This window comes from Prevotella pallens (assembly GCF_900454935.1).
Lineage (GTDB): Bacteria > Bacteroidota > Bacteroidia > Bacteroidales > Bacteroidaceae > Prevotella > Prevotella pallens.
In genome coordinates, this window is record NZ_UGTP01000001.1 from 1,730,142 (window position 1) to 1,787,812 (window position 57,671).

Here is a 57,671-nt window from a genome sequence, read left to right on the forward strand (position 1 = left end):
AAGCAAATGTATCGTAAATGCGGTCGTCCATCATTAACAAAACAAATCCAAGACAAATAGAAGTTCCTATCCAAACAATTTGCATACCAGAACGCGATGATAACGACAATATATCTGTATCGCCGTATGTATAACTAGCACCACAGACACTTATCCAACCAAAAGAAAGTAATGCTAAATAAATACCTATCGTCCACCAATCTAATGAACGAAGAACTCCTGATTGTTTGTTCGATTTATAATTACCTGCCACAATTCTTGTATCTTTATAGTTTTCTAAAACCGTTATTTTTTGTCATCGGTTCTACGATTTTCCTTATCTTTCTTCTTTACACTGTTCGTTTGATCTCTATCCTTATCCTTGTTCTTATCTTCTTTTTCTGTTTTTATTCTTATCTCCTCATCGTCCTTTATTATAGGGTCGTTCAACATTTGCTGCCTTTTCTCTTTCTCTTTAGCATCACGTTCTGCCTTTAACTGGTTTGCGCGTTGCTTTGCTTCAATGTTTTGACGTTCACGAACAAGACGCAAAGAATCTTTAATATGGGTTACACGTTTTATAGAATCTAATCGCAACGAATCAGAAAGAGTCATCTTCCGCTTAAAAGAATAACTTATATGTCTATTCTGTATTGATACTGCTTGAGCTTCATCATGGGGTGTTAATTTTCCATTTATATATTGTTCCATCATTAAAGAACCAATAGGAACACCATAAACAGCACCAAAACCACCGTTTTCTACATAAACAGCAATGGCAATTTTAGGCGATTCTACAGGAGCAAATCCCATAAAAACAGAGTGGTCTTTACCACGATTTTGCGCAGTTCCAGTTTTTCCTGCCAATGTATATCCAGGATGTACTGCATGAGCACAAGTTCCACCATGTGCAGAAGAAACCATTCCAGCCACAACCTCGTTAAAAGCTTGTGGTGTTCCCATTACTTTATGACGCTTTAAATATTTTTGTTTTAATTGTACTCCTTGAATTTTACGAACTACATGGGGTGCATAATAATAACCACGATTAGCTATAATAGCACCAAGATTGGCTATTTGTAAGGGAGTTAAATTAATTTCTCCTTGACCGATTGAAATTGAAATAACGGACAATGGATTCCATCTTCCAAAAGCATTATCATAAAACTCTGCATTTGGAATAAGACCACGTTTTTCTCCAGGCAAATCAATTCCTAACTTATAACCAAAGCCCATTGATACCATATAATCGCGCCATCTATCCATTGCGTCATCAAGTGTTTTATACTTTTTTCGGTTAGAAAGCATATAATATAATCCCCAACAAAAATAAGCATTACAAGAAGTACTTAACGCTGGAACTATTGATATAGGAGAAGCATGGGCATGACAACCTACATGAAGACCATGAAAAGAGAAGCCATGATGGCATGGAAAGCGAGTAGAATCGTTTACAATTCCTTCGCTGAAATAAGTAATTGCTTGACTTGTTTTAAAAGTAGAACCAGGAGGATATTGTCCCATTATAGCTCTATTAAGTAAAGGTTTAGAAGGATCGAGTGTCATTCGTTGTTGATTTTTTCCTCGCATTTTCCCTATCATTTCACGAGGATCGAATGTAGGAGAAGAAACCATTGCTAATATTTGCCCCGTCTTTGGCTCGATAGCAACAACTGCTCCTAATTTTCCTTCCATTAAACGCTCGCCAAGAGCTTGTAAATCGGCATCAATTCCTAATTGTAAATCACTTCCAGGTCGTGGTTTTTGGTCGTATTGTCCATTTTTATATCTCCCTTTAATACGTCCATGAGCATCGCGAAGAAGTATTTGTACCCCTTTTTGTCCACGTAATTCTTTCTCGTATTCACGCTCAATACCCATTTTACCAATATAATCACCTGGCTGATAATAATCGTCATTTTCAATATCGCTTTGACTTACTTCGGCAACATCGCCTAAAATATGCCCAGCAATAGTTCCACTATATTCACGAATGCTTCGTTTTTGTATATAGAAACCAGGAAAACGATAAAGTTTCTCTTGGAAAGAACTAAACTCTTTATCGCTTAATTGACTCATAAAAAGTTGTTGGGTGAAACGAGAATAACCAGGATTCTTTGTTCTATCTTTTATATCATTCATACGCTGAACAAAGAATTCCTTCGTAATATTCAAGGCTCTACAAAATTCTAAGGTATCAAGATGACCTTTTTCCTCATTCATAACCACCATTATATCGTATGCAGGTTGATTATAGACGAGTAGTTTTCCCTTTCTATCTGTAATAATACCACGAGAGGGGAACTCTATCTTTTTTAAGAATGCATTTGAATCGGCACGTTTACGATAATCATCACTTGCTATTTGGAGTGCAAATAATCGCACCAAATAAACAGTGATGATAGCAATAGCAACTCCACTAAGAATAAAACGGCGTTTCTCTAAATCATAGTTAATCATGCTCTACTCCTTACATGTTCGATTACTAAAATAAAAAACAATGTTAGAATGGTACTCCCTATAACACACTGTAACCAAACTAAGAAATTAAAGAAACTAAACATATCTAAAGTAAAGAATACGAGACAATAGATGAATGTTAATATCAAACTATACCATACATATCGCCCAAAACCAAGTATGGTTATACCAGGTAGCAAGTCGTCTGCATTATCATGCGATACGAATGCACGCAATATATATGGTTGTAATGCTGCTATTAAAGTTAAGGAACTAGAAGAAACTCCAGGAGTATTGGAAAAGGTATCTATAAGTAATCCCATTATAAATCCCCACAGAATTATTATCCATTGAGGACAGTTCCTTCTAAACAACAGAACAAAGTATATATAAGGTAAGGGAGTTGCAAAACCAAACAAATGAATATAGTTTAGCACAAATACTTGTACAAGTACTAATATAAGAAACCAACCTAATGTTCTGAAAAAATCTATATTCATTTCTTAGTCGTATACTATATATTTTCTGGTCTATTTAATAACATTCTTTCCTTGTATTAAACACGCAATAGTTCACCGTGTTCAATTAGTCTCAGAATAATCAGTATCTAAATGTTTTATTGAATCGGTTGCAGCATTCATTACTTTTTTCTTTTCTCTCACAGCTGCATCGTCAATAACACATACATCACGCAAATTACCAAAATCAGTTGATAATTGAACAGCTAAACGGAACGAAAGTCCATCTTCTGAATTATAAACGTGTTTTATCTTGCCAACTAAAATTCCTGCAGGGAAGATTGCTGAATACCCACTCGTAATTATTCTATCGCCTAATTTAAATTTTGCATGACGTGGAATATCGTCTAAATAAGCAATATCTTTAGCACCGCCAGTCCATCTTAAATAACCAAAATAATTCCTGCCTTCTATAGAACAACTAATGTTCGATTTTGAATTTAAGATTGGTAATACTATAGAATAATGTGTTCCAACTAAATACACCACACCAACAACACCATTTCCACAAGCTACGCCCATATCTTTTCGAACTCCATCCCACGAACCTTTATCTATTGTTATAAAGTTTTCGTCTTTATCAAGAGAATTGGAAACAACCTTTGCGGCTACTAACTTAAAATTAGAAAGAAATCTATATTGTCCTTTTTGTGCAAACTTCGGATCACGAGTCTTCTCATAAAGCTTATCAGAAAGTTCTTTTATTTGATGTTCTAAAAGTATATTTCTTTCTGTTAATTCTTTATTAGCTTTACCCATCGAAAGATACGATGTTATTGAAGAACTCAGTTCATAGACCTTCCCTGCCATAATATTAGCAGACGTAAACCATACGCTTCCTTGATAATTATTGAAGCGAAATAAAAGTACCAAACTGGTTATTTCCAACAAAACAAAAAGAAACCAATGCTTATATTTAGCAAGAAATTCAGTGAGGTTATTCATTCTTTTATTTTATCAACAAATGAAACTAACCATTGAAGAGATTTTTTCTAATACATCTCTTCAATAGCAGTTTTATCTATCTCAATTATCGCATTAAAAAAGAGAAACGGTCTACATTATTCAATGCAATACCAGCTCCTTTAGCTACGCTGTGTAATGGATCTTCAGCTACATGGAATGGAATATTTATTTTATCAGCCAAACGCTTATCTATTCCACGTAACAAAGCTCCTCCACCACTTAAATAAATACCATTTTTTACTATATCGGCATATAATTCTGGTGGTGTATTTTCCATAGCTGAAAGAACAGCATTCTCTATCTTTGCCACCGTTTTATCTAAACAGTGTGCTATTTCCTGATAACAAACAGGAACTTCCATTGGTAATGCTGTTATTCTGTTTGGTCCATGTACAATATAATCTTCTGGAGCTTCATCACCTAAGTCTGTTAATGCTGAACCAACATGCACTTTAATTCGTTCTGCCATACGTTCGCTAACACGAACATTGTGCTGGCGACTCATATATTCCTGAATATCGGCTGTTAAATCATCGCCTGCAACACGAATAGAATTATTACAAACAATACCGCCTAATGAGATTACAGCAATTTCTGTACTTCCACCACCTATATCTACTATCATATTTCCTTCTGGTGCTTCTACATCAAGACCCATTCCAAGAGCAGCTGCCATTGGTTCAAATACAAGATATACATCACGACCACCAGCGTGTTCCGCAGAATCGCGAACCGCACGCAATTCAACTTCAGTAGATCCTGAAGGAACTCCGATAACCATACGCAAAGATGGCGAAAACAAATGATTACCACTATGCACCATTTTAATAAGTCCCCTCATCATTTGCTCACATGCTGTAAAATTAGCAATAACACCATCGCGAAGTGGACGAATTGTGTGAATATTAGGGTGTTCTTTTTCGTACATCATTTTAGCATCATTACCGACGGCAATCATTTTATCTGTACGACGATCAAGTGCAACTACAGAAGGTTCATCAACAACTATCTTATCATCACTGATAATTATAGTATTTGCAGTTCCCAGGTCCATTGCTATTTCCTGGATAAATGAAAAAAATCCCATTCTAAAATATTTGATATATGTGTGATAATTGGGCAAGCCCTATTATCGTTTATTATTCTATAACTATATAAACTCTATTTGTAAGAACTAACAGAATTGCAAAAGGATATATCTATCACTTTGCAAACCAATTATGTATTGCTTTATCGTATTGATTACTTATACCAAAAGCACGTTCTGCAAACATTCTTCTATCTTCAAGACCAGTTTTAGCGCCTTGTTTATTTAATAGTTGCAACAAAACTGGATACTCTGCTTTGCTCGGAACAATAACAACATCGTTAAAATTCTTAGCACCTGCTCGAATTAAAGAAATTCCACCAATATCTATCTTTTCTATAATATCAGCCTCATTAGCACCACTTGCGACTGTTTGTTCAAATGGATACAAATCAACAATTACTAAATCAATCTCAGGAATTTCATATTTAACCATTTCTTTCTTATCATTCTCCAAATCGCGACGTGCTAAGATTCCTCCAAAAACTTTGGGATGCAATGTTTTTACACGTCCACCTAAAATAGATGGATAAGTTGTTAAATCTTCTACTTTCTGACACTCGTAGCCTAAAGATTCTATAAATTGTTGTGTACCACCTGTACTAAGAAACTTCACTCCTTCTTCGTTCAGCTTCTTTAAAATATCTTCCAAACCATCTTTGTGGAATACGGAGATTAATGCAGTCTTAATTTCTTTTGTACCAACCATAGTTGTCTACTATTTCTATTCGTTTTGCAAAGATACAAAATAGAATAGGAAGTAAATAATAATTTTAGAAAAAAAAACCTTAATTCAACTAGATTATTAGCTAACATCAATTTTATAGATAGAGAATGCAATCTTTATAATCTGCGAATTATATTTATAGATAAATTTTATAATACAATTCGCAACATTAAGTAAAACTCTATATTTGACATTTATTATATTCTAAATCATTAAATATCAAGAGAATAAAACCAAAATATCCAAATTCCGAATATATATATCGGCTATTTTCTAATGAAATAGTTGATAAAAGTCCGTATATCTTTATAAAAGAAAGCCATACATAAATACAATTTTACCATAAATATAGAACCATTAGAAAGACAAATCATTAAATAGTTGCAAAAAGAACTCTTACTTCGTATTGCGAAGTATCATTTCTTACCTTTTTAGACGAATACTGTTATTTCATTACTAAAAAAAACTACAAAATAGTATTATTCTTTAGATTATCACCTTTTAAAAATAAAAAAGAAAATGTATAATAGAAAAATAATACTTTCTTTTTATATTTTGAGTATCTTTGCATTATGAACTTTAGTAATATTATTTTAAATTGGTATGCAATAAATGGACGGGAACTTCCATGGCGACAAACAACAGATCCATACGCTATTTGGCTAAGCGAAGTTATTATGCAGCAGACAAAAATAGCACAAGGTACTGCTTATTGGGAACGATTTATTAAACGATGGCCTAACGTTCAAAGCTTAGCAAATGCTACAGAAGATGAGGTTTTACGAGAATGGCAAGGATTAGGATACTATTCGCGAGCACGAAATTTACATAAAGCCGCACAACAAATAGTAGACTTGGGATATTTCCCTCAAACGTATAATGAATTAATTCAATTAAAAGGAATTGGCGAATATATTGCTGCTGCAGTATATTCTATAGCATTCGCGGGACCTGTTGCTGTTGTAGATGGTAATGTTTACCGTGTACTCGCTCGTTTTTTTGGTATTGAAATACCGATTGATTCTACTCAAGGAAAAAAGATTTTTAAAGCAATTGCACAAGATAATTTACCAAAAAATGCTCCTGCAGCTTACAATCAAGGAATAATGGACTTTGGAGCAATGCAATGTACTCCAACTTTACCTAATTGTAAAGTATGTCCGTTGATAGAAAACTGTTTTGCAGCAAACAATAATAAGGTATCAAGTCTTCCTATAAAAACAAAGAAAACAAAACAACGTGAACGACATTTCTCCTATATTTATATTAGATGTAAAGGAAAAACGGCTATCCGTCGTCGTGGTAAAGGTGATATTTGGCAAGGTTTATGGGAATTTCCTGTAAAAGAATCGTTGGAAAACGATATTAAAAATGCGATATTAATAAAAAGTAATGTAAAACATATACTTACACATCAAATAATCTATGCTGATTTCTATTTGTTAGAAACAAACAATTTTCCAATGCTACCTACCGATTATATATGGATAAAAGAAAACGAGATAGAACGTTATGCCCTACCCCGTCTTATAGAATTATTCTATAATTATCTTCGAGAAAAATGATAGAATATTATATATCTTTTTTTCCAAACTTAGGGTCTATTTTCAGCAATGATGCCACAATAAATGGAAATATACATGCCACCATAACTAGAACAAAGAAAAGGCTATAACCTACAGCCTCTGCCAAAGCTCCTGCAAATAATCCGGGAAGCATCATAGATAGTGCCATAAATCCTGTACAAAGTGCATAATGGCTTGTTTTATGTTCTCCCTGACTAAAATATAACATAAAAAGCATATAAGCACTAAAGCCAAAACCATAACCAAAGTTTTCTACAAAGATTGCTACACCAACAGCAAAGAGAGTAGAAGGCATTGCATAACCAAGGTATACGTAAGCAATATTGGGTAAAGTAATAGCAAAAGTCATTGGCCAAAGCCACTTTTTTAACCCTCCCTTACTTGCAACTAGTCCACCTAATATTCCTCCAAGAAGTAGTCCAACTACTCCAACTACTCCATTTACTACTCCAAATGCTTCTAAAGAGAGTGCTAATCCTCCTTTTTCAGATGTTGCTCTAAGAAATAATGGTCCAACTGTATTTAGTAATGCTTCAGGCAAACGAAATAAAAGCATAAAAGCTATTGCTACAAAGACTTCTTTTTTTCGAAAGAAACTTACAAACGTATCTAAAAACTCTTTGAAGAGTGTTGATACAGACAATTGTGTATGTTCTACATCTGTAATAGGTTTTGGCAATATACATTTATGATAAAGGCTTAGACCTATAAACAAAGCAGATAATCCATAGAACACTAACGACCACGAGAGTTGCACTTTCATATATTCTTGCAACAATCCAGCAAGAGCAACCAATCCTCCTTTACCAACAACCATTGAAATACGATAAAACGTTGAACGAATACCAACAAAGAATGCTTGTTCGTGAGATTCAAGACCTAACATATAAAAACCATCTGCACCAACATCGTGTGTTGCGCTAGAAATTGCTAATAGCCAGAAAAAACAAATAGTGCCTTGCAACCAAAAAGATGTATTAATTGTAAAGGCTACTCCTGCAAAAGCTGCACCAAGTAGCATTTGCATCGACAATACCCACCACCGTTTTGTTTTAATAAGATCGAGAAATGGACTCCACAATGGTTTTATTACCCAAGGAAGATAAAACCACGAGGTATAAAAAGTAGCTTCAGCATCGGACAATCCCATTTCTTGATAGAAAACTAACGATACCAAAACAACCGCTGCATTAGGTAATCCCTCTGCAAAATAAAGCGTAGATACCCAAGCCCAAGGTGATACTCTCTTTTTAATATTAGGTTCTTGCATTTTAAATTTGCTTTTATAACAATGTACAACTTTGCACACTATTTGCAAAGGTAAAGAAAAAAGCTAACATAAAAACAGAAACTCTGCCATTTTATAAGAATGTTATTTTAACTTTGCACCCGTAAAGGATTTTAAAGTTATGGAAGAACAATTTTCGAGAACAGAACTACTGTTGGGTAATAATGCAATGGAAACTCTAAAAAACAGTAGTGTTTTAGTTTTTGGTGTTGGTGGCGTTGGAGGATATGTTGTAGAAGTTTTAGCTCGTAGTGGTGTTGGTACAATTGGAATTGTAGACGATGACCATGTTGGGTTATCAAATATAAATCGTCAGATTATTGCAACACATTCTTCACTTGGTAGAGCAAAAGTAGATGTTGCAGAAGAACGTATTTTAGATATAAACCCAATGTGCACAGTTAGAAAGTTTCAAACTTTCTACCTTCCCGAAGTTGCTGATAAATTCAACTTTAAAAATTATAACTATGTGGTTGATTGTATAGACACAGTTGTGGCAAAGATTGATATTATAACTCGCTGCTACAACTTAAAAATACCAATAATTAGTAGTATGGGAGCTGCATTTAAATTAGATGCAACAAGATTTGAAATAACCGATCTTTTTAAGACAATAAACGACCCATTAGCAAAAATTTTAAGAAAAAAACTTCGTAAATCAAATGTTCGCAACATAAAAGTGGTTTACAGTCCCGAAGAACCATTAACTTCTTTATACCCAGAAAGAGATAAAGATTATTCTAATAATACAAATACAGAAACCATAGCACATAAAAAACGCTCTACACCTGCATCGAATGCGTGGGTTCCTGCTACAGCTGGATTAATTATTGGTGGAGAAGTTATACAGGATTTGTGTAAGACTGCAAAAACAATGCGGCAAATTTATATTGAGAAATAGATATTTAAACTGATTTCAAGAATGAGGCATAAAGAATACTAACGCAATGTGAAAATGTTAAATATTACATAAAAAACGCATAAATTTCAAGTTTCAACAAGATTTAAAAGCTCAAAATTTTGTTTATAATCTAAAAATATTTAACTTTGCCCTACTTTAAATCATACATAAACAGTTTTATGCCTAACAGTGTTACAGAGAAAAAAAATAGAACAGTATTCTATCATCTCATTGCTATTTTAATTGTAAGTATTTGGGGTGCAACACTTGTAAATACCAAAGTTGTTATACAAGGTGGTATGCGTCCTGACGAAGTTTTTTTAGCACGCTACATTATTGCTTACCTTGCAATGTGGACTCTATCGTATAAAAGATTGTGGTCTAACAATATCAAGGACGAATTGCTTATGCTGTTATGTGGACTTTTAGGAGGTTCGCTCTATTTTATACCTGAGAATTTCGCAGTTCAGGTGGGTAGTGTCAATGATATTAGCTTTATAATTTGTACATCGCCATTGTTTACAATGTTTTTGGCAATACTCTTCTGTAAAGAGAAGCTAACAAAATCGCTTGCAATAGGGTCGCTCATTGCAATAATAGGTGTCTCGTTTATCATATTTGGCGGAAATAACGAAAGTGCGAATGTAACCAATCGTGTATTAGGCGATGCTTTAGCACTACTTTCAACAGCATGTTTCGGTGCTTATTGTTTACTACTTCGCCCACTAGGTTTAAAATATGGCGCAGCATTTATTACACGAAAAATGTTTTTCTATGGTGCACTAACAAGTTTACCATTGTTTATTTATTCTCCATGGCAATATCCTATACAAAACTTCCTTACCGATATGCCTGTTACTTGTAATCTTCTTTTTCTTGGTTTAATTGCATCGTTCTTCGGATTTGGTGGATGGAGCTATGTAACAGAAAAAGTTGGCGCTGTTAAAATAGCCAACTACAATTATTTTAGTCCTATTTGCACTGTTATTATCAGTGCTATCTTCTTAGGAGAGAAAATGACGATAGAAGCTGGTATTGGTAGTGTATTAATTCTAATTGGTGTGTTCTTTGCCAATAAAAAATAAGAAGAAAAAATAAATGGTCTCTATACATTTTGTATAGGAACCATTTGTTTTATTCGTGAAAAACAACTTATATAAAAAAGTTGCTATTCTATTTAGAGTTTGCCGTTACAATAATCCATTTCTTCCAACTCTACCCAGCCAGCATCTTTTATTTCGCGTAGGAAAAGGCGGGCACACATTTCCGCATCATCGCCCGCACGATGGTGTGTACCGTAAGGTATATCAAATTGATTACAGAGATAATCAAGCTTATTACATTCGAAATCGTAAATATGTCTGGCAGCTCGAAACGAGCAATAATAGGAAACATCGGGTGTGGGTAAGCCATAATATTTCAAAGAATGACGAATACAGCTTATATCGAATGCTGCATTATGAGCCACTAACACAGGATAATCGTACAGATATTTGGTTATTTCTGTCCAAACGTCAGGAAATATTGGCGAATTAATAGTATCTTCTGGTTGAATTCCATGCACCTGAATATTCCAAAAACTATAATTGTTCCCTTCCGGGCGAACTAACCACGATTTTGTTTCTACTACTTTTCCATTTTTTACTACACAAATACCAGCTTCGCAAATAGATGCTCGTTTAGACGTAGCTGTTTCAAAATCGATAGCAATAAAGTTTATATTCTTCATCGAAATATTCTGATAAATAGTTTTATTTAACTACTATAAAGTTAGACTCAAAAATGTATTTGCACTAATTTAATAGTACAATACAAATATACAAATTTAATAATAGATGTGGTATGGGAATCTAATAAATTTCATTCAAACACATAATAACCTAACATCAATTATGTTGGTGCCAGACTACAAAGAGATAAATATAAAAGAAGTATCTATACTTTTGAAGCGATGTGTCTTCTATAAATGTTCAAGTTACTCTTTTTAAGCACTTCGTCGATATGACTTAATCGTTGTTTTTGCGTTATCTCAGAAACTTCTTGCGAATTATCTTCTCGCATAACAATACTTCCATATCCTGTAACTGGTAAATATTCATTCCATTCCACAGGTACATTGTGGTAATGTCCATCGCCACCAAACTTACTAATATAAGTTATACGAGATTCAGAACGATAACCATAAGCGGACACATTAAGTAATGTACTCCCATCGTTTTGCGGTGCTTCTTCTGTTTTCAATATACAGTTTGTAACGCATTGTGGATGTTGAAAATGCTTTTGTCCCCAAAAATTAGCCAAAGCTTCGTGCTCCCAAAACGAACTTTTTTGTGGCATGTCAAGCCCATAAATAGCTGATTGAGGACGTATTTGCTGATACATTGGTACACAAAGCAAAGGAGCAAACACAAAATATATTGCACGGAAATAGATTGAATTGATACGTTGGAAATCTTCTTGCGCTTTATTGTAATCGAAACTATGATACTGGCTTGGATTTAAATCGAGATTTAAGCCTTGTATATGATTCGCAAAAATGATATTAATCATCTTGTTTTTATCGAAATCGAAATCGTCTCCAAAGCCATCTTTATCGTCTTGCAACAACTTCATCATACTTTCTTGAGCCAATGGTGTGAAAAGTAAGGCATATTGTTGATTGTTGTTTCGGTTACTAGTATTAAATGCAACTTCAAACTCTTCATTCGTTAACATTGCAAAATCGCCATTTTCTAAATTACGAGCTTTCCGACGCAAAGTAAATCTATTCCACTTGTAACGCAAAGAACTTTCTTTACCAGCCAATCCACTTGGTTTACGATAGAATTTTAAATCAGGTGCTGCAGTGTTTCCATATATCAATCGTGTCTTTTCAAAATATTCTGGATATGGGGCTGTTACTGTTGCATGGAGAGTCTCTGAGCGTTGCACTCTTCGTCTGTTTCCTTTATCATCGGTTTCGGTTTCCGTCCAATAAATTGTCTTATAACCATGGTATGTTTTGGTTCCCATCTCCATTTTTCGTGTACGACAGATTACAAATGGATTACCATTGATAAGTCCTGAGTGAGAATAAACGACAGAACGCTCCTCATTAAAAGAATCGTCCCAACCATAAGTTTTCCGTAAATCAGCCAAACGTTGAGTGGTAAAATAACGATCAAATTCTAATCGAGGTACTGTCTTCGTCATCATTCTAGTAAGTATATCCCAATCATAAAGTTGGTTTAGTGGAGCCATTTGGTTCCAAGCTTCATCTTTTAAACAAGTAATAATATTAGAAATATTATCACGTTCACTCTTTAATGATTTCAATTTAGGGTGCACTTTTGAAATAAGAAAGAACAAAGATAATGCAGAACCCACACCTACGGCAAGTATTAGTTCTATTCCCCACTCTGTTTTGTTTCCATAAATGGATAAGGCACCAACAATAACACCTATCCATAATAGGACACAAAGAACCGTCCACCAAGTTATTTTAGATTTTATTTTAGCTAGAAAAGCTTCATTATCATATACTTTTTGACAGGTTTGACGATTCGCTTCGATATCAATATTAGCCTCACGAGCTAATTCTGCAAAGGTATCTTCGCAAACTTTCTTAAACTTTTCTCGATAAACGTTGCTGTATTCCTCTAATGGATCGTAAATATCTTCTACCATTCTATTTTATTAGAAGAGTTTTCCGTAACTTAAAAGAATTTTGCACGTGCAGCTTGACGTACTTCAGAAGATGTTGTAAATGGAATACGTGTGGTATAACCTTGTTGAGCGGCTACAATCATCTTAGTAGGCCAAGAGAATATATCTGTATTCCATTGGGTTACTCTACTATTATATACTGTTCTAGCTGCTGTTATTTCGCGTTGTAAATAATTATTTTGTTGCATAGCATCAGCAATAGCACTATGTGCTTTAAGTTCTGGATAAGCTTCTACTTGTGGAAAAAGTCTGCCTAAAGCCGAACCTACTTGTGCATTAACTTCATTACGGTTAGATTCGTTTACAGAACCTCCACGAAGTGCTGCGACAGCTTTCATAACATCTTTATCTAAATCGATAGCACGGTCAACAAGTCCGACTACATTTGTAAGAATATCAACACGTTGTTCGAGATAGTTATCAATGTTTGACGCTTCTGCCTGAATGCGCTGTTCCAATTGTTGAAAATAGTTACGTGCAGATATTTTCATAAAAATAAAAATAACGCCTGGAAGAATTCCTACAATACAACCTACAACCGCAACAAATAACGGATTAGGTATTGTACTTCCCATAAGGGCTACATATAATAGTACTAAAATGGGGATTACAACCCATAAAGCTATTTGAAAAATAGTGGAGCCTGCACCTATAGACACTGGTAATTGTTTATCAATTACATGTATATCACGTCCTGATTCATTAACTGGTCCTGTTACTTCGTCTAAAGAATTTGCCATCGTAGTTTCAATTTTGATTATTAATTATCAACGTATTTAATGCTTCAAAGTTACATATTTTTCAGAATACGGACAAACATTATTTATGTTTTAAGTTTCTTATACGTTAGTTCTACCGTAATGTGAATATATAAACAAAGGTATAACCTCATATTTTATAATTGGAAGTACAAAGAAACATATACATAAGATTCTATAAACCAATAAAAAGAAAGGATATGAAAATACGGAAATAAAAAACAAGAAGAAACTCTCATATTTTTTCAGCAGTTAGGGGAGTGTTTTATAACTTGATGTTTCATAAAAATTTAAAAATAAAAATCTTGTTTATTGTACTTCGATTTGGAAAATACAACAAAAACTATTTTCTTCAAACACCAACATACGAGTTCTACAGAAAAATATAATAATTTTGCAATTGCTGATTGAGTCTACGGAATTCATAATTACTGAAGCTAATAAAACCTTCGCTGCTATTTGTGGTATTAGAAAGAATTTCAGAAATTTGTAATTGCGTAAGTTCCATTTTACTATTATATGTTTTACAGAATACAAAGATAAGAAAAATATAGACTTACACACTTTTTGAAGACAATATCTGCCACAATGAAAATTCTAATTACATTTCACTAAGTTTTTAATTATAAAATAAAAAATTATAATTAAAAAAAAATATTTTGTAATTAAAAGCTGTCTGGTAGTTGTTATTAAGCTCCTAAGCACATATATGTAGTGTAATACTGAGTATAACTTTTTTCTCCTTCTTGCATTCCTATTCTATAGTTCCTTTGTTGTAGCCAAGTATAGATATTTCAACATAAATTTTATTCTATTTAGCAAAGGCTCTCTTTATTCAAAACAACTATGGTTGGCTGTAATTCCCAAAAGAATATGATTTATTATTTCCAAAAAAATATTTAATTACTAATTTTATGTTCATTATTAGCTATTCCAGATATTATTTATAATTTTGCATTTGCTGGCTAACTCTATGGTAAAATAAAAAGCCATTAAATATGTTTATAATAAATCAACATGAAACAAATGCGAATCAGATTATTTATTTCAAATCACAATCTGATTCACAAAGATATTGGGATTTTTTTATTGAAAATAAGAATGTTATACCGTATCAATATGTAAATCCTCTTCTCGTTGCAGGAAAAGGTTATACATATAATCAAATTTTAAAACTTGATTTTTTGAATTGTATTATACCTATACCCATTTTCTCTTGTAAGTTCGTTAAGAAATATAATGAATTATTAAAGGAGGAATTACAGTTCTTCCCATGTAAGATAAAAATAAAGGATAAAACTGTCGATTTTTTCTTAGGCCGCATTATTAAAAGTGATAATATTCTAGATTTACAACGTTCAGGAAGTCGTACATTGACTGATGGTTCTTCCTTGCCAGATACTCCATTTTTCTATCAAACAAGATGTGATAATTTCTATATTTTACGAGATTGTTCATTTAAATCACATTATATTGTTTCTAAGTATTTTGCCAATTTATGTAAGGGATTTAATATAGAAGTAAAGTCTGTGTAAAAGTATAGTTCTGCCTAAATGCACAGAATGGTGGACGCTACACTATCATTAACGACTATATGAGAGTGCCCTATGGAAATATATGAGAGTTATGATACAGTTATATGGCAGACTGACAAGGATATATATGGTAACCTTCACAACTGTAAGGCTATCCGTGTCTTTTTATCTCCCTTCCGCCAATTAGAACAGTGTGAAGACGATGAGATTAGATTCTACAATAACCGTTTCCAAAATTATAATCTGAGTTCAAGCAAATTATATTAACCAAGACCTGAATAAGGTTAGCAAGAAATAAGCTTACATTGTATGGGAATCTATTTACCAAGACTGAAAATATTGCAGATGATTAAAATATAGCCCCATAAGACAACTGTTACTGATTTGAAGAGGAGAATCAACAATATCATAGCGTAATGAACATTTGATAGGCTGAAAACCTCAATAAATAAAAAAGGGGCAGTATCAGATAAATGATACACCCCCTGTCTAAAAAAAAACAAATTAAATATCTAAATTAGAGCCCTAAAGCTTTCTTTGCATTTTCATTGTTTGGATTTACTGATAATACTTTGTTAAAGTACTGTTTAGCCATTTCTGCATTACCAAGCTTTGAATAATAATAGCCTAAACCATAATAAACTTGCTCTAAATATGCCTTTGAATCGGCATCAAGATTCGGCTTTGCTTCTTCAAAAGCAGCAATCTTTTTATAAATATCTGCCACTTTATCAGCATCGTTCTTCATTTGAGCAGCGTTAGCTTGGTTAGACCAAATCCAATCTGAGATAGAAGGAAACTTAACTGCCATCTGATCATAGATAGCTATTGCCTTATCCAGATAATCAGCCTTAAGAGTTTTATCTGTCTCTGTTGAAGCTTTATCTACCCATGTTGAAGCAAGCTTAGCCCAATCGTTAGAATTTGCATTCGGATTTTTAGCAAGATAATCCATTTGAACCTGTAAAGCCTTATCACCATTTCCTTGTGCAGCATAAATTTCAGCTATAGTCTTCATTGGCTCGAAATTCTTTTTATCCATATCGAGTGCCTTGTTAAGGTTCTCCAATGCTTTATCATATTCTTTATTTCCTGCTAAGGCTTTTCCGTAAACAGCATAATCGTTTGCTACCTTCTTACCATTTCCAGCAAACATTTGGTTTGCAAAGTTTAAAGCTTTTGCATAGTCGCCTTTTTCAACTGCAGACATCATTCCTACACGTGCGATATATTCGCTATTTGGAAAGCGTTTTAAACCATCTTCAACCACCTCTAAAACTTTATCGTGTTTACGAAGAATAAAAGCTGTATAACCGTACTTATAGAAATTGTCTTCCGTCAGGTTTGCTCTATTAGCTTTATCGAACCAAGAGAGAGCTTCTGCATATTTACCATCACCAAGCATAATTTCTGCAGCCGTTGCTTCCACAGGATAATTGGGTTCAACTTGACGAAGCTCTTCAAGTTTTTGAACAGATACTTGTGGATTTACATGACGATATACTTTTGCATAACGCTCGTAAGCAGCAACATTATGTGGATCAAGACTAATTGCAGTTGCATAATTCTGAGCAGCAGCACCAGCATTACCAACACTATCTTGCAATGCTACAATATCTCCAAGAAGAAGATATCCTAAAGTACCATTCATTTTCTTATTAGAAACGATAGAATTAGCAATCTTCATTGCCTCTGTAAAGTTACGTTGAGCTAAATAAACATTTCCTAACGCGGTAAGCGCCTGTTCATCTTTCTTATAAGTTTTTAAGTAGTCCTTTATAAGATCTTTACCAGCATTTACATCGTTAGGAGCAGCTTCTATAGCACTTATAATAGGATTAAGCGCAGCTTTATAACTATCATTCTGAGCTATGGCAGGAGTCGATAAACTTAGTATCAAAGCTCCAACTAATAAATATTTCTTTGTCTTCATAATCTTCTTTCTATTATTAATCAACATCTATATAGATTTCACTATTAAGCTAAAAAATAACGTAACATTATTCTTTTACCTTAACCTCTCGAATTGTTATTTCGGCACGATAAGGAAGTAAACCAGTTCGTAGAATTATTTTTTGTCCGATTGGTCCTGCAATAAAATTAGCAAATGCCCAAGGTAAAGCCTGATGAGGATCGGCTACTATTGCATATATAGTTCTAACAAAAGGATATCGCCCATCTAGGAAATAAGCCTGATATGGTTGCCAACTATTATAATCTTCTGCTTTACTAGTTTTAGATATCGCCATTACACGAATATCATTTCTAAATGTGGTGTTTGTAGAATCGCTTCGATCGTTCAACCAATTAGAGCCTATTACACCTATAGCGTTTGGAGTCTTCTTTACGTAGTCAATAACAGCTTTACTGTTTTTAGCAGCTACAATATTTTGACTCTTTATGTTTTTTCCTCCCAAGATAGAATCAACAACAAAATGAAGAGTTGCTGATGCTTTATTATCGAATACAACTTCGATATTTCCTTTTTTTGAATGTGGATAAATCTGATTCCACTTTGTTACATCGCCTCTAAGAAGACGCTTAACATCGGTAACTGTAATACAAGAATCTAAGTTACTTTTGTTTATTATAAAGGCAATACCATCGTATCCTACAGGGAAAACTGAAGGTATTGGACCTTTTCCTCTCAAAATTGCATCTTCACCTTTTTGCAAACCATGAGAAGTAAAAAACAAATTAACTTTGAGATCTAATAACATCTTCATACCCGTATTATCATCTGTATAAATTGGTAAAAGATGCGTCTGAGGATAACGATATTGATATACTTGCAATTCCTCGTCAAGAAATTGGCTAAAACTTTCGTCAGAGGCGAATTTAATCGTCCCTGACGTCGGTGTATCTGTTCTACCATCTATAGCTTTCTTTCTTCCACAAGAAGAAAGAAAAGCTGTAGATAATATCAATCCTACGAAAACGTAGAATATGGTTCTTTTCATAAACTTAAATTAATATTAGTTCAGTTTGAAAGTAATTGGAAGTTGGAACCAAACGTTTGCAGGCTGTCCATTATTCATACCAGGATTCCATTTAGGCATACTGTTTACTACGCGAAGAGCTTCACGATCAAGTGCAGGATCTACACCGCGTACAACTTCTGCTCTACTAACAGAACCATCACGACCAACAACGAACTTCACAACAACTTTTCCCTGAATATTATTATCAGCAGCAGATGCAGGATACTGCAAGTGAGAAGTAAGCCAAGCCTGGACATTACCTTTGAAAGTTGGTTGTTGTTCTGCAAAAGTAAAGATTTTCTTTTCGATATCTTCCTTTGGAGCTTCAACTTTTGGAGCTTCAGCTACAGGTTTTTCAATCTTAGGAATAATCTGTTCTGGCGTTGCCACTGTACTTCTGTCAGCTACAATATTACGATCTTCAACACCTTCTTTGGTTTCAGTACCAATAGCCTTGGTTTCTCTGTTCATTTTAACCATTGGAGGCATTTCTTCTTTTACTTCCTTATCATCTTTGATGACAGGTGCTGTAAACTTAACAGTAGCACGTGTTTCTGGAACAACTTTTTCAGGTTCAACCTTTTTAGGTTCTTCCTTCTTTTGCTGTTTCTTTCGTTCAGCTTGTTCTTTCTTTGCTTGCTCCAAAGCAGCTAATTCCATCTTTGCAGCGTATGCTTCTTGAGCGGCAAGTTCATCTTTGTGTTTCTTTATCTGGTAAGCCAGATATCCACCGCCAATGAATGCAGCAACAAGCAAAATAACCAATGCCTTGATGTTACGCTGTGAAACAGACTTACGAAGTTGATAAGCTCCATACGCCTTATTCTTATCAGCAAACACCATATCGACCCACTTAGGATCATATAGATCTATTTTTGACATGTTCTTTTCCTTTAATTGTTATATATCATTAAAATTTAAACCCCTTAGTTGAAAGCAAATCTTTTTCCTGTGGGGTGAGCTTATCAATGACATAAGTTGCAATATATGAAATCTGCATTTCATCGAGAATATCAACTAGATTCTTATAAGAAGCTTTATCAGTAGGTTTAATGATAACTGTTAAGGTTGGAACCTTCTTACCGTTTACATTACCTAACTTAATATTGGTAAGTTCAGCTTGATAAATACTATCAGGATAAGCCTTTTCGTTAGCAGCTTTCTTCTTCTGCAATTCCTGTACGGCAAGACGCATATCGTTATAAGGTATGCTTGCACCATTGTCTACTTCCTTGTGTTGAAGAACGTAACGAATGCTATTTTTACCAGTTCCCCAATCTGCTTTTTTCAGCCAATTGGGATTATCAAGTTGTGGTTTACCTTCGCCATAAAGAATCTTATCTCCATCTCCAATAAATATAGTTATAGAGTGTGATTCCTTTGCTTCATTCTTTTTCGCATCTGGCTGTTGCTTATCATTACTTGGCATAGTCAGCTCCATAGTTGAAGGCTTACTAAGTGAAGTACAAAGCATGAAGAATGTGATAAGCAACATCAACATATCGACCATAGGTGTAAAGTCTACACGAACAGTCATCTTTTTTTGCTTGCTTTCTTTTTTATTCGACATTATTAGTTCTCCTTAGAAGCTGCTTGTGCAGCCTTTTTAGCGTCCAACTGTGTAATCATATAGTAATGACTTTCATCCATATCTTGGAGTTCACTCATTACTTTTTTAACTGTACCATAAGGGGTATTCGCATCAGACTTTAATGCAATTCGAACTTTAGGATTTACTTGGCGAGCCGCATTAATCCATTGTTGAAATTCAGTCATTTCATGCCCTTGAATACTATCGAGAGGGATTCCCATTTTAGGGAGTTCTTCGCTACGAGTTTTTGCAGACATACTTAAGTAAGATGAAAGTTTATCCATAGGAGCCCCAAATGTAGATTCTGCCAAGAATGTTTTTTTCTGTTCTGGCTTCAAATCTGGTGCTACCATTTCTAAGATTTGTCCTAATTCTTTAGTATTGTCGTAGCTCATAAATACTTGTCCTTCGCCTGTTGGTAGACCTGCAGCGTTCTTTTCAGGACTAATAAGTACTGTAAGAACACCGTTTTCTGGCACCTTCATCTCAGATACAGATCCTGGTGTATTTACTTTCACAGGCTCATTCTTTACGAATGTAGAGGTGAGCATAAAGAAAGTAAGCAACAAGGTCATAACATCTGACATTGGTGTCATGTCAATCCAGACGTCTTCTTTCTTAATTTTTACTTTACCCATAGTGATAATGTATTTAGAGGGTTAGCAAAAAATTAAGCTTCTTCTGTATGGTTTACTTCGTATGTCTGAGCAATTGAGTAACCAACCTCATCGAGTGCGTAAGTTAATTTATCTACCTTGTTTGAGAAGTAGTTATAAGAAACTACTGCACACCAAGAAGTAGCAATACCGAATGCAGTATTAATCAACGCCTCAGAAATACCAGCAGAAAGTGCAGCAGAGTCAGCACCACCACCTGCAGACAAAGCAGAGAACGACTTAATCATACCAGTTACAGTACCAAGAAGACCGGTAAGAGTACCAAGAGTTACAAGTGTAGCAATGATAGGAAGGTTCATTGTAAGAGTTGGCATCTCAAGTTGAGTTGCTTCCTCGTGAGCTTGTTGAATCTTTGCAACTTTTTGAGCTTTCTTCATATTTGCATTTGCGCCACTTTCCATTGCTTTATAAGCATTAATAGATGCCATAACAACGTTTGCAACAGAACCTCTTTGCTTATCACAAAGTTGAGTAGCTTTGTTCATATCGTTATCTTTCAAAGCTGCTTTGATACTTGCCACAAATTTAGGAAGAGCACCTTTGCCGAAAGCTGTTTTCAAAGCCAACCAACGCTCAATAGACATTGCAAGTACTGTAAGTAATAAAGTGTGGATAACAGGAACCACAACACCACCTTTATATATAGTACCCCATACATCAGATGGATGTTCTCTCGTAAGTGGATCTTGGAAGTGCATATCGTTAGCAAACCAAAGATAGAACAATGCGAATGCTACGAAACCGCAGAATGCGATAATCCAAAATGCGCCTCTAACTCCTGTGAAGCCCTCTGATTTCTTTTGTGGGGCTGCTTTTTGTTGTGTAGTTGCCATAAATGATAAAATTTTAATTTTTTAGTTATAAATGAATTGAATTATTAATATCTATTTGATTTTAAACCGTTTGTAAATTTAGCCGCCAAGTAAATGCCAGCTTTTCTCGCACAACTTTGGCAAAGATAGCAATTAATAGAGAACTATGCTCTAAATTGACATCTTTTAACTGTTATTTTTTGCTTGTTTTTATTCGCTTTTTACATCATTGTGATAGCTTATACAGCTGTTATACTTTGCTTCGTTCATCGCCGTTATAGGTAATGTGTCTATTCAAGAAACAATATAAATCCTTCGCTGATACTATGAAATAGATTTTCAAAAATAATCTATCGTAAACAATATGCTATAGCTTTATTTAAAAGGTGCGATAAGCAAGTTTTTATAAATGTAAGTCATGTCCCATTCGTTCTTTTTTCGTTTTCAAATAGCGATAATCATATTGTGTAGGACGTATTTCTATTGGAATATTTTCTTGAATCTCTAAACCAAAAGCTTCGAGTCCTACTCGTTTGGTTGGATTATTAGTCATCAATTTCATTTTGTGTACTCCAAGATGACGTAGCATTTGGGCACCGCACCCATAATCGCGTTCGTCAGGCTTAAAACCTAAATGCAAGTTTGCATCTACAGTATCAAGTCCCTGCTCTTGCAATTTATATGCTGCAATCTTATTCATTAGTCCTATGCCTCTTCCCTCTTGTTGCATATAAATAAGCACACCTTTTCCTTCTTTTTCTATCATTTCCATTGCTTTGTGCAACTGTTCACCACAATCGCAACGTTCACTTCCTAGAATATCACCAGTTGCACAAGATGAGTGAACTCGCACCAATACTGGTTCATCTTCGTTCCATTCGCCTTTTATTAATGCCATATTTTCTACACCGGTAGATGTTTGACGAAAAGGAATTAAGCGGAAATGTCCATATATGGTTGGCATATCAACCTCTTCTCCTACTTCAATACTTGTTTCGCGTTGTAAACGGTAGGCAATAATATCTTTGATACTTATTATCTTCAGATTCCATTCTTTTGCTTTTTCGATGAGTTGAGGCATACGTGCCATCGTGCCATCGTCGTTCATAATTTCCATTAATACACCTGCAGGGAAGCAACCTGCCATCTTACATAAATCAATAGCGGCTTCTGTATGACCAGAGCGACGTAGCACACCATTATCTTGCGCATACAATGGATTTATATGTCCGGGGCGTCCAAATGTTTGTGGTGTTGCTTTAGGGTCAGCCAATGCTTTTATAGTTTCAGCTCGATCGTGAGCAGACACTCCCGTAGTACACCCTTCTAATTTATCAACGGTTATTGTGAATGGCGTTCCTAATACCGATGTATTATCTGAAACCTGATGTGGTAAATCTAATTCTTTTGCTCGCGAGAGCGTTATTGGTACACAAAGAACGCCACGTGCATTTTTCAACATAAAGTTCACCTTTTCTGGTGTTATCATTTCAGCAGCCATAATAAGGTCGCCTTCGTTTTCTCGATCTTCATCATCGACTACTATAACGAATTTTCCTTCTTTAAAATCCTTTATAGCTTCTTCTATGCTACTGAGTTCGAAGTTCTCCATAATCGATTGTATTTTAAGTTTAAGGTCATATTATATATAATATAATGTGACCTCCGGTTTTATTTATATTTATTTATTGTTACTGTTTTGTTACTATTTTCTCTGTTTCTGCAATAATGCTTTCGTTCGTTTGCTTTATTGTTTTTAAGTCGCGATATAAGCGTAATCGAAATCCCCACATTCTGCAATATAAGAATAATCCGACAGGGATTATTATAGCAGATGCTATATTTAAGTATTTGTATTCAAAAGGACGAGTATGCGCCTTTGTTATTAATATTGGATACTGATTAAGCTCTGAGAGTATTATTCTATTACGTGTATTGCTCAAATCTTCTATAACCGTTTCGAGCTTTTTACTTAGCTGTTCTATATCATGATCTGGCTGATACTTAAAGAATGTCTTAATAAAATTAGGTGGCGACTTTAAATTACTTCTTTCAACATACGCCTCTATTTCATTATTCATTTTCCTAAGCATGTCGGCATCATCAATATATCTTGGTGCACTAATAATTACTTCTTTACTACTTATATTTCTTTTCATTCTTAATCCTAAGATTCGTATAAAGAAGTTACGATACAGATCGATATTAAAAACAGCTGAATCGTTATTTGCTTTATAAGTAATAAAAATAGCAGTTGGAATAAGTATTGCTGGTGAGAGGCCTCGACCAAACCAAATAGCCCAATCTCCTTGTCGTGTCATTCTGTATCCTGTATTATTTAATATGTAATAAATAATAAAGACAAGTACACTTATTATTATTGGAACGCCCAAACCACCCTTTCGAATAATTGCACCTAAAGGTGCTCCAATAAAAAAGAAGATAAGGCAGGTTAATGCCAATAAGTATTTATTTATTTCAGCAATATCATGCATTCGAATGAGTTTATCACCATCGCTCGTTATCATACTTTTAAAATCGAGATCAGAGATGGTTTGTTGTGTATTCATCAATGTACGTTCTATAATTTGGCTACGCTCTTCAGGACGCAATTTAGTGTATATTGAATCTAAATTATAATTCTTAGTTGAAGCCAGCATTATAGCTTTGTTCATATCCTTCTTTTTCAACTTCAATATTGGATAAATTGATTGTTGCGCATCTCGATAATAGACATTACCGACACTATCGTATACATGGATAAGCGAATCTTTGTCGTGATGTATTTTGGCTATACTTTTAGTACGAGCATCGTCTGCAATACCAGCCATACTGGTCAGGTTAAAATCCTCGTTGAAGTCTATTATAAGTTTTTTATGAACGAAAGACTCACGGCGATATGGGACACTTGCACTACTACTCAATTCTTGCGAGCGCATATTTTCAAACCATTCTCCGTTCCACAAGTTCAATATAAGATGCTTTTTCTCTGCTGTTGATTGCAACATTCCTGAATCGGCAAGTATAATGGCTTGATCTTCGTACGAATCGGTCATACGATAAATCATTATATTATATAAATGTCCAGTTTTCAAATCGCGTTTTTCCACATAGAGATTGGTATCTGGAATACCATTATAAAAGATTCCTTCTGGTATTTCTAATTCTGGACTCTTCTGTTTCATCGAAATTAACAGCTGGTCGAAGTGTTTCTTGGCATCAGGTCCAATACTATTTTGGAAATAGAACGATATCAGCGCTATGAACAATGTAAATGCTATGACTCCTCTGAAAGATTTTATTAGCGATATACCTGCAGCTTTTATTGCCGTCAATTCTGAACTTTCACCTAGATTTCCAAAAGTTATAAGCGATGATAATAGCACTGCAAGTGGTAAAGCTTCTGGTACCATCATTAAACTCATATACCAAAAGAACTCTCCAAGCACATCTAATGTGAGTCCTTTACCTATTAACTCATCAACATATTGCCACAAAAACTGCATCATCAGCACAAAAAGGCTGACGACAAACGTCCCTATGAAGAGCATTCCAAACTGCTTTATTATAAAGATGTCTAACTTTCTAATATGGAACATTCTATTTGTGTAATATCTTTAGCACACTATCTTCTTGCAAAAGTACATAAAATAATTAGAGTAATCGTTTATTTTTCGAATTTTTATATCAAAAGAGCTGTCTTAATACACTAAGAATTATATAATCAGATCATATTTTTTGAATAGAATCAATAATTTCTCAAATAAATTTTGTTGGTCCATTTTTTTTATATACCTTTGCAACCGCTTTCAAAAAGCAACCTATTTATTGATTAGTGATGGCGGGATAGCTCAGTTGGTTAGAGCGTCGGATTCATAATCCGGAGGTCCGGGGATCGTAGCCCCGTCCCGCTACAAAAGGAAGTATCGCTACTTCCTTTTTTTTATTTCTAAACCTCTCTATGCATCTGAAACAACGCTATATAGCAATAACAAAAAAGTGTTATTGCTTGTGTTTAAAAGAGTTTAGCTGAAAAAGGGCGTAGGAATTATAAGTAGAACTTACTTTTTATTCACAAACTAAATAGAATATCTCAGATGTTTAGAGAGAGTTGTCATATATAGCTATTTTTGTTCCGAATATCTATCACGTTCGTCTTAGATATCTATCAGTTTCATTTCAGATATCTATCACGTTTGTCTTAGATATCTATCAGTTTCGAATTAGATATCATAAGAAACAACTGCCCCTATGCTTTTATACTATAGTAGCTGAAAGATAACTATTTATCTGAATATTTATAAACGAATTTTAGTCCTACCAACTACAATTTTATAAACCCTCTGGCAATTCTTTCTTAGGTGTTATACCCAATGTTTTCATATTATCGAGCCGACGAAGAATATTTCCTTTTCCTTCACTCAGTTGAGAATGAGCCTTCTCGTAATCTATTTGAAGCCGCTGAATATTTGTTCCAAGCTTCACAAATGTTTCTCCAAATGATACAAATTTATCATAAAGGTCGTTTGATATACGCAATATTTCCTCCACATTTTTATTAACACGGTAGTTTTGCCACATAGTATGAGTGAGCTGTAAAGCCATTAAAAGGTTACTCGGACTCAGCAAAATTATATGTTTTCGATATGCATATTGCAAAATAGAAGTATCTGCTTTTATTGCCGCTGCGTACCCACTTTCGTATGGAACAAACATCAATACATAGCCAATGCAATTGGGCACTATCTTTTCGTAGTTCTTAGCCGATAGTTCATCAATATGTTTCTTTATTGACTTGATATGTTCCTTTAGGAATCTTTCTTGTTCTGCAGCATTTTTTGCACTTACAGCAGACTGGTATGCGGTCAGCGAGACCTTAGCATCTATAACAGCATGTTCGCCTCCAGGCAAATCAATAACAGCATCTGGGCGCAAGTTATTTCCTTTAGAATCTTGATAGTTTCGTTGTAAAAAGAATTGTTCGCCTTTTGTTAATCCACAATTTTCTAAAGTTGTTTCCAATATCATTTCACCCCAATCGCCTTGTAATTTAGAGTCGCCTTTTAATGCTTGTGTGAGCAATGCTGCATCATTTCCTATACGTTCGGTCTGCTCCCGTAATTCTTTTATTGCACGCTCATTATTTTCACGAATATTATTCACCGTTGAGGTCTGCACCTCTTGTAGCAATTTTATTGTTGTTTCAAACGTTGTTTTAATTTCAGCTTTGTTTGTTGCATCTTCTTTTGTAGCCGTTATTACATTTTGGTTGAATATATCTATACGGTCGTGAAGCGGTTTTAGAAGTGCATCTAGTCGTTCTTTATCTATCGTGTTCAGATGTTCTCTACTTTCCGAAAGCATTTGCGCTGTCATTGTGCGTATTTCTTCTTGCATTAATTTCTTAGTAGTTTCTATCTGCTTCTGCATTTCATCGAGCAATTTCTTACTGTGTTCTCGCTCTGCATTCACGTTATCGATGGCATTTTTTTCTATTGTTTCTATTTTACTTTTTGCTACAGCAAGTTCAGCAGAGAGACTCTGGGCGGTAGTAGCCACCTGACTCCGCCCCCATAAGTAAGCGAGAACTGCACCTATAAGCAAGCCTATAAAAAAATAAATAAATGCCATTCGTTCCTATCTAATCTTGAAAGTAAACTCGTTTAACTCTATTGCTCACCACAGTCAGCACCTCGTATGGAATAGTATCCAACACATTACTCAACACTGTAACTGGTAAATTATCGCCAAATATTTCAACATTGTCGCCTTCTTTACAATCTATTCCTGTTACATCAATCATAGCTACATCCATACAAATATTGCCTACATAGTAAGCACGTTTACCATTTACAAGACAATAACAGTTGCGATTGCCTAATTTACGGTTCAACCCATCGGCATATCCTATAGGAATAGCAGCTATTACACTATCTTTTTCTATCTTACCACGACGAGAATAACCCACAGTATCGCCTGCTGGAACTTTCCGAAGTTGCAATATAGTTGTTTTTAATGTAGACACATTATTTATAATAGCATTGGTTCGTGGATTAATACCATAAAGTCCTAATCCTAATCGACACATATCCATTTGGTGTTCTGGGAAGTGTTCTATACCAGCAGAGTTGTCCATGTGTCGTATAATATGATGGTTGAAAGCTGTTTGCAGTTTCTTGCTTCCCTCTTCGAATAGTGCGAACTGTTTATCTGAGAAAGAATCGAAGTCGTTACTGTCCGATCCCACGAAATGAGAAAATACCGAACGAGGTATTAAAGCATGTTGATGGTGCAGTCGATTCACGAGTCTATCAATATCTGTACGAGGGTCGAAACCTAACCGATGCATACCTGTATCAAGTTTAATATGCACTGGATATCCTGTAATACCCTCTTTTTCGGCAGCTTTAATTAGTGCTTCCAACAAACGGAAGCTATAAACCTCTGGTTCAAGCTTGTTATCGAAAAGAGTTTTAAACGAGCTCATCTCAGGGTTCATTATCATTATGTTACTTGTAATGCCATTTCGGCGCAATGTAGCTCCTTCGTCAGCCACAGCCACAGCAAGATAATCTACACGATGTTCTTGTAAAGTCTTTGCTATCTCTACAGCTCCAGCTCCATAAGCATCGGCTTTTATCATACAAACAAGTTTTGTTTCGGGCTTTAAGAAGGAGCGATACCAGTTTAGATTACTTATTACAGCATTCAAATTCACCTCTAACACTGTCTCGTGTACTTTCTTTACTAACAGTTCGGTGAGTTTATCAAAGTCGAAAACTCGTGCACCTTTCAACAAAATAACTTCATTATGTAAAGTCTTAAACACATTGCTTTCTATGAAATCTGCTGTATTTTCAAAAAAGAACTTATCTTTTAAACTACCAAAAGCCTGTTTTTGTCTATTAAGTGCTTTGCCTACACCTATAAACTTCTTTATACCACGCTCTTTTACCATTGCTGCAACTTCTGCATAAAGCTGCTCTTCGGTTTCACCACTTTGGTAAATATCGCTCAATATAAGTGTTCGTTCACGATGTTTTTGGTCTGGGCGACGATTCATAAAGTCGAGTGCGATATTGAGCGAGTTTATATCAGAGTTGTAAGAGTCGTTAATTAGCGTACAACCATGCTGCCCTTCCTTTACTTCAAGGCGCATTGCAACTGGTTCAAGCTTCGCCATACGTTGCGCCAACACCTCTGGCTGCATGCCAAAATATAACGCAACTACCGCACAAGTAATACAATTGCTTATACTAGCATCATCTATGAATGGCAAAATAAAGTTTCCATGTGTGCTATGCTTCCATATATAATGTATGGTAGATGTGGTATTGCTCTTTTCTATACGTTCTACATAAAAAGCTGCAGTAGTATCGTGTTCCGACCATGCTAGTAGCTCTCCATCGTAACAAGTTTCTGCAACACAGTTTGCTACTATCTTATCGTCGATCCGATAAATTAAAGCTTGTGTACCTTTAAATAACAACAGCTTCTCGTTACACTTCTCTTTTAACGATGAAAAATTCTCCTGATGAGCTGCACCTATACTTGTAAGTACTCCCACAGTAGGCATAATTATATCGTGTAAAGCCTGCATTTCACCAACTTTGCTAATGCCTGCTTCTATTAAACCTATCTGCGAATTTTCGTTCAATAGCCAAAGCGATAACGGAACGCCTATCTGCGAATTATAACTCTTTGGCGAACGTGTTACATTCATATCGTAAGAGAACAGTTGCGACAACCACTCTTTTACCATTGTTTTACCATTCGACCCCGTAATACCTACAATAGGAATGTTAAAAGCCTTACGATGAAAAGTTGCTAGTTGCTGAAATGCAGCAAGTGTATTGCCCACTTTCAGGAAGTTTGCATGCTTATAAAGGTCAGAAAAGTTATTGGGAACATTCTCAACTACAAAATTTCGCACGCCACGCCGATAGAGTTCGGGAATGTAATGATGACCATCGTTGCGATCGGTGTGTAGTGCGAAGAACAATGTTTCTTCGGGAAAACATAGCGAACGGCTATCTGTTAACAAAAAACTTATGCTTGCAGCAGTATCTCCATACCGTTCTGCGCTTACTACTTGTGTTATTTTTTCTATTGAATAGCTCATTATCGAAATATTAACAGAAAGATTCCTGACTGCCATAAAATATACAATGTCGGTTGCTTTCTATAAGTTACAGAGTGCAAAGATACAGCAAAAACAAAGTTGCTGTATAGCTTTTGCTTTCTTTTTTACCTTTTTTCCTTATCGTTTCTGCTTTACTGCACATTCGGGGCATACTCCTTTCAGCATAAAGTTTACGCTGGAAAGTCTGTAACCGGTGGGCAGACTGACTTTGGGAATATCTACTTCGTGCAGACAAGTGGTGCGTTGACACTGCTCGCAATAAAAGTGAGCGTGCATATCGCTGTCAGTTTCATCGTCGTTGCTCATACAAAGTTCGTAGCGAACAATATCGTTGCCATCTTCCATCTGGTGTACAACGTGCTGATTACTAAACAATGTAAGTGTGCGGAATATACTCGATTTATCTATTGTTTGTAGTTTTGTTTCTAATTCCTTCATTGAAACAGGTCCATTATGTTTCGAAATAGCCTCTGCTATCAATATTCTGTTGGCAGTAGACTTAACATTGTGTCTGGCAAGATGTGCTAAAATTTGTTCGGTGTTCATTGGTCTTCTATTATTAATCCATTGTATTTTTGCGCCAATAGCTTTGCATGCGCTCTCATTTTTACCATAAAATTCTTATATTCGCTACTTTCTGGATTGAAAGGACGATGTGCAAATGCCTCTTTTACTGGTTTCCATTCGTGCAGAAACTCTTTAGCTGAAGGCGAAAAATACATATCAACAAGACGTTCCCATATATATTCCACAGCCTGCTCATTGGGGTGTAGCATATCGGCTTTATAGAAACGATAGTCGCGAAGTTCATCGTTCACTATCTCGTAAGCTGGAAAATAGGCTACATTTTCATCAATATGCTCGCCTATTACATCGTGTACCGATAGAAGCAATACAGCTTTAGAGAGCTGACTCTCGTGGTAACCATACTTTGCATATCGTATTGGACTGACTGTGAATATTATTTTAACATCGTGGTTGCGTTCTTGTAGCAGTTCTATCGCACGGTTTAGATAGTCTTTACAGACTGCTATGCTGAGTTCCTGCTCATTGAAAAGCCGTTGCGGACGTTTGTTACAGTTGTCTACTATCTCGCCCGTAGCTTTCTCAATATACACATGGTTTGTACCTAAAGTGATAAAGACGATATCAAAAGTCTCGGTTCTTCGTTCTATCGTATGCAGTATCGAAGCAGGGTTATACATTACCCCAAACGGATTTACAATGGTACGAAATTTCCAATCTATAAATTTCGCACCAATATTGCTTGCAAAACATGAGCCAACAAATAGCACACGCTCACAGGGCAATAGCTCGAAGCGTGGTCTCGGTACATTTACTATCGTTCTGAACTCCATATTTACAAAGGTAGTGCTTTTTGTTCAAAAGAACAAAAGCTTCATAAATGTTTTTCGTAAACTGCTATAGAAAAAATAAGCCGGATTAAAAAAGATAAGACTTGCAATAACTCAGACATAGTTTATAAACTTCTATGGTTTTCTGTTTTTATGTGCTTTAAGATAAAGTAGTATAGCTTTCATTTTGTAAAGATAATTCAAATACAAAACAACAAACCCATTTTTAGGTTGCAAAAACTATTGTTTTGCGTTCCAAAAGGGTGGTTTTTATTGAGTAAAACAGCCTATTTTGAAAGACGAAACAATAGTTTTTGCAAAACATTGATTATAAAACGGTTAGACAATACACACCACTATAAAAAATATTTACACGCTTCATTATGTGTTTTATTAATAAGCTTACACGTTACAAACGCTGTACTACTATATGAAAACGTATTGATTGTACGTCGTAATAGCACTCAAAAGATTACCTTCTAAAATTAAAAAGAAGCGTATTTATCGTGTTAAAAATATAAAAAACAACATTTATATCTTGTATTATATAAGCAAGCTTTCTACAAATGAGAATAATCTTAGGGTAAAAGGAAAACAATAATAATATGTTATATCTTTTTACCCTATTACTGTTTAGGTATTCTATCTTCCTTGTAACACTAAACACTTTGATATATAAAGAATACCTAAAAAGCCTCGCGATACTTATTTTCGTCCTTATCCTCAAGCATAGAAAGGTAGCTGTTGTAGCGGCTTTCAGCAATATAATGTTCCTCTACAGCTTTACGAACAGCACAACCAGGTTCGTGTGTATGGGTACAATTATTGAATCGGCACGACTTAGAATACTTGAAAATTTCTCTGAAATAGCTTGTAAGTTCTTCCTTATCAATGTCAAAAGTACCAAAACCTTTAATGCCTGGTGTGTCTATAATATAGCCTCCGTAGGGAAGTTCCAACATTTCGCTAAAGGTTGTAGTGTGCATTCCCGTATTATGCGAGTCTGAAATCTCTGCGGTACGCAAATGAATTCCAGGCAACAATGCATTGATAATGGTAGATTTGCCCACCCCACTATTGCCACTTAGCAGCGTAACCTTATCTTTTAGTAATGGGTGGAGCTGTTCTATACTCCTTTCTATGGGTGCATCGGCGGTAGCTTGCAGCGTTACACACTTGTAATCAAGACCTTCATATAAATGAATAGCAGCCTTTTGGTATCGTCGTTCATCTTCATCAAGCAAGTCGTATTTATTAAAAACCAAAACAACAGGAATGCGATAGGCTTCGGCACAAGCAAGAAAACGGTCGATAAACGTTGTTGAAGTTTCAGGATAGTTTACCGTAACCACGAGAAAAGCCTGGTCGAGGTTGGCTGCAATAATATGACTTTGCTTGGAAAGGTTAGGCGACTTACGTATAATATAGTTTTTCCTATCTTCAATCTCGGATATAAAGGCTGTTCCTTCCTGGTTGATAATAAGGTTTACATAGTCGCCCACCGCTACAGGATTGGTAGAACGAATGCCCTTTAGACGAAAATTACCTTTTATCTTACTCTCTATTACACGACCATCATCGGTTTTTACAGTGTACCAACTGCCTGTATTCTTTATTACTAAACCACGCATTACTATACAAAAAGCCCTTTACTCACCCAACAAAGGGTAAATAAAGGGAGATTTTTTATACGGTCATTATTTCTTTTTCTTTCTCAACAAGAAGCGCATCTATACGTTTTATGAACTTATCGTGTATCTTTTGCAAGTCGGATTCTGCATCTTTCTCAAGGTCTTCAGATAGTCCATCTTTTATAGCCTTCTTCAATTTGTCTTTAATATCAGAACGAGCATTACGCACTTCTACCTTTGTGCGTTCTCCAATCTTGTTGCTTTGCTTTACAAGGTCGCGGCGACGCTCTTCTGTTGGTTGAGGAAGATTAAGGCGAATAACCTCTCCATTATTCTCGGGAGTAATGCCAACATCCGAGTCCATAATAGCTTTTTCTATTTCACGGATAGCTTTTTTATCCCAAGGTTTAATAGCAATTGTACGTGGGTCTGGCACTGTTACACTGGCAACTTGATTGAGTGGTACCATTGAACCGTATGAACTTACTCTTATTCCATCGAGAATTGCCACGTTAGCACGTCCTGCACGAATACGTTGCAACTGTTCGTCGAGATACATAGCAGCCATCTCCATACGTTCTTCAGCCTCGTTTAATGTTTCTTTAACGTCTATCATAAGTATGCGTATTAATTGTTTCTAAATACAAATTTAGGAATTTATTCGTAATTGCGCAAAGTTTATAGTTTTTTTCTATTGGTTTGTATAGATTTCTGCAGATAGAATACACATAGCCTGCTCCAAATATTGAGCATCAATCGTATCAAAAGCATTCAGGTTTGTACTATCAATATCGAGTACTCCTACGATTTCTCCCTCCTTATTATATATAGGAACAACAATTTCCGAACGAGAAAACGAACTACAAGCAATATGTCCAGGAAAATCTTCTACATTTGGAACTATAAGCGTTCGACGTTCTGCAAATGCAGTTCCACAGACTCCTTTTCCCACTGGTATATTAAAACAAGCTGTGGTTCCTTGAAATGGTCCTAACTGTAACATATTCCCTTCATTTAAAAGGTAGAAACCCGTCCAGAAGAAAGTATCAAAAGTATGGTGAATAGCTGCTGCAACATTTGCTAAGACACCAACCTTATTGCTCGACTCTCCCTCTATGAGGGCTGCAATTTGCTTCAGCAATAGTTCGTATGTTTCTTTTTTACTCATTATTTTTTTACCTGTTTATACGTTTATAACTGCCATTTCAGCTTCTACCATATTGGTAAGTTCTACAAATTGTGCAATAGTCAGCTGCTCGGGACGTTTTGTCATTACATCTTGTTCATAGAAGTTTTTATGTGCCTTGTTGGGAATCATCTGGCGTAAGCTGACACGTAACATCTTGCGACGCTGATTAAATACCGTTTTTACTAGACGCTTAAAGAGAATTTCGTCGCAATTGAGCTTGCTAACATTGTTGCGTGTCATTCTAATAACGGCACTCTTTACTTTTGGAGGAGGGTTGAATACATCTTCATCTACGGTGAACAAATATTCAACATCGTACCACGCTTGGATTAATACAGATAGAATCCCGTACGTTTTATTACCAGGTTGTGCTGCAATACGCAAAGCTACCTCGCGTTGTATCATACCTGTACAGCACGGAATTAGGTTCCTATTATCTAGCATCTTAAAGAAAATTTGTGATGATATATCGTAAGGGTAATTGCCTGTAAGAACAAATTGTTTACCACTAAATATATCTTCCAAATTCATTTGTAAGAAATCTGCACCTACGATGTTATCGTGCAGTATTGGAAAAGCCTCGTTTAGGTATGCAACGCTCTCTTTATCTATTTCTACTGCCTTTACATCTCGATGCTTTTCTACGAGATATTGAGTAAGCACTCCCATACCTGGACCAATCTCTAAAATAGGTATATTGGGACAAGCATCTACTGTATCCGCAATACGTTTCGCTACATTCAAGTCGGTTAAGAAATGTTGCCCGAGATTCTTTTTAGGCTTTACTGATTTCATAAATTATCTTTATTTGGCGACAAAGATAGAAAAAATATTCTATATTTAAAAGCATTTATGTATCTTTGCTTTCAGAATGGAAACGAAGAAATTGCTATATAATGCTATAAAGATAGTGCTACCCCTTGTTTTGGGCGGTGGGATTCTTTATTGGATGTATAGAGACTTCGACTTTGCACAAATGCGCCAAGTAGTTCTAAACGAGATGAATTGGACGTGGATGTTACTATCTATGCCTTTCGGAATATTAGCACAAACCTTTCGAGGTTGGCGTTGGAAACAGGTTTTGGAACCGTTAGGCGAACAAACACGCAACTCTGTTTGTGTCAATTCCATTTTTCTCTCGTATGCAGTTAGCCTCGTGATACCTCGAGTAGGCGAATTTGCACGCTGTGGAGTATTGAGTCGCTACGATAATGTAGCCTTTCCAAAAGCTTTAGGTACTGTTGTTACAGAACGGGCTGTAGATATCGTTATCGTTATATTAATGGCAGTGTTTGCAATTCTGACACAAATAAAAGTATTCACTAACTTTTTCTTCAAAACAGGCACGAATATTGACAATATCGTCCATAAGTTTTCAATGACGGGCTGGTTTGTTACAGGCATCTGCGCCATAGCTGTTATTATTCTCTTGTATATCATTCGGCGACATTTACCTTTATATAAAAAAGTGAAAGGAGCATTAACTGGGATTTGGCAAGGCATTACTTCTGTTCGAAACGTAAAGAATATGCCTTTGTTTGTGTTCTACAGCCTAGCTATATGGGGTTGCTACTTTCTACATTTTTACTTAACATTCTTTTGTTTTCGTCAAACTGCATTGTTAGGAGCTACTTGTGCACTGGTATGTTTCGTTGTTGGTTCAATAGCAGTGATAGTTCCGACACCAAATGGGGCTGGTCCATGGCACTTTGCTGTGAAGACAATGCTCATTATCTATGGCGTGGCCGATGTAAGTGCACTATATTTCGTACTAATAGTGCACACATTGCAAACCCTATTAGTAATTTTACTTGGTGTTTATGCCTGGATTGCTTTGGCATTCACACATAAAAAGAATATAAAGATAGACATTATTCGTAAATAAATAAACAAGTATAAAATAAATAAATACTAACCCTTTAAAACAAACAAAACTATGAGTGAAATTAGAAATCTCAGCCCAGAACTTCTTTGGCGCAACTTTGATGATTTGACACAGATTCCACGTCCAACAGGACACATGGAAAAGGTGCAAGCCTTCTTGCTCGATTTCGCAAAGAAAGTGGGAGTGGAAGCCTTTGTAGATCCTGCTGGCAATGTCTTGATGCGTAAACCTGCTACACCTGGATACGAGAATCGTAAAGGTGTTATCTTACAGGCGCACATGGATATGGTACCACAGAAGAGTCCAGAGAGTAACCATATCTTTGAAACAGACCCTATCGAAACTCACATTACAGATGGTTGGGTTTATGCTAATAATACAACACTTGGTGCTGACAATGGTGCTGGTGTTGCTGCAATTATGGGTATTATGGAAGATAAGACCTTGAAACACGGACCTATTGAAGGACTCATTACAAGAGACGAAGAGACTGGAATGTTTGGTGCGAATGATCTTCCAGAAGACGAATTGCAAGGCGATATATTAATGAACTTAGATTCTGAGACATGGGGTAAGTTTGTTATCGGTTCTGCTGGTGGTGTTGATATAGACTCTGTATTAGAATATAAAGAGGTTGCCAACGACCAGGAGGTAGCTGTTAAGGTTACACTAAAAGGATTCCGTGGCGGACACTCTGGTCTCGAAATTCACGAAGGACGTGCTAATGCAAACAAGGAGATGGTGCGTTTTGTACGTGATGCAACTGCAGAACTCGGTGCACGCTTAGCAGCATGGCAAGGTGGCAATATGCGTAACGCTATTCCATTCAAGGCAGAAGTTGTACTTGCACTTGCTAAAGATAAAGTTGTTGCACTTAAAGAAATGGTAGAGGCACAACGACAATTACTCGAAAGCGAGTTCAAAACAATTGAAAGCAATATAGAATTCTTTGTTGAAGATGTTGAAAAACCTGCTGCTCTCGTTCCAGAAGAAATTCAAGACAACATTATTAATGCTATTTATGCAGTTCACAATGGTGTTTTGCGTATGATTCCTGCTTATCCAGACGTTGTTGAAACCTCTTCTAACCTTGCTATTATTACCATTGATGCAAATAAAGCTTATTTTAAAGTACTTGTTCGTTCTGCTCGCGAAGATATGAGAGAGTATCTAGCAACACAGATAAAGAGTTGTTTCGACCTGGCAGGCATGAAAACAGAACTTAGTGCAAGATATGGTGGTTGGGATCCAAATCCAAATAGCGAAATTCTGAACCTATTGGAGAAAGTATATAAAGAACAAACTGGTGAAGATGTAATTGTACAGGCTGATCATGCAGGGCTTGAATGTTCTATTATTCTTGGTAAGTACCCACATCTTGATGTTGTCAGTCTTGGACCAACCATTCGCAGCCCACATACAGCAACAGAACGATTTAAGATTGACACTGCACAGCCTTTCTGGGACTTATTAGTGAAAACTTTGGAAGAAATTCCAACCAAATAAACTATTCTCTTTAGCTTATAAAAGGCTTTTTCTTTTGTAGGCTAATAGGGATATGTTATTTTTTATAGTCAAATAAAACCGTTAATACAAAATAAAAACTTTATGTTTTGTTTGTATTAACGGATTTTTCTTGTTACTTTTGCAAACATAGAATCAATATTATTTTATAAATGGACGATTATCTTTCGAATGTTTTAAACAAATAGAGCGAGGATAGCATATTGTATCTGCTAATCCGCGCCTGAATTTAACTAATTGGAGATTAGCAGAATGAAGACATATTGGAACATTAATGGGAAACTAAACACAATTAAAGAATGGCAACCTAACTGTTGGATACAAGTTACTTGCCCCACAGAACAAGAACAACAAGAATTAGAAGAAACTTATAATATTCCAGATTATTTTATTTCAGACATTAGCGATACCGATGAACGTGCACGTTATGAATACGACGATGGTTGGATGTTGATTATTTTACGTATCCCATACGTAAAAGAAATTCGTTCGCGTACACCTTATACTACCGTCCCTTTAGGTATCATTCATAAACGCGATGTAACAATCACTGTCTGTAACTTCGAAACAAATATGATGCTCGACTTTGTTTCGTTCCAACAGAAACGTGGAGTAGGATTTACAGATTATGTAGATATGATTTTCCGATTGTTCCTTTGTTCTGCTGTTTGGTATCTGAAACGATTAAAACAAATTAGTAATTTAATTGATAAAGCAAAACACAATCTCGACCAAGAAGTGAACAACGAAAGTCTTATTGGTCTTAGTCGTCTTCAAGATTCGCTTACTTATTTTGTTACTTCTATTCGTGGTAATGAGAATTTATTGGCTAAACTAAAATTCAAATTACAAGTTGATGAATTGGATGCAGACTTAATTGAAGACGTAAACATCGAAATGAGTCAGGCACGAGAGATAACAAGTATATATACAGATATTCTCGAATCGACTATGGACACTTATTCAAGTATCATTAATAATAATATGAATACGGTAATGCGTACTCTTACATCGGTTTCTATTATAATGATGTTCCCTACACTCATATCGTCTCTTTTTGGAATGAATCTTGTTAATGGTATGGAAACATCAGAGTGGGGATTTGTTATAGCACTTATACTGTCTGTTATCGTCTCAGGAGTTACGTGGTGGATTTTACGACACAAACGATTGATATAATCAAAAATAGCAGACATTTTCTTATCTAAAGAAAGAGAATTCCTGAATTAAATAAAAAAACAAGTATAAATTTAGGTGGTTTAAAACTTTTTATCTAAGTTTGCACCTTATTAAATAGTACGGTGTCTGTAGCCATTATAAAAGGTTGTTACACTGTATATATAATGAAAAAACTCGAATCATAAACTAATAGTGAAATGATGGACTCTCAAGAGAATACCCTTAATCAGGGATTAGAAGAAGTAAAACAGCCTGAAACGACTGTAGAACAAACCGTACAAAATGCCGAAGTAACATCAGACGATGCTACAAAAACGGTAACAACGGAAGACAATAACCAACAATTAAGGGACGAGAATACCCTCGCTAAGAAGGTTTATTACTCTAAACAAGAAATTGTAAAACGAGCAAAGGAGATTGCTAATAGCGAAGATATTCCAGAGAAAGCAGAAGTAGATCATCTAAAAACATCGTTTTATAGGATACACACAGCTGAACGCGATGCACAACAAAAAGCTTATCTCGAAGCAGGAGGTGACCCAGAGAAATACCAAGTACTACCGGACGACGATGAAGAGGCATTCAGAGCTGAGATGACTATTATAAAAGAAAAACGTCAAAAAGCATTTTTGGAACAAGAAGAGCTTAAACAAGAAAATTTGAAAAAGAAAGAAGCCATTATTGAAAGAATAAAAACAATGGCTACTACTCCAGAAGAAGCAAATAAAGATTTTCAGGAGTTTAAAACGCTACAACAAGAATGGAAAAACATAAAACCTGTACCATCAGAAAAGGTTAATGAATTGTGGCGTAACTATCAGCTCTACGTTGAACAGTATTATGATTTATTAAATCTTAATCGTGAGGCACGTGAATACGATTTTAAAAAGAATCTTGAAAAGAAAACAAAACTTTGTGAAGCTGCTGAAAAATTAGCAGACGAAAGCGATGTTATTAGTGCTTTCCATCAACTTCAAGATTTACACCAAGAATACAGAGAAACAGGACCAGTAGAAAAAGAGCTTCGCGAACAAATATGGCAGCGCTTTAAAGCAGCTAGTACCGTAATAAATAAGCGACACCAACAACATTTTGAACAAATTCGTGCTGCAGAAGAAGAAAATTTAAGTAAGAAAACTGCTCTCTGCGAAAAAATAGAATCTATCGTTAAACAAGAACGAAAGAACATTAGCGATTGGGATAATCACTCAAAAGCTATTATTAGCTTACAGCAAGAATGGAGAAGTATAGGTTTTACACCTCAAAAAATGAATGCTAAAATCTTCGAACGCTTCCGTGCTGCATGCGATGACTTCTTCAAGAAAAAAGGAGATTTCTTCAAAGAACTAAAAGAAAAGTACGCTGATAATGCAAGACGTAAACAAGAGCTTGTAGAAAAAGCAGAGGCGTTGAAAGACTCTACTGATTGGAAAAAAACATCGGATAAACTCATTGCATTACAGAAGGAATGGAAAACAATAGGAATGGTACCCAAACGATTAGGCGATCAGCTTTGGGAAAACTTTCTTGCTGCTTGCAATCATTTCTTTGAAGCTCGTAACGCAAGTCATGCCGATGAACGAAACGAAGAACGTGAGAACCTAACAAAGAAAAATGAGATTATCAATAAACTAAAACAGCTTACAGAAAGCACTGTCGATAATTTGCAAGAAGAAATGCGTAAACTCATAGATGAATTTAACGCAATAGGACACGTACCTTTTAAAGAAAAAGATAAAATGTTTAAAGAGTATCATGACACTCTCGATAAACTCTATAAAACATTAAACATAAAGGCATCTAACCGACGTATGGACAACTTCCGTAACAATCTTAAAAAAGTTGCCCAACGCGGCGAGAATGCTATTGACAATGAACGAGGACGCCTTGTTCGTCGTTTCGAACAGTTAAAACAAGATATTAATACTTACGAAAACAATATTGGTTTCCTTAGTATTAGTAGTAAGAAAGGTAATAGTCTTATTGATGATATGAATCGTCGCGTACAAAAACTAAAAGATGAATTAGAAGAAACAAAACAAAAGATAAAGACTATTGATACTGAAAGGAAAGATTAAATCTTATTCGTTCTGAGATAATAAAAGAGGGTGTGTCAAAATAGGCACACCCTCTTTTATTAATATATCATTTATAACTCAATAGAAAATAAATGATATAATTATAAGTAGTAACAACTGCTTATACAGTAACCAAATAGATACCTTAAATGCTTAGCAAAGTCTGTTTTATATTACTTACTCTTGTTTCAGATATCTGTTACATTCATCTCAAATATCTACCGCATTCATTTTAGATATCTATCAATTACGTCTTAGATATCATAACAAGTCTGAACATTTATGACTCAATATTATAGTGCCTAAAAGATATTTATTCAGATGAAGATTATAGAGTCCCTTATTTTGCAATATCCCAATCTAAGCATTAGCATAAGTTGCTGAACAACAACATAGTGTTCTATTTTTTTACTACATTTGTGCGGAGATTCATTATATTCATAGATAGATACACAAAAATAAATGTGCATATTGCGATATAAGTCATACCAGGATTTTTACCTAAAAATTAAAAAACTAATACATTGAGGAACAATATATTAGTTAAATAATAATCTAAACTATTGTTGGGATACTCGGACTCGAACCAAGAATGACAGGACCAGAATCTGTTGTGTTACCATTACACCATATCCCACTATATTTGCGTTTCCTTTTAGAATTGCGTGTGCAAAGTTACTACTTTTTTAATGAAATGCAAAATTATAAGAACTTTTTTTCGAAATCTTATTTTGAGAACAATAATATATGGGAGCCACTCAATGCAACAAAACGTCCACTACTAATAGTCCATCTAATTGCTTATCTATCATTTTAAAACATAAAATAAAATAGAATTATTTTGTTCTTCAATGCATTTACAGTATCTTTGCACCTTAATATAATAAAGAGTTTTAATGAATACAGAAAAAAAGTTAGTAGACACAATAATTGAAGGAATACAAGAAAAGAAAGGATATGGCATAGTTATTGCAGATTTATCGAAAATTGATGGTTCGATTTGTAAATACTTCGTGATATGCCAGGGTAATTCTCCACAACAAGTGGAAGCTATTGCAGGCTCAGTAAGCGATTACGTTCGAGAATATTACGGAGAGAAACCTATCAATTGTACTGGACTCGGTACAAATCAATGGGTGGCAATAGACTACGCTGATGTGCTTGTTCATATCTTTATTCCACAAACAAGAGCGTATTACGACCTTGAACATTTGTGGGAAGATGCAACATTAACACAAATAGCAGACTTGGACTAAGACTGTTGCCATAAGAAAATTAATTTTACATCTTTATTAAATGAATTAAATGGACAATCAGAATCCAAACAACAATCCGAAAATGCCTAAGTTCAATATGAACTGGCTTTATGTAATGGCACTTGTTTTTATTGTGCTATTCTTTTCGTCAAAAAGTTTAAATAGTATATTCTCTACAAGTGAAAGTGCAACAAGAGACTATACCACTTTTGTGAACTATATTAATAAGGGTTATGCCACACGTGTTGTCATAAACAAAAAGGAGAGCACACTACAAATGTATGTCCGTCCAAACCATATACGAGACATATTTAAGAGAGGTGTAGATCAAGTTGGAGAATCACCATACATCACAGTCGAGATAGGTTCTATTGATAATCTTGAAGTCTTTTTAAATACAGCACTTAAACAAAAAAAGATTTCTGGATATAGCTATGAGAATAAAGACGAACACGGTTTCACAGATATTCTTATAGGTTTATTTCCTTGGATTTGCATCATAGGTTTCTGGCTCTTCATAATGCGCAGAATGAATGGTGGCGCCGGTGGTGGTAATGGCGTATTTAGTGTTGGGAAATCAAAGGCTAAAATATACGAAAAAGGTGGCGAAATAGGTGTTACCTTTAAAGATGTTGCAGGACAAGAAGGTGCAAAACAAGAAGTACAAGAGATTGTAGACTTTTTAAAGAATCCACAAAAATATACAGAGTTAGGTGGTAAGATACCTAAAGGAGCATTGCTTGTTGGTCCCCCGGGAACAGGAAAAACATTGTTGGCAAAAGCTGTTGCTGGCGAAGCTGGAGCACCATTCTTCTCTATGAGTGGTTCCGACTTTGTTGAAATGTTCGTTGGTGTTGGTGCAAGTCGTGTTCGCGATGCATTCAGACAAGCTAAAGAGAAAGCACCGTCTATTATATTTATTGACGAAATTGATGCTGTTGGGCGTGCTCGTTCTAAGAATCCATCTATGGGTGGCAACGACGAACGTGAGAATACATTGAACGCATTGCTTACAGAAATGGACGGATTTGGAACCAACAGCGGAGTTATTGTATTAGCAGCTACAAACCGTGTAGATATGCTCGACAAGGCTTTACTTCGTGCAGGACGTTTCGACCGACAGATTCATGTAGATTTACCTGATTTACCAGAGCGCAAGGCTATTTTCCAAGTGCATTTACGCCCATTGAAATTGGAGAAAAATCTTGATATAGACCTTCTCGCACGACAGACTCCAGGTTTCTCTGGTGCTGATATAGCAAATGTTTGTAACGAAGCTGCACTTATTGCGGCTCGACACAACAAGATTGCTGTTGGTCGACAGGATTTCTTAGATGCTGTAGATCGTATCATTGGGGGATTAGAGAAGAAAACAAAGATACTTACAGTTGCCGAAAAGCGTTCTATAGCACTTCACGAGGCTGGACATGCTACCATAAGCTGGTTCTGCGAATTTGCCAATCCTCTTGTTAAAGTAAGCATAGTTCCACGTGGACAGGCGCTTGGCGCTGCGTGGTATTTGCCAGAAGAACGCCCTATTACAACTAAAGAACAGATGCTCGACGAAATGTGTGCATTGCTTGGTGGACGTGCTGCGGAAGAACTCTTCACAGGACATATTTCTACTGGAGCTATAAACGATTTGGAACGAGCAACGAAAAGCGCATTCGGAATGATTGCCTACGCTGGTATGGGCGACAAGCTACCTAATATTTGCTATTATAACAACGATGCAAGTTTCCAAAAGCCTTATTCTGAAACAACAGGTAAAATTATTGATGAAGAGGTTCTAAAAACTGTAAACGAACAATATGAGCGCGCAAAGGCTATATTAGAGGAACATAGTGAAGGACATGCTAAATTGGCACAACTCCTTATAGAGCGTGAAGTTATTATGGCAGAAGATGTAGAAGAAATATTTGGCAAACGCCCCTGGATTAGTCGTACGGTAGAATTGATGGATGCAGAAGAGAATGCAAAACTATCGCTCGATTCTATGCCTGAATGTGTTAAGCAAGCACAAGCAGAGCACGAAGCTTCTATGAAACAAGCTGATACTGACGATACGGCAGATACTACAACTACAGATACTGACGATAAGACAAATAACAAGTCAGACAATAAGACGAAAGAATAAAGAGGAGAGGTTATGACTGATAAACAGAAAAATCTTATTACACGTGCCATTACAGGAGTACTTTTCGTGTGTGTTATGGTTGCAGGGTTTATGGCACCGCACTATATGATTGTGCTCTTTGCCGTAATTACTGGAATGACTTTGTGGGAATATACTGGACTTGTATCGCAGATAGAAGGTGTAAACGTTAATCGTTTCATTTCTGTTGTGGCTGGTGTCTATTTCTTCATTGCAATGGCTGGACTAAGACTAGGATACGTTAAAGACTTTAGTGTGTTTGTGCCTTACATTCTTACCATAATTTATCTCATCATAGCCGAACTTTATTTAAAGAACGAGAACCCTATTAACAACTGGGCATATACTATGTTAGGGCAGATGTACATAGCATTGCCTTTCTCGCTAATAAATGTATTAGCGTTTCAGCACGATGCGAATGGCAACATAATGGCAGATATGCTTTTGCCATTAAGTATATTTGTATTCTTATGGACAAACGACACTGGTGCCTATTGCACAGGCTCTCTCTTTGGAAAGCATAAGCTCTTTCCGCGCATAAGTCCGGCAAAGAGCTGGGAAGGTAGCATTGGTGGTGGCATTTTTGTTATTGCTATTGCTATATTAATAGGTTATCTTACCGAAAATCCTACGGCACCTAATATGCTAACCATTCCACAGTGGATTGGGCTCGGCATTGTGGTGGCTATCTTTGGCACGTGGGGCGACCTCGTAGAAAGTTTGTTTAAACGCACGCTTGGCATAAAAGACAGTGGCAATATTCTTCCAGGTCATGGAGGAATGCTCGACCGTTTCGATTCGTCGCTCATTGCCATTCCTGCAGCCGTTATTTATCTTTACGTGCTCACACTAATATAAAATATATTTACAGACACACATATTTAAAAAGGAGCAAAGTAGCCCATAAAGAGTTACTTTGCTCCTTTTCTCATTTCTACTATATAAAGGTTATACTGGCTCAACAGTATATAGGCGAGAACAGTATAAGCAACACCTGCTGGTTACAACAAACTAAATGGAACTTTACTGATGTTTATGTTGCTTTCGTTTCAGATATCTGTAACACTCGGCTTAGATATCTGTAACGTTCATCACAGATATCTATCAATTGCGTTTTAGATATCTGTTATTCACAAATAAGATTTTATAACCATAATCGGCTCTAGTATTCAAAAAGTTTAAATAAAATAATATTAATTCGAAATAAATCTATACTTTTGCAATACATCAAATGAAAGCATATACTAAAAGCATATATTTAAGAATAAATCGTTATTATAATTTTGACAAACATTAAACTTATGAGAAAACTCATTGCAATGTCGTTTATGACACTAATTTGCCATTGCATAATGGCACAAACACCATCTTATGTCCAATTAAACAATAGTTCGTTGAACAAAGCTAAAATTGTTCGTAACAATAAAGCAGTGGTAAAGAAAACTTTGCCCATTAAAAGCGAAGATATTATAAAGGATAAACCTGATGGAGAAGATATAGACAAGCTGCAACGTGCATCTATTTGTGCGGTTCCAGAAAATGGCGGAGCTAATTTCTCCCAACAAAGTTGCGGTTTAGCCAACTATGTTATGGGCAGCGATAAAAACATTTACATATTCAACGCACTTGGAAAATGCTACACTTTCTCGTACACAAAGTTGGAGCCAAACGGCGAAAACAAATATGTGTTACATACTCCACAAGCCATTGACACTGGATACGACGACAACAGCGAGAAGATTAAGCTTTATGCTACTCGACTGGTGCTCGCAAAAGATGGTGAAGACTGGGTGTATGTGCCTGAATACGACAACAACAAGAACTTTAAAGGAGATGTAAACTTTACGTTCAACAACGGAGTACTGACGCAAGAAAACGAAGGAACAAACATTGAAACAGACTTGCCAAATGTTATCATCGGACTTACCGATAACGATGGAAAGTGGTATGGATTTGCATCCTCGAACATTGTTATAAAACCATTTGAAGAGGAGCAAACTGAACTTCCAGAAGATGCAGAACCACAAAACTTCACTATGACTTACACCGATGTGCAAGGCAACACTAAAGAAGAAAACATAAAAATGGCAATAACAGAGAACGAAGCTTACATTCAATGCCCATACACATTCGGCAAAGACGAAGAAGATGCACTATGGATTAAAGGCGATATTAAAGGAAACACTGCAGTGTTTAAAACACAATACATAGGAATTGCCGAAGACGAACACGCCTACGCTTTTCTGCTTCCAGCAAAATGCTCGTTCAGAACCGACGACGAAGGTAAAAAACACATGCAAGCTACAAAAGCCGATGAAATTGTATTCAACTATGACAAAAACACCAAACAACTAACAAGCAAACCTAACAGCCTAATGCTAATAAACGAAGGGGGAGAAGACATTGTTGCATGGGCTGCATACGGAGAACCTACCATAAAAGCATACGACATGACTTTGCGTAAGCCTGCAGCACCTACCATACAAGAGGTTTCGCCCTACGACGAGTCTGACGGAATGAGTGTGAAGTTCACCATAGAAACCAAAGACGTTAATGGAAAATACATTATGCCCGACTATCTATATTATAATGTATACTTCGATACCGACACTAAACCTATGACTTTTACCGAAGATATCTATTCGGGCTTAGACGAAGATATGACAGACATTCCATACCTATTCGAAGACAAAGAGTTCTTCTACGTTCAAGGCAACACACACCTATTCTACGCAAAGGTTGAAAACTATAACAGAGTGGGCGTTCAAGTGCTACACAAGATTGACAACAACGTTAGTCGCTCCGAAATAGTATGGGCAAAAAATCCAACAACAAAGATATTCGGCGTAGAAAATAACCCACAAATAGAAAACATTACCTATACCGACCTATTGGGACGCAAAATAAATAAAAGCACAAAAGGCGTCAGCCTGAAAACAATAACTTACAGCAATGGAAAGAAAGTAACTAAGAAAGTAGTAAAATAATAGAACTACATAATAAGAAAAACAAAACAAAAGGCAGCTAAACAAGCCAATATACACAACAATTCATATAAGCAGATGCTCGAAAAACCGAGTGTCTGCTTATCTTTTTATACCACCACCCATTCCACACATCCATTGATTTCCAGAAAAATACATCTACACAAAACCAAATATATACACTAACAAAGCAAGAAAACATACCAAAGAAAGCGCAAAAAGCTTATAAGCTATTAATAAAAAGCTTATAAGTTATTCGCAAAAAGCTTATAAGCTATCTACAGAAAGCTTATAAGCTATTTAAAAAAAGCTTATAAGCTTTTTATAGAAAACTTATAAACAATTTACTAAAAGCTAATAAGCTTTCAGCCTCATCACACGCATCTTTTCGTAGAAACACAATACATAAAAAATCCTAAATATTAGGTATTGCACAAACAAACCAATGATACTACCTTTGCAGCGTAAAGCTTACATCGATGAAAAGCTATACGAAAAACAAAGGTTCTCAATACTTTAGAACAAACAAAACAACAATTAAGAAAACAAGAAATGAAACAACTGCACCTGAAAACCAAGCATATACTAAAAACAATTATGCTTGTAACACTCACACTGCTACCAATAACAGCAAACGCAAACGGAGAGCTAAAAACAAATGCAAACATAGCAGGACACATAACCAGTAAAGCCACAGGCGAGCCAATACCACACGTAGCAGTACAAGTGGAAGGAACTATGATTGTAAGTGTTACCAATGCAGAAGGCTACTACCACTTAGAAGACCTTCCGCTGGGCAAACAAACAATAGAAGCCCGAGCCACCGGATACCACGCCGAAAAGCAAACCATAGAAGTGGAAAAGAACACAAAACAAACCATAAACTTTGTGCTAACAACCGACGAAATAGCTTTAGACGAAGTAGTAGTGTCGTCAAACCGAAGCATATCGCTAAGGCGCAACGCACCAACATTGGTAAACGTAATAGACACACGAACATTCAACATTACCAATTCAACATGTCTGGCACAAGGACTAAACTTTCAACCAGGCGTTCGCACAGAAGACAATTGCGCCAACTGTGGCTTCTCGCAAGTACGCATTAACGGGTTAGACGGACACTATTCACAAATACTCATCGATTCACGCCCTGTATTCTCAGCCCTGCAAGGAGTATACGGATTAGAACAAATACCAGCCAACATGATAGAACGAGTAGAAGTGGTACGAGGAGGAGGCTCAGCACTATACGGCTCATCGGCAATAGGCGGAACCATCAACATCATTACAAAAGAACCATTAAGCAATTACGCCGAATTAACACATACCTTTACAGCCTACGAAGGAGGAAAAACATTCGACAACAACACCACAGTGAACACGTCCATAGTGTCAAACAACAACAAAGCAGGATTCTCTGTATACGGACAAAGTCGCAACCGTGGAGGTTACGACAGAGACCAAGACGGATACACCGACCTTCCAAAACTAATAAACAAAACCATTGGAATGGGCGCCTTCCTACGCCTGAACAACTATTCTAAACTGAAACTGCAATACCACGCACTAAACGAATATCGCCGTGGCGGTAACAACTTAGACCTACCTGTACACGAATCCAACATAGCCGAAAAGCTCGACCACGATATAAACGGAGGCTCACTCAGCTACGACCTCTTTACACCCAACGGACTAAATCACCTCACAGCATACACCTCTTTCCAACTCGTATCGCGCAACAGCTACTATGGAGGCACAGGCGATGGCTCAGACGAAAGCAAAGCAGAAGCCTTAAAAGCATACAGCAAAACACACGATACAAACTTAATGGGAGGAATACAATTTGTGCACAACTTCGGGCAACTCTTCTTTATGCCAGCACAACTCACCCTGGGCACCGAATACACTTACGACGCACTAAACGACCACTCACTCGGCTACAACACCATAACCAAACAAACCGTACGAACCAGCAGCATGCTATTTCAAAACGAATGGAAAAACGAACATTGGGGCATACTCTTAGGCGGTCGTTTCGACAAACACAATCTCATAAACCACCTCATCTTCAGTCCACGAGCAAACCTACGCTTCAATGCAACACAAAACATTCATTTACGCTTAACCTATGCAGGCGGATTTCGTGCACCACAAACATTCGACGAAGATTTGCACACAAGTATGGCAGGCGGAGAACGCATAAAAACCTATTTAGCAAAGAATCTGAAAGAAGAACGCTCTAACAGCTTAAGCCTCTCAGCCGATATGTACTATAACTTTGGCAATGTGCAAACCAACATCTTAATAGAAACCTTCTATACACACCTAAACAACGTATTTGCTCAACGAGTTTTAAACGAACACGATGAAAACGGCATTCGCATTCTCGAACGCTTCAATGCCAATCAAGCCACCGTCTGGGGTATGAATATAGAAGGAAAAGCCGTATACTCAAAATGGATATCTATGCAAAGCGGACTCACCATACAACGTAGCCAATACAAAGAAGCCGTAGAATGGGACGAAGACGCACCAGCCGAAAAGAAATTCTTGCGTACACCAAACATATATGGTTACTTCACGGTGCAGTCGTCGCCCACTAAGCATCTGTCCATAGCACTCTCTGGCAACTACAATGGAAGTATGCTCGTAGGGCACGCAGCAGGCTCAGGAGTAGAAAAACCAATAGCAGTGCAAACACCATCATTCTTCACACTAAGTTTGAAAGCAAGCTACAATCTCGATATTTACAAACAAGTAAAAGCACAACTCAATGCAGGCATTCAGAATATAGGCAACACTTACCAACGCGATTTAGACAAAGGGTGGAACCGCGATGCCTCTTATATCTATGGACCATCGCTCCCACGTTGCTTCTACATCGGAATAAAACTAATGTATTAAGCACACAGCTCAATCAACACATTTTCACTTTTATTGGCTATCGCTTGCTGTTTTCAAAAAAAAGATTTACATTTGCAAGCGATAGTCTAGCTATTAACAACCTTCTAACCAACGATACAATAAAACTATCAGCGGTATAATACCTAAAGACTCTCAAACTGTCTGCCCTACTCTATTAGAGCAGTTTAAACCCAGATAATACAGTTCATCTAATTATAAAACATTAAAACAAAAGATTATGAAAAAAAGAACATTACTTTCTTTTATGCTCGTCATTATGGCGACAATGTGGACAACTGCAATTAAAGCTCAAGAGTATTACGACCTTACAATTGCACTTGTACAAGTAACATCACGCAATTGCAACGACCTGTCGTTTATTACAGGTGTGAGCGGAACTGTAAAGTACGACAATGCTACGAAGACGCTCACGCTGAAGAATGCATCTATCAAGGTAGATAAATACAAGAATGCCATCTCGTCTAAAATAGATGGTCTGACAATAAAGGTTATAGGCGACAACTATCTATGTTCAGAGAACAACTCGACTATTCTGTACGAGGGTGCTGTTACCATCACAGGCGGCGGTTCTTTGGAAGCTGAAAGCCAAAAAAACTGTGCTATTTACGCCAACAAAAGTAATTTAACCATAGACGATTGCAATGTAAAGGTAAAAAGCTCAGAATATGGTATTGCTGGATATAACGGAACAACCGAAAAACTTGTTATTAAGAATGCTAATGTAACTGCAGAAGGAACAGAGAAAGGCTCTATCTGCGACTTTGCTTCTCTCTCGCTAATTGGTTGTAAAATTTCAGAACCTTCAGGAGCAGCGTTCGATGAAGATATGCACTGCATTGCATTAGACGGAGAAAAAGTTACCGACAAAGTTGTTATTGTTAAAGATGCAACAGCTATTGAAACTCCTGTTGCTCACACCAACAATACACAGCAAAGTATCTACACACTTAGCGGTGTGCGCCTTTCTAACAACCTAAACAAATTGCCAAAAGGCATATACATTGTAAACGGTAAGAAAGTGGTTAAACAGTAAAAGCAACTTAACTTTTGCGACGGCTCAGAAAGCATAAAGTAAACAAAGTCTACCACAATCCTAAATAAATAACATACTATTTTGTTTAGAATAAATGTAGAACAGTAAAATAATAGAGACCATCGCAACAAAGCACGCTGCGGTGGTCTTTGCTTTCCTATATCTTTCTTGCTATTTGCACATAATTTACGTATATTTGCACGCAAAATAAAACAAAATAAACAAAGCAGAGCTTTATGGCAATAAGTATCAGACTACAACAAAGCAAGTTTAAAGAGGCAAATCGAGGTGGTAAATGGCATGCACGAGTAGTAAGCAACGGAGAAACATCAACAGCCGATCTTGCTGCTGCTATCCAGTCAAACACATCGTTTACACGTGGCGAAGTTACAGGTATTATTATGGCTTTAGTAGACGAAATTAGCTACAATCTAAGTCTTGGTAATACTGTTGTACTCGATGGATTAGGTCGATTTCATCTAACTGTAGAAAGCGACCCAGTAGAAAACAAAGAAGACTTCGACATTAAAAAGAATGTAAAAGGAGTGAAGTGTAAATTTTTACCAGCAAGCCGTCGCGACCCTAAAACTCGCAAAAGCACACAAGACTTTGCGTCGGGCGTACAAGTTGTGTGGGCTGACCCTGAAGACGAAGAAGAATAATATTCCTCTTCCGTAAAGAAAAAGTTGCAAGAATAAACTTAAAAGAAACTATCACCACACAAGTGGCAAAAAACAAAAAAAACAACTATGAGGAAAACCTTACCCATTATAGCATTCCTGCTATCAGTAGCCTTGCAGGTATGCGCACAACAAAAGAATTATGACTTTCAAGAAGGCAAACTCTTTTATAAAATAACAGATGCAACAAAGCAATATGTACAAGTTACTACAGAACTCGATGAGCTCTTAGAGGCAACAGGAACATTGTATAATAGTCCTATAAAAGGCGATGTCGCAATTCCAGCCAACGTAAACTATCAAGGTAAACAATATTCTGTAACTAGTATCGGCGACAATGCTTTTGGAGGTTGCACACAGGTTACATCGGTATCTATGCCTGCCAGCATAACCAGTTTAGGCGAACAAGTTTTCTTATCGTGCACAGGACTAAAACGCATCACAGTAGATGCAAATAACACAGTATTGAAAGATGTAGACGGAGTTCTCTTCGATAAAAGTGGAAACAAACTAATTGCGTATCCAAATATGAGGGCTGCCAACTACGATATTCCAGAAGGAACAGTAGAACTCGGTGCTGCATCGTTCTTTATGTGCAACGAAATTAAAAACATCAACTTCCCTCCTACACTGAAGAAAATTGGTATGCTTGCCTTTGGTATTTGCTCAAAAATGAACGAAGTAACCATACCAGAAACTGTTACCGACCTTGGCGACTTCGCTTTTTATAATTGTACGGGATTAGAGAAAGCCATCATTAAAGCCAATATCTCCGAACTTAAACGCTATATGTTCAGCAGATGCACTGCCCTAAAAGAGGTTTCGCTACCTTCAACCATAGAGTTTATTCGCACTTGGGCATTCGGTAGTTGCGCAGCAATGAAGAACATAAAACTACCTGATAACTTAAAAGGTATAGAAGCCGAAGCTTTTAATGGTTGCGAAACATTAAGCGAAATCACTCTTCCAGCCAGTCTGGAACAGATAGGAATGTACACTTTCGATGGCTGTAAACAACTAAAATGTATTACTTGTCTTCGCGACACTCCATTAAAGGGAGCTGCTATGGGCGCTGGAGTCTTTGAGAATGTAGACAAAATTGCATGCGAACTAAAAGTGCCTAAAGGTCATAGAAATGAATATGCTGAGGCAGAACAATGGGGAGATTTCACCAGAATATCAGAGCACGACCTTTCTGGTATCAGCACAATAATTAGTCAAGACAGCAACACACAGACAACTATCTTTACCATTAACGGACAACGCTTGCCAAACAATACACAACCTTCACACGGAATCTACATTGTAAACGGTAAGAAAGTATGCGTTAAGTAAGTTATTTCATACACATAACACACACTGGTGTTTTGTTTAGTTCAACTATAGTGGTTGTTTTGAAGTTCAGAACAACCACTATTTGCTTATACAAACACCATAATCTTATCACCTTATGTAAAACATTTGTTTGGCAAATAGCCTGAAAATAAGTACTTTTGCACAATAAAAGCAACTGTAGCAATATGAATATACCATCTAACCAAAGCGAAGAAGGAAAGAAAAGAATTGAGGAATTAGATTTTCTCAAGGCTCTGTTCATTCTCCTAATGATAACTTTTCATCTTGCCTATATCGGCGATGGTTATCCTTATCTTAAAAGGTTCGTCTACACATTCCACATGCCTGGTTTTCTTATTATATCGGGCTATCTGTCGAAAGTACACAAGCCTATAAAAAGTTATTGCCAAACAGTATTGTGGCTTGCCGTGCCCTACATTATTATGGAGATGGGATATGTAGCTATGGCATCGCTGCTGCCAATAAAAGACCATATACCAACGCTATCAATAGAGGTAATGCTCAACAAGCTATGCCTTCGTCCGTTAGGCCCGTATTGGTATCTGCACACCCTGATAATCTGTGGAACGCTTTACTTTTCTGTCTTTCGATGGGCAAAAGCCACCACCTTTTCACGCCTTATAATCTTAGGAATAGCTTATTATGTCCTTTCTCTATCAGGAATTATCTCGTTTACATGTGCAATGTATTTCCTTGTTGGTGTTCTTGTTCGTCAAAGTCCACTTTCCTTTCTTACCATATTCCGCAGGTCGTGGTGGTCGCTTGTAGTCTTGGCAATTCTTTATTTCTATCCTTCGGCATTCAATAGAGCCACAGTAGGAGGTACAATGATAGTCTATTTCGTGTTTTCTTTCTTGCTAACTGTGTTTCCATACGTCCCAATTAAATCGAAAGAAATACTGTTGTTTTTAGGGCGCAACTCTTTGATTCTATACATTTTCTCGCCCATATTCACATTATGCTGCAAAGTGTTTATACCTTATTTATCTTTCGATTCAACACGCTTGTTGTTTCTTTGCATCTCGTTACCCATCTGTGTAATCGGTAGTCTTGGCATCTGCAAAGTCTTAGACCTGCTGCACCTTTCACCATTCCTATTCGGACGAAAACATGCCCTAACCAGTTTCAACAGTAGCAAAGAACAAGTATATAGTAAGTAACAAGAACAAAATACAGCATGATACTTATGCGCTTTAATTCAAGAGAACGCAATTTGGAAATTAGCAAAAGAAATGGAAACAAAAGATAAGATATACGGTACTATTTTCGGACAAGCCATTGGCGATGCACTCGGTTTGGGCACTGAATTTATGTCGAAGACAGAAGTAAGGGAGAAGTATCCTGATGGACTGAAAGAATACAGCCAAATCATCAGAGACTACCATAGAGCAAAGTTCCAGCCAGGCAGTTGGAGTGACGATACGGATATGATGCTGTGCATTGCCAATGCTATTATCAAGGATAAGGGCATAAATCTGCACACCATTGCAAGGAATTTCAAGCAGTGGGTCTATGCTCCCGAAACACGTGGTGTAGGACAAACCACCCTTAAAGTGCTGTCGATAGCCGAATATGTGGAGAAACCACACCAAGTGGCAGAACTGATTTGGCGAATGACACGAACAAAAAATGCAGCCAACGGTTCTGTAATGCGCACTGCAATAATAGGATTAAAGAAGGAGAATGTGGCACAAACAGCAGAAGATGTCTGTAAACTTACCCATTTCGACCCGCGCTGTGTGGGTTCTTGCGTTATTGTTTCTGAAATTATAAACCACTTAATATGGCACGACGAACAGCTTTCCTACTCACAGATAATGACAATCGGAAACAAATACGATAAAAGCATCGCAGAATATATCGACAAGGCATACTATAACGGCATTGAGAGTCTGGAACTTGACGAGCCTTCGAGCATAGGATATACACTAAAGGCTCTGGGTTCAGCATTATGGTGCCTGTTCCATGCAAACGACTTTGAAGAGGGCTTGCTCAGAGTAGTTAATGAGGGTGGCGATGCCGACACCAACGCTGCTGTGGCCTGTGCTATGCTCGGAGCAAAGTTTGACTATACTTCCATTCCACAGAAATATACTGATGGATTGACAAGAAAAAGTGATTTGATGCGCATTACCAACTATTTAATGCAAATTGATATCTAAGGAACAACACCTTCATTTCTGCATCGTATTAACATAAGAATAAACTATGGGGTATTTAATTCTCTAAATATTCAAGATAGAAGTGCAATGTTTACTCTATAGTTGACTCTATATTTCCAGGATTCGGTTTGTCCGAGTTCCAGAAATTTTAGTTTATCCCCACGAGTTCAGACAGATTTCCATTTCGAAGGAGACACTTTGTCTTTCGAAAATAAGGTTATACTTTAACGTAAGTTCAGCGAATTGCCAATACACGAATTCATCGTTCTTCAATCATCAGAATACCGCTATCCACGGTGTTTGGGAGCATTTGTATTTATCTGTTTCGTAGCGACGATTGCCGTAACGGAGTTACGATTTCAGGACTTATTCGGAAGAGGAATATTGCTGAAGCCATATCGTCTTTATTTCATCGAACTCACGTTACCTTAAAATCGAATATGTACTCTTTATACGATAATTTCAGTGTATATTTCCGTTTGTGAGAAATAATAATTATATTTGCAATACTATTACATCAGTGTTGATTACACTTAAGAACCTATACAGAAGGCAGTGAAAGGGAGTCGGCTGCCTTACCTTAACAAAATAGTTACTCCCCTATTTAATAACTATAATCTATTGGAAATATGGGAAAAAAGCATTTACATGTAATCGGTTTCTTGCTTGCGGCATTATTCCTGTCTATGCCTACCAAGGCTCAAACACAGAAGAATACGTACAAGAGGCTACGATTGAACCAACAAAAAGCACCTGCCGGAAATTTACCTCCGGAACTGAAAGGGTTGGAGTTTGACGATTTCTATGGAGCAAACTATTTCCCACAGAAGGTGGGAGAACCCTACGCACCTATCTTTTATGTGTTCTATATGGACAATCAGTCGAACACTACCATCAATACAGTGGAATTTGAATATTGGTTCGACAACGACCGAACAAATGTCAAGTACAAGACACGCAACGATATTCAGCTCGCTCCGGGACAATCGATGGAAGACGGTGTGGGCTTTATTTCGTTCGAAGCTCCGAACGACACACGCCCACACATCATTACCATAAAGCCTTATAAGGTAAATGGTATGGAAGTAGATATGGGTGTGCGCGTAAAACCTTTCCGTCAATACTTTGTTGAAGGAACCTACCGTATGCCGACACATTATGTAGAGGTGTTTGCAGACCCTACCGACAAAAAGGCATACGACCTTTATCGTGGACTTGCAACAAGCATCGTAACCCTGCAACACAAAACAAAGAAGAAGAACCGCTACGAGCTGGTAACGTTCGTGAGCCAAGCCGGGGAAGCAACATTCAAGGCAAGCCAACAAGAAAACAAATTGGCAAAGATGTATAAGATTGGAGAAATGCCAAGAATGATGGTGAACAGAAACTTGATGACACCATACGGAACACTGAACAACCACACACAGCTGGAAGACCTCAGCACCTATTCGCCCGCAATGAAGATTAGTTCAAAGGTTACTGACGTTTACGAATACTTGCTACAACGTGGTTTTTACGGTCCAGCCTTTGCACAAATGACTCCTTCTGTAACAAAGAACAGCGATGGAAAGTTTGTTTGTAACATTACCGGTCAGGTATCCGAGCAACAGGAAACAAAGGGTTTGCGTATAAATGTATATCTCGTAGAGAACAACTTTATCCCTGAAACCGATGAGGACGGCTACGTGGAAATCCCCGACGGCACCGTGTATAATAAGTTCGTGAAGATGATTAGCCCAGTGGAAGGCTACGAACTCAAGGTAAACAACGACCGAACATACACCTTTGCTACCGAACCGTTTGCCATCGAAAACTTCGAGGATAACAAGTATCGCCTTGTTGCTTCCATCATAGACCCTTGCACCGAGCAGCCTTATTTGGCTTCTGTGCTTCAGTCTTGCGGCATAAACGTTACCAACGAGCAACCTGCCGAGGTTACTATGACGACCACACAAGCATCTGGCGAAATCAGTTTTGCCCTCGCTGCTAAAGAGGCTAACACGCCTATTACCATCGACTGGGGCGACGGCGTAGAGGTAAACTACACCCTTGGCACTGATTTCAGTGAGATAAAGTCAGACATAAAAGGTGCTGACCTAAAGATAAAGGGCAACATTACGAAGCTGAACTGTATGGCTAACAAGCTAAAAACGCTGAATGTAGCCAACTGTCCAAAGTTGGAAGTACTGCAAGCTGCTTACAATTACTTGTCGGAACTCGATTTAACCCACAGCACCGAACTGCAAAATCTTGAAATCTTCGGCAGCAACAGTATTTCGGAGCTTGACCTTTCGCATTGCAAGAACCTCATCAGATTGGTGGCTTCGCAAAACTTCCTGTCTGATTTAGATGTCAGCAAGTGCCCTAACCTTACATACGTGGACTGCTCTCGTATGAAGCGCATCACAGAATTAGACTTAAGCAACTGCCATAAAATAAAGAATATCATAGCCAACGAATGTGCTATTGACAAGCTCACCATTCCGCAAGATGCACCATTGGAAGAGCTTTCTTGCACAAACAACAAACTTACGAGCCTCGACCTGACAGCATTCAACCAACTCA

45 protein-coding genes and 2 tRNA genes (2 of these 47 cut by a window edge) are annotated in these 57,671 nt (G+C 36.6%); 20 read left to right on the forward strand and 27 right to left on the reverse strand.

What is annotated here, in order from left to right:
* From rodA to DX009_RS07370, 6 genes are all read right to left on the reverse strand, one after another.
* Positions 1–253, reverse strand: partial view of a rod shape-determining protein RodA gene (gene rodA, locus DX009_RS07345; RefSeq protein ID WP_006044473.1) — the beginning only. Its footprint begins 1,223 nt before the window's first position; the window shows 253 of its 1,476 coding nt (coding positions 1–253); its start codon is at positions 251–253; its stop codon lies off the left edge, out of view.
* A 32-nt stretch (positions 254–285) separates the two neighbouring features.
* Positions 286–2,439: a penicillin-binding protein 2 gene (gene mrdA / locus DX009_RS07350; RefSeq protein WP_115083541.1), complete on the reverse strand. Its 2,154-nt coding sequence runs from the start codon at positions 2,437–2,439 to the stop codon at positions 286–288.
* Positions 2,436–2,939: a rod shape-determining protein MreD gene (gene mreD / locus DX009_RS07355; RefSeq protein ID WP_006044471.1), complete on the reverse strand. Its 504-nt coding sequence runs from the start codon at positions 2,937–2,939 to the stop codon at positions 2,436–2,438. Before mreD ends, mrdA begins: the two co-directional genes overlap by 4 nt.
* Positions 2,940–3,020: 81 nt before the next feature.
* Positions 3,021–3,902, reverse strand: coding sequence for a rod shape-determining protein MreC (mreC, locus tag DX009_RS07360; protein WP_006044470.1), 882 nt, complete (start codon positions 3,900–3,902; stop codon positions 3,021–3,023).
* 85 nt (positions 3,903–3,987) lie between these two features.
* Positions 3,988–5,010 carry a rod shape-determining protein gene (locus DX009_RS07365; protein WP_115083542.1) on the reverse strand — a complete coding sequence of 341 codons (1,023 nt, stop codon included), beginning with the start codon at positions 5,008–5,010 and terminating at the stop codon, positions 3,988–3,990.
* A gap of 115 nt (positions 5,011–5,125) precedes the next feature.
* Positions 5,126–5,719 carry a bifunctional phosphoribosylaminoimidazolecarboxamide formyltransferase/IMP cyclohydrolase PurH gene (locus DX009_RS07370; RefSeq protein ID WP_006044468.1) on the reverse strand — a complete coding sequence of 198 codons (594 nt, stop codon included), beginning with the start codon at positions 5,717–5,719 and terminating at the stop codon, positions 5,126–5,128.
* A gap of 590 nt (positions 5,720–6,309) precedes the next feature.
* Between DX009_RS07370 and mutY the strand changes: the two genes are divergently transcribed.
* Positions 6,310–7,302: an A/G-specific adenine glycosylase gene (gene mutY, locus DX009_RS07375; protein WP_115083543.1), complete on the forward strand. Its 993-nt coding sequence runs from the start codon at positions 6,310–6,312 to the stop codon at positions 7,300–7,302.
* A gap of 7 nt (positions 7,303–7,309) precedes the next feature.
* Here mutY and DX009_RS07380 read toward each other — a convergent pair whose 3' ends face one another.
* Complete coding sequence (locus tag DX009_RS07380) at positions 7,310–8,593, reverse strand: MFS transporter (protein WP_115083544.1); 1,284 nt, start codon at positions 8,591–8,593, stop codon at positions 7,310–7,312.
* Positions 8,594–8,732: 139 nt separating this feature from the next.
* Between DX009_RS07380 and DX009_RS07385 the strand changes: the two genes are divergently transcribed.
* Positions 8,733–9,512 carry a tRNA threonylcarbamoyladenosine dehydratase gene (locus tag DX009_RS07385; RefSeq protein ID WP_006044465.1) on the forward strand — a complete coding sequence of 260 codons (780 nt, stop codon included), beginning with the start codon at positions 8,733–8,735 and terminating at the stop codon, positions 9,510–9,512.
* 179 nt (positions 9,513–9,691) lie between these two features.
* The gene (locus tag DX009_RS07390) at positions 9,692–10,597 is read left to right on the forward strand and encodes a DMT family transporter (protein ID WP_115083545.1); all 906 of its coding nucleotides are present in this window, start codon (positions 9,692–9,694) and stop codon (positions 10,595–10,597) included.
* A gap of 92 nt (positions 10,598–10,689) precedes the next feature.
* On the opposite strand, the gene DX009_RS07395 is transcribed toward DX009_RS07390, so the two are convergent.
* The 3 genes from DX009_RS07395 to DX009_RS07405 all read right to left on the reverse strand — a co-directional run bounded on the left by DX009_RS07395 (position 10,690) and on the right by DX009_RS07405 (position 13,957).
* Complete coding sequence (locus tag DX009_RS07395; RefSeq protein ID WP_115083546.1) at positions 10,690–11,241, reverse strand: 3'-5' exonuclease; 552 nt, start codon at positions 11,239–11,241, stop codon at positions 10,690–10,692.
* A gap of 206 nt (positions 11,242–11,447) precedes the next feature.
* On the reverse strand, positions 11,448–13,178 hold the full coding sequence (locus DX009_RS07400; protein ID WP_115083547.1) for an MAG1210 family protein: 1,731 nt from the start codon (positions 13,176–13,178) through the stop codon (positions 11,448–11,450).
* A gap of 29 nt (positions 13,179–13,207) precedes the next feature.
* Positions 13,208–13,957 (reverse strand): LemA family protein, encoded by a 750-nt coding sequence (locus DX009_RS07405; protein WP_006044461.1) that lies wholly within the window; start codon positions 13,955–13,957, stop codon positions 13,208–13,210.
* Positions 13,958–14,973: 1,016 nt separating this feature from the next.
* Here DX009_RS07405 and DX009_RS07415 point away from each other — a divergent pair.
* Positions 14,974–15,510, forward strand: coding sequence for a hypothetical protein (locus DX009_RS07415; RefSeq protein ID WP_115083548.1), 537 nt, complete (start codon positions 14,974–14,976; stop codon positions 15,508–15,510).
* A 517-nt stretch (positions 15,511–16,027) separates the two neighbouring features.
* Here the strand turns inward: DX009_RS07415 and DX009_RS07420 are convergent.
* The 8 genes from DX009_RS07420 to DX009_RS07455 all read right to left on the reverse strand — a co-directional run bounded on the left by DX009_RS07420 (position 16,028) and on the right by DX009_RS07455 (position 25,170).
* Positions 16,028–17,443, reverse strand: coding sequence for a tetratricopeptide repeat protein (locus DX009_RS07420; RefSeq protein WP_115083836.1), 1,416 nt, complete (start codon positions 17,441–17,443; stop codon positions 16,028–16,030).
* Between the two features lie 67 nt (positions 17,444–17,510).
* The gene (locus tag DX009_RS07425) at positions 17,511–18,470 is read right to left on the reverse strand and encodes a PstS family phosphate ABC transporter substrate-binding protein (protein ID WP_006044456.1); all 960 of its coding nucleotides are present in this window, start codon (positions 18,468–18,470) and stop codon (positions 17,511–17,513) included.
* 15 nt (positions 18,471–18,485) lie between these two features.
* Complete coding sequence (locus tag DX009_RS07430) at positions 18,486–19,373, reverse strand: energy transducer TonB (protein WP_115083549.1); 888 nt, start codon at positions 19,371–19,373, stop codon at positions 18,486–18,488.
* Positions 19,374–19,401: 28 nt separating this feature from the next.
* Positions 19,402–20,061 (reverse strand): ExbD/TolR family protein, encoded by a 660-nt coding sequence (locus tag DX009_RS07435; protein ID WP_115083550.1) that lies wholly within the window; start codon positions 20,059–20,061, stop codon positions 19,402–19,404.
* A 2-nt stretch (positions 20,062–20,063) separates the two neighbouring features.
* Positions 20,064–20,720: an ExbD/TolR family protein gene (locus tag DX009_RS07440; RefSeq protein WP_115083551.1), complete on the reverse strand. Its 657-nt coding sequence runs from the start codon at positions 20,718–20,720 to the stop codon at positions 20,064–20,066.
* A 32-nt stretch (positions 20,721–20,752) separates the two neighbouring features.
* Complete coding sequence (locus tag DX009_RS07445; protein ID WP_115083552.1) at positions 20,753–21,592, reverse strand: MotA/TolQ/ExbB proton channel family protein; 840 nt, start codon at positions 21,590–21,592, stop codon at positions 20,753–20,755.
* A gap of 382 nt (positions 21,593–21,974) precedes the next feature.
* A complete protein-coding gene (locus tag DX009_RS07450; RefSeq protein WP_006044451.1) occupies positions 21,975–23,183 on the reverse strand; it encodes a bifunctional 3,4-dihydroxy-2-butanone-4-phosphate synthase/GTP cyclohydrolase II in 1,209 nt (402 codons plus the stop codon).
* 79 nt (positions 23,184–23,262) lie between these two features.
* A complete protein-coding gene (locus DX009_RS07455) occupies positions 23,263–25,170 on the reverse strand; it encodes an LptF/LptG family permease (protein ID WP_115083553.1) in 1,908 nt (635 codons plus the stop codon).
* A 241-nt stretch (positions 25,171–25,411) separates the two neighbouring features.
* On the opposite strand from DX009_RS07455, the gene DX009_RS07460 reads away from it, so the two are divergent.
* Positions 25,412–25,485: transfer RNA gene (locus tag DX009_RS07460), tRNA-Met, on the forward strand.
* Between the two features lie 418 nt (positions 25,486–25,903).
* Here the strand turns inward: DX009_RS07460 and DX009_RS07465 are convergent.
* The 8 genes from DX009_RS07465 to rsmA form a co-directional block, all read right to left on the reverse strand.
* Positions 25,904–27,202 carry a DNA recombination protein RmuC gene (locus DX009_RS07465; RefSeq protein WP_115083554.1) on the reverse strand — a complete coding sequence of 433 codons (1,299 nt, stop codon included), beginning with the start codon at positions 27,200–27,202 and terminating at the stop codon, positions 25,904–25,906.
* Between the two features lie 10 nt (positions 27,203–27,212).
* Positions 27,213–29,693: a bifunctional UDP-N-acetylmuramoyl-tripeptide:D-alanyl-D-alanine ligase/alanine racemase gene (locus tag DX009_RS07470; protein WP_115083555.1), complete on the reverse strand. Its 2,481-nt coding sequence runs from the start codon at positions 29,691–29,693 to the stop codon at positions 27,213–27,215.
* Positions 29,694–29,831: 138 nt separating this feature from the next.
* Entirely contained in the window at positions 29,832–30,260 is a 429-nt protein-coding gene (locus tag DX009_RS07475) for a Fur family transcriptional regulator (RefSeq protein WP_006044447.1), read from the reverse strand.
* Positions 30,257–31,072: a GSCFA domain-containing protein gene (locus DX009_RS07480; protein ID WP_115083556.1), complete on the reverse strand. Its 816-nt coding sequence runs from the start codon at positions 31,070–31,072 to the stop codon at positions 30,257–30,259. The genes DX009_RS07475 and DX009_RS07480 overlap by 4 nt, the downstream gene beginning before the upstream one ends.
* Before the next feature lie 683 nt (positions 31,073–31,755).
* Complete coding sequence (rsgA, locus tag DX009_RS07485; protein ID WP_115083557.1) at positions 31,756–32,700, reverse strand: ribosome small subunit-dependent GTPase A; 945 nt, start codon at positions 32,698–32,700, stop codon at positions 31,756–31,758.
* 55 nt (positions 32,701–32,755) lie between these two features.
* Positions 32,756–33,316: a ribosome recycling factor gene (gene frr, locus DX009_RS07490; RefSeq protein WP_115083558.1), complete on the reverse strand. Its 561-nt coding sequence runs from the start codon at positions 33,314–33,316 to the stop codon at positions 32,756–32,758.
* A gap of 75 nt (positions 33,317–33,391) precedes the next feature.
* Positions 33,392–33,868 (reverse strand): GAF domain-containing protein, encoded by a 477-nt coding sequence (locus DX009_RS07495; RefSeq protein WP_115083559.1) that lies wholly within the window; start codon positions 33,866–33,868, stop codon positions 33,392–33,394.
* 15 nt (positions 33,869–33,883) lie between these two features.
* Positions 33,884–34,684: a 16S rRNA (adenine(1518)-N(6)/adenine(1519)-N(6))-dimethyltransferase RsmA gene (gene rsmA / locus DX009_RS07500; protein WP_115083560.1), complete on the reverse strand. Its 801-nt coding sequence runs from the start codon at positions 34,682–34,684 to the stop codon at positions 33,884–33,886.
* A 76-nt stretch (positions 34,685–34,760) separates the two neighbouring features.
* Between rsmA and DX009_RS07505 the strand changes: the two genes are divergently transcribed.
* The 4 genes from DX009_RS07505 (at position 34,761) to DX009_RS07520 (ending at position 40,555) form a co-directional block, all read left to right on the forward strand.
* Positions 34,761–35,774 carry a lysylphosphatidylglycerol synthase transmembrane domain-containing protein gene (locus DX009_RS07505; protein WP_115083561.1) on the forward strand — a complete coding sequence of 338 codons (1,014 nt, stop codon included), beginning with the start codon at positions 34,761–34,763 and terminating at the stop codon, positions 35,772–35,774.
* Positions 35,775–35,825: 51 nt separating this feature from the next.
* Positions 35,826–37,280: an aminoacyl-histidine dipeptidase gene (locus DX009_RS07510; protein WP_115083562.1), complete on the forward strand. Its 1,455-nt coding sequence runs from the start codon at positions 35,826–35,828 to the stop codon at positions 37,278–37,280.
* A 270-nt stretch (positions 37,281–37,550) separates the two neighbouring features.
* Positions 37,551–38,477 (forward strand): magnesium transporter CorA family protein, encoded by a 927-nt coding sequence (locus DX009_RS07515; RefSeq protein ID WP_006044438.1) that lies wholly within the window; start codon positions 37,551–37,553, stop codon positions 38,475–38,477.
* A 197-nt stretch (positions 38,478–38,674) separates the two neighbouring features.
* Positions 38,675–40,555, forward strand: coding sequence for a DUF349 domain-containing protein (locus tag DX009_RS07520; protein ID WP_115083563.1), 1,881 nt, complete (start codon positions 38,675–38,677; stop codon positions 40,553–40,555).
* A gap of 566 nt (positions 40,556–41,121) precedes the next feature.
* Here the strand turns inward: DX009_RS07520 and DX009_RS07525 are convergent.
* Positions 41,122–41,192, reverse strand: a tRNA-Gln gene (locus DX009_RS07525).
* A 259-nt stretch (positions 41,193–41,451) separates the two neighbouring features.
* Between DX009_RS07525 and rsfS the strand changes: the two genes are divergently transcribed.
* The 11 genes from rsfS to DX009_RS07580 form a co-directional block, all read left to right on the forward strand.
* Entirely contained in the window at positions 41,452–41,811 is a 360-nt protein-coding gene (rsfS, locus tag DX009_RS07530; RefSeq protein WP_006044435.1) for a ribosome silencing factor, read from the forward strand.
* Between the two features lie 49 nt (positions 41,812–41,860).
* The gene (gene ftsH / locus DX009_RS07535) at positions 41,861–43,948 is read left to right on the forward strand and encodes an ATP-dependent zinc metalloprotease FtsH (protein ID WP_115083564.1); all 2,088 of its coding nucleotides are present in this window, start codon (positions 41,861–41,863) and stop codon (positions 43,946–43,948) included.
* 12 nt (positions 43,949–43,960) lie between these two features.
* Positions 43,961–44,824 carry a phosphatidate cytidylyltransferase gene (locus tag DX009_RS07540; protein ID WP_006044433.1) on the forward strand — a complete coding sequence of 288 codons (864 nt, stop codon included), beginning with the start codon at positions 43,961–43,963 and terminating at the stop codon, positions 44,822–44,824.
* A gap of 443 nt (positions 44,825–45,267) precedes the next feature.
* Positions 45,268–46,953 (forward strand): hypothetical protein, encoded by a 1,686-nt coding sequence (locus DX009_RS07545; protein WP_147278670.1) that lies wholly within the window; start codon positions 45,268–45,270, stop codon positions 46,951–46,953.
* A 549-nt stretch (positions 46,954–47,502) separates the two neighbouring features.
* Entirely contained in the window at positions 47,503–49,854 is a 2,352-nt protein-coding gene (locus DX009_RS07550; protein WP_115083566.1) for a TonB-dependent receptor, read from the forward strand.
* Between the two features lie 238 nt (positions 49,855–50,092).
* Complete coding sequence (locus DX009_RS07555) at positions 50,093–50,908, forward strand: peptidase (RefSeq protein WP_115083567.1); 816 nt, start codon at positions 50,093–50,095, stop codon at positions 50,906–50,908.
* A gap of 236 nt (positions 50,909–51,144) precedes the next feature.
* Entirely contained in the window at positions 51,145–51,570 is a 426-nt protein-coding gene (locus DX009_RS07560) for an HU family DNA-binding protein (RefSeq protein WP_115083568.1), read from the forward strand.
* 87 nt (positions 51,571–51,657) lie between these two features.
* Positions 51,658–52,923: a leucine-rich repeat domain-containing protein gene (locus DX009_RS07565; protein WP_115083569.1), complete on the forward strand. Its 1,266-nt coding sequence runs from the start codon at positions 51,658–51,660 to the stop codon at positions 52,921–52,923.
* Between the two features lie 185 nt (positions 52,924–53,108).
* Positions 53,109–54,104 (forward strand): acyltransferase family protein, encoded by a 996-nt coding sequence (locus DX009_RS07570; RefSeq protein WP_115083570.1) that lies wholly within the window; start codon positions 53,109–53,111, stop codon positions 54,102–54,104.
* 72 nt (positions 54,105–54,176) lie between these two features.
* Entirely contained in the window at positions 54,177–55,106 is a 930-nt protein-coding gene (locus DX009_RS07575) for an ADP-ribosylglycohydrolase family protein (protein WP_115083571.1), read from the forward strand.
* A gap of 629 nt (positions 55,107–55,735) precedes the next feature.
* On the forward strand, positions 55,736–57,671 hold the 5' portion of the coding sequence (locus DX009_RS07580) for a leucine-rich repeat domain-containing protein (RefSeq protein WP_115083572.1). The gene runs 1,022 nt beyond the window's last position; the window shows 1,936 of its 2,958 coding nt (coding positions 1–1,936); it begins with the start codon at positions 55,736–55,738; the stop codon falls past the right edge of the window.

Bases quoted from the DNA above. Each gene is read 5' to 3' on its own strand.
- mutY (WP_115083543.1), top strand. From the start codon at position 6,310: ATGAACTTTAGTAATATTATTTTAAATTGGTATGCAATAAATGGACGG.
- DX009_RS07370 (WP_006044468.1), bottom strand. From the start codon at position 5,719: ATGGTTGGTACAAAAGAAATTAAGACTGCATTAATCTCCGTATTCCAC.
- DX009_RS07565 (WP_115083569.1), top strand. From the start codon at position 51,658: ATGAGGAAAACCTTACCCATTATAGCATTCCTGCTATCAGTAGCCTTG.
- rsfS (WP_006044435.1), top strand. From the start codon at position 41,452: ATGAATACAGAAAAAAAGTTAGTAGACACAATAATTGAAGGAATACAA.
- DX009_RS07440 (WP_115083551.1), bottom strand. From the start codon at position 20,720: ATGGGTAAAGTAAAAATTAAGAAAGAAGACGTCTGGATTGACATGACA.
- DX009_RS07480 (WP_115083556.1), bottom strand. From the start codon at position 31,072: ATGGAGTTCAGAACGATAGTAAATGTACCGAGACCACGCTTCGAGCTA.
- DX009_RS07415 (WP_115083548.1), top strand. From the start codon at position 14,974: ATGTTTATAATAAATCAACATGAAACAAATGCGAATCAGATTATTTAT.
- DX009_RS07555 (WP_115083567.1), top strand. From the start codon at position 50,093: ATGAAAAAAAGAACATTACTTTCTTTTATGCTCGTCATTATGGCGACA.
- mreD (WP_006044471.1), bottom strand. From the start codon at position 2,939: ATGAATATAGATTTTTTCAGAACATTAGGTTGGTTTCTTATATTAGTA.
- DX009_RS07575 (WP_115083571.1), top strand. From the start codon at position 54,177: ATGGAAACAAAAGATAAGATATACGGTACTATTTTCGGACAAGCCATT.
- DX009_RS07425 (WP_006044456.1), bottom strand. From the start codon at position 18,470: ATGAAAAGAACCATATTCTACGTTTTCGTAGGATTGATATTATCTACA.
- DX009_RS07515 (WP_006044438.1), top strand. From the start codon at position 37,551: ATGAAGACATATTGGAACATTAATGGGAAACTAAACACAATTAAAGAA.
- DX009_RS07420 (WP_115083836.1), bottom strand. From the start codon at position 17,443: ATGAAGACAAAGAAATATTTATTAGTTGGAGCTTTGATACTAAGTTTA.
- DX009_RS07395 (WP_115083546.1), bottom strand. From the start codon at position 11,241: ATGAAGAATATAAACTTTATTGCTATCGATTTTGAAACAGCTACGTCT.
- DX009_RS07445 (WP_115083552.1), bottom strand. From the start codon at position 21,592: ATGGCAACTACACAACAAAAAGCAGCCCCACAAAAGAAATCAGAGGGC.
- DX009_RS07470 (WP_115083555.1), bottom strand. From the start codon at position 29,693: ATGAGCTATTCAATAGAAAAAATAACACAAGTAGTAAGCGCAGAACGG.
- DX009_RS07520 (WP_115083563.1), top strand. From the start codon at position 38,675: ATGATGGACTCTCAAGAGAATACCCTTAATCAGGGATTAGAAGAAGTA.
- DX009_RS07465 (WP_115083554.1), bottom strand. From the start codon at position 27,202: ATGGCATTTATTTATTTTTTTATAGGCTTGCTTATAGGTGCAGTTCTC.
- DX009_RS07475 (WP_006044447.1), bottom strand. From the start codon at position 30,260: ATGAACACCGAACAAATTTTAGCACATCTTGCCAGACACAATGTTAAG.
- DX009_RS07495 (WP_115083559.1), bottom strand. From the start codon at position 33,868: ATGAGTAAAAAAGAAACATACGAACTATTGCTGAAGCAAATTGCAGCC.
- mreC (WP_006044470.1), bottom strand. From the start codon at position 3,902: ATGAATAACCTCACTGAATTTCTTGCTAAATATAAGCATTGGTTTCTT.
- DX009_RS07455 (WP_115083553.1), bottom strand. From the start codon at position 25,170: ATGTTCCATATTAGAAAGTTAGACATCTTTATAATAAAGCAGTTTGGA.
- DX009_RS07380 (WP_115083544.1), bottom strand. From the start codon at position 8,593: ATGCAAGAACCTAATATTAAAAAGAGAGTATCACCTTGGGCTTGGGTA.
- DX009_RS07365 (WP_115083542.1), bottom strand. From the start codon at position 5,010: ATGGGATTTTTTTCATTTATCCAGGAAATAGCAATGGACCTGGGAACT.
- DX009_RS07545 (WP_147278670.1), top strand. From the start codon at position 45,268: ATGAGAAAACTCATTGCAATGTCGTTTATGACACTAATTTGCCATTGC.
- DX009_RS07570 (WP_115083570.1), top strand. From the start codon at position 53,109: ATGAATATACCATCTAACCAAAGCGAAGAAGGAAAGAAAAGAATTGAG.
- rsmA (WP_115083560.1), bottom strand. From the start codon at position 34,684: ATGAAATCAGTAAAGCCTAAAAAGAATCTCGGGCAACATTTCTTAACC.
- DX009_RS07510 (WP_115083562.1), top strand. From the start codon at position 35,826: ATGAGTGAAATTAGAAATCTCAGCCCAGAACTTCTTTGGCGCAACTTT.
- DX009_RS07405 (WP_006044461.1), bottom strand. From the start codon at position 13,957: ATGGCAAATTCTTTAGACGAAGTAACAGGACCAGTTAATGAATCAGGA.
- DX009_RS07430 (WP_115083549.1), bottom strand. From the start codon at position 19,373: ATGTCAAAAATAGATCTATATGATCCTAAGTGGGTCGATATGGTGTTT.
- rsgA (WP_115083557.1), bottom strand. From the start codon at position 32,700: ATGCGTGGTTTAGTAATAAAGAATACAGGCAGTTGGTACACTGTAAAA.
- DX009_RS07450 (WP_006044451.1), bottom strand. From the start codon at position 23,183: ATGGAGAACTTCGAACTCAGTAGCATAGAAGAAGCTATAAAGGATTTT.
- DX009_RS07550 (WP_115083566.1), top strand. From the start codon at position 47,503: ATGAAACAACTGCACCTGAAAACCAAGCATATACTAAAAACAATTATG.
- DX009_RS07400 (WP_115083547.1), bottom strand. From the start codon at position 13,178: ATGGTAGAAGATATTTACGATCCATTAGAGGAATACAGCAACGTTTAT.
- DX009_RS07385 (WP_006044465.1), top strand. From the start codon at position 8,733: ATGGAAGAACAATTTTCGAGAACAGAACTACTGTTGGGTAATAATGCA.
- DX009_RS07505 (WP_115083561.1), top strand. From the start codon at position 34,761: ATGGAAACGAAGAAATTGCTATATAATGCTATAAAGATAGTGCTACCC.
- DX009_RS07560 (WP_115083568.1), top strand. From the start codon at position 51,145: ATGGCAATAAGTATCAGACTACAACAAAGCAAGTTTAAAGAGGCAAAT.
- mrdA (WP_115083541.1), bottom strand. From the start codon at position 2,439: ATGATTAACTATGATTTAGAGAAACGCCGTTTTATTCTTAGTGGAGTT.
- ftsH (WP_115083564.1), top strand. From the start codon at position 41,861: ATGGACAATCAGAATCCAAACAACAATCCGAAAATGCCTAAGTTCAAT.
- DX009_RS07390 (WP_115083545.1), top strand. From the start codon at position 9,692: ATGCCTAACAGTGTTACAGAGAAAAAAAATAGAACAGTATTCTATCAT.
- frr (WP_115083558.1), bottom strand. From the start codon at position 33,316: ATGATAGACGTTAAAGAAACATTAAACGAGGCTGAAGAACGTATGGAG.
- DX009_RS07540 (WP_006044433.1), top strand. From the start codon at position 43,961: ATGACTGATAAACAGAAAAATCTTATTACACGTGCCATTACAGGAGTA.
- DX009_RS07435 (WP_115083550.1), bottom strand. From the start codon at position 20,061: ATGTCGAATAAAAAAGAAAGCAAGCAAAAAAAGATGACTGTTCGTGTA.